Source organism: Cohnella rhizoplanae, from assembly GCF_948329515.1.
GTDB classification, from domain to species: Bacteria; Bacillota; Bacilli; order Paenibacillales; family Paenibacillaceae; genus Cohnella; species Cohnella rhizoplanae.
In genome coordinates this window covers 57,672-112,905 of record NZ_CAOJCN010000006.1, presented here as the reverse complement: position 1 = coordinate 112,905, position 55,234 = coordinate 57,672, and the positions used below count along the sequence as shown (strand labels likewise).

The window sequence follows — 55,234 nt, the reverse complement described above, 5'->3', positions numbered from 1 at the left end:
TATCATGACAGAGCGCTGCGGTGGAAACAGATGCCGTGCTCGTCCGCTTCGCTCCCTGCGCGCGGTCGAACCCCAATGTCCTCTTCGGACTGGGGGCAGCGACTGCCCCCTCGGTTCCACCATAACAAAAAGACTCTGACCTCATGCGGTCAGAGTCCTTACGGTGGAGCCGAGGGGAGTATATGATTCCTGATTGAAATGGCTGACGAAGTATACTCGACGAAGTAGAGCGCAGCGGTAGAATCAGATGCCGTGCTCGTCCGCTTCGCTCCCTGCGCGCGGTCGAACCCCAATGTCCTCTTCGGACTGGGGGCAGCGACTGCCCCCTCGGTTCCCACCATAACAAAAAGACTCTGACCTCATGCGGTCAGAGTCCTTATGGTGGAGCCGAGGGGAGTCGATATCCTTTAAGTACATAAAAATTATTCCCCATAGATGCGCCTGCAGGTCGCCTGGTCCATCTCGATCTTGTACCTTCCGTAATGCTGCAGCGCAACCCAGTGCGCCCAGATCTGCTCCCAATACGGGACCGACCAGATCTCCTCGAAGGACACATCCTGACCGTGCACCTCCCGCATGAATTTCTGGATGGTCTCGGCATGCTCCCGGTAGATGTTCATCGAATCAGTTCCCTCCATCGCGGATCGATCTTCACTGTCTGGATATCCTGCCCGTCCCATTCGATGAGGAAACGTTCGGCCAGACGGCGGAGGTTTACGCGATGGACGCCTTCCTTAAGACCAGTCTTCTTGTACAGCTCGTAGAACGTTGGCATGCGCTTGTGCGTAATCGAGAAATTCGCGAGGATGGTTAGGAGCTTTCGCTCTTTATCGGGTATCGGCATCTGTTCGTCACCTCGATATAAATATACGAACAAGATACGAACAAGGCAACCATCATAATAAAATTATTTAGTAGTCTCATCGGACTTGAAAATTCTGTTAAAGTAGGGACTATAAATATTATAAGAAGGGTGATCGCTTTAAATGCAGACACAAGCTTTAATTCCCGTTTTTGGAGTAATAGTAGGATGGATTTTAAACGAAACGGGTCAGAAATATAAGAAGTCTAAAGAAGAAAAAAAACCGTTAGCTAAGGCACTATCTGAGCTGCTTGAGCTAAGAAATACATATCAAGGCGTACAACTACTCGAAGATCTAAGAATTAAAATGAGTATCCCCGATCTTTTTTGGCCTGTAGTAAGATCAGTAGTTTTGAATACTCTCTTAAACAATGATGTATCCGGAATTAAGGATTTATCCCAAAGGTATAACGATGCAGTGACAGCCATTTCAGAAATTGACCCCTTACTTGGTTACAAACTGAGAAATAACGATGTTGTTCCCAAGCTAATAAACCACTTAGGCCTTAGTCTTGAAGGTACCGAAGCTGAGGGTGAGCAATTTGAGATGTTCTCAAAATACTTAGATACATTAATGATGCCTCTAGAAAATTCAATTCTTCTAATCTCGAAAAAGTACGGCTTCTTTTATCATTTGAAAATTAAGAAACATTTGAAAGAGAAAAAAGAAGACAAACCAGGCTTTGAAACTGTCATGAACCAAATGAAAGAACTTTGGGCACCGACAGAAGACATGAATATTAGCGTTCAAGATTTATTGGCAGCGCAATCTATGCTTAAAGCAAAATAAAGGCCCACTCGTTAGAGTAGGCCCGTGGTAATCATGTGATTGTAGACGATCAGGAGCTTGCGCAGCGCTTCCGCTGAGTAGGGGCTGTTCGCCGAGAGCGTTTGGTACAGCTCCGCGATTCGGAAGGCGATGCCCTTGCCTGTCAGCACGCCCTGGTAGTTAATCTGCGGCATGATAGGGGCGAGCTGCAGCAACTTGGATTCTGCGGCTGGCCCCCAAGTGTTATCGCCGAGCTTGTTCTCGAGGTCCTGCACCCGGGCGGCCGCGGCATATGCGTGCGTGAAGTCGGCGGCGCCGCTGATGCGGTATTCGATGCGCTCCTCGTACGCAGCCAGGTCCATCGTTTCCGCGATCGCGAGCTCGGCGTACAAGCGCGCCCAAGGGAAGTTCTTGCCGGGGCACGACGACTTGCGCTTCGGATCGATCTGGAAGTGGCCGAGATCGTATTGTGGTCCGAACTGGATGTGATGCCCCCAGATCCGCTCGACCTCGCTCTGGATGTACTTGTGCAGCCAGCAACTCTTCCAGAATTGAATCTCGGTGAGGTTGCCGTCGAGCCCGAAGTTCTCGACAACGACCTGGCCGTTTTCGTCCATATGGCCCTCGACATACCCTTCGTGCTCGATCGATACGCAGTACAGATTCGGATTTACGCCCATCTGTTTTACGATCGGCGCGCGCGCGTTAGGAATTGCATCTGCCGTCAGCCCCTGCGTCCACGCGGCGTTCTCGAGCCGGACGTACTGATGGATCGACCCGTCACGCCCCACGCCGAAGTGTGAAGAGGCTTCAGCAGCAGGATTACGAAACCAATTGTCCATGCTGCCGATCGTCCCAGCCGAGATGTGGCAAACGATGACGCTCGGCGTGTATTTCTTCCCGTAACGGACGCGCGGCCCGAAGTTCGGAACCTTGTCGCCCATCCATTTCATGTCGATCAAAGCGTCCGCCCCCTTAGTGTGCCTGCCGGGCGTCTGCACCTTCGGCTTCGGCGGTCTTCACGTCCTTCTTGGCCTCCAAGTAGTTGTAACCCGTCGCCACGCCGGCCAGCGTCAGCACGATCTCCATGCTCAGGCCCAGCTTGTAGATAGTATCCACTACGATAATAGCGAAGGCCACCGCCGTGAAGATTAGCTTCCGGCTGTTCAACTTGTAGCCCGTCGGTAGCCCGTTCGCATCCCGGACGACGGTCACATATTCATGCGCCTTGAAGTATCCAAGCAGAAGCACCGCGGCCGCGATGATGTTCGTCGGATCGAGCTCGAGATCGAACAGCCGGTTTGCGGCCGTCACCAGGACACCGCCGATAATCGTCAATACGTCAGGTCTGAACCACTTTTTCATGTTCCTCATCCTCCAATTTGTGAATGACTGGCTTTCCCGATGTGCTGCAGACCGGGCATAAAAGAACGCCACCCAGAAACGCAACCGCTGCTTGGCGGTAGTGCCCTTCGAAGGTGGCGTTAAATCGTTTGATGTAACTGCAGGGCTCCATGGCTCCACCCCAAGCGCGTGCATGATGCGACGCTGATTTTCCATGATCTCGTGCTGGTTGTCGACGTATTCCTTGTCGAGCTCTTCCGCCGCGAACAGGTAGGGCATCATCCGGCGAAGCTTGTTATTCACGGCCCTGACGCGCAGGAGGGCATATACCACCGACGCGGCCGCCGTCAGGACGCTGACTACCGGCTTCGAAAAAACCGTCTCAACCAGTCGGCCGACCGCACGAAAAACATCAAGAAGATCGTCGAACGTAATGGCCGCCGCCTCCTTCCGTCAATCGGCACCGGCGGCGGCAGCAGAACGATCTTCTCCATGTCCGCCCCGTGTAGGCGCCGGATCGTCTTCCGGCTCTTCCGCTTGAAGTCCGAGCGCACCGGCGGCTCCGCGAACCATAGGCGGATCGGGATGTCCGGCAGCTCCTCGTGTTCCTTTTCCATCGTGCTCACCCTTTCTCGGCAAAATAAAAGAGCCCCCAGTTAAGGGAGCTCTTCGGCGTAGGCCGTGTCGTCGGTCTGATATTCGTATGAGTCCTGGCCGCGCCCGCTGTGACCGCCGCCCATGAGCCATAGGTTCAGAGCAAGGAATACGATCACGGTGATGATGCTCCATGCCCGCATTGACATCTACTTCGCCTCCAAGGCTTTCGCGGCTGCTTCATTCATTTTAGCATCAAGCTCGTCCATTTTCGAGCGCTTGGTGTCCGCGTCGATGTCCTTGGCATCGCGGATGGTTTTGTACTGCTTATTGATCTTATTGATCGCGTTATAAGCCGCCTTTAGCCGCATGTACTGGCGCTGCTTATCGATCGGCAGCAGCGCCTCGTCACGATCAGCTGACGCCTTCGCCTTGGAGATCTTGTCCCAGGCGTCATAAAATTCCTCGCGTACCTGGCCGCCGCCGGCCGTGGTGGCGAAGAATGAGCGGAAGAACGGGCTTTCTGTCAGCTTCTTGGCCGGCTCCGGCGTTTTCTTCTTACCGGAAACCTTGTCGATCACCTTGTCCACTGCATCCACGCCGTACTGTCCGAGACCGGCCGTGTATCCCTTCAGTGTATTGTCGATGATCCGCGGGCTCGCTGCGTTCGTCTCTCCGAGACCGACCTTGTCTGCGAGCTGGCCGAGCCCCTTAGCGACCTCACTCGTGTAGATGCCGTACTGATCCTTCTTTTCATACCGTTGCTCGCCCTGCGGCACGATTGGTGCGTTACGGAAAAACGAATGATTCGTCGTCGCCTCCAGCAACGGCGTCAGAGCCGTGAACAGCATTGGCGGCGTCATTGACTCGGCCGTCGCGCGCCCGTATCCCTCGAAAGCTTTGGGATCGTTCGCCTCAAGCCATTGCAGCATCCGCTCGGTACTTGTCGCGAACAGCATGCCGGCTTCGAATGGCTTCGGGATCCGCACGAACTTGCCGTCGCCGACACCGAGGACGAAGAAACTGTCCTTCTGCCACTGAGGGATGTTTTCGTACGTCTTCTTGTCTTCGTCGGACAGCAGGTACCGATTCGAGAGGTACACCAGCGACGCCGGCAGCACGAGCGTCGTGAATGCTCGGGTAAAGAAGCCCTCCGGGTTTTCCTTGAACGCCCGCGCCATCCGGTCCGTGCCCTGGATGCTCGCGTTGAGGAACGCAATCGCCTTGTTCGCCTGCCGGATGTTGCTGCCGGCTCGATTAAAGTCCATCAGGTCGCGCGCGGAGAAGGCCGCCTCCTCGATACTGCCGGTCTTGCTCAGCACCCGGTTGAACGTGCCGATCTTGGTCGACAACTCCGATATTTCGGCGCCCTTCCGCAACACGTCCACAGTCTTCTGCACTGGCCGGTAAAGCGACATCCACTTCGCCAGCTCCTTCGGGCTCGTCACAACATTCAGCGCCTTATCCTTTAGGCTCAGCTTGAACACGGCCTCGAGAGCCTCACGGTTCGTGTCCCGATCAAGTGCCATCATGGTTGACATGGCGCCGCCGCTGTTGACGAACTTCTCGTAAACGTCCGACTTCGTGACCGTATGGAAAAAGCCCTTGAAGAAGTCGAGCGGCGTGAATCCGTATTTCGTGCTGTTAACCATCGCTCCGACTACGTCACGGAAGACGTTCCGGATCATGAATTCAGGCGTCAGTGTGGCGCCGCCGCGGAGAACCGATGCCATGCCGCCGAGGAAGCGCAACAGGCTGTTCGAGCTCTCGTTATCGAGCGACAGCATCGCATTGTACAGCTCCGGATCCCGAATCTTGAACGCCTGCTTGTCTCCGTTGATCTTAACGAATACGATGTGCTGCCCCGGATCGGATGCCCCCGGGACATGCTCCACCCAGGCGCCCGCGCCGTCAATCTTCGCCAGGTCAGCGAGCTGCAGCCCGACCTTGTTTTTGGCCGCCGCGTTCATCGTCAGGAACGTGTTCTTCACCATCGACTCGATCGGGTTGATGATCGTCCGGTCCGATCCCTCGGCGCTCATGCGCTTGACCGGCGTCGTCACGTTCGCGAAGCCCGAACTGGAGCCGTAACCGCCATTCTTAAAGCCGGCGATCGCATCGTCGTCGAAATAGCGCATGAATGGGACGTAGTTCGGATACTTGGCGCGCATCTCGGTGACGGCCTTCTTCGCCAGCAGCCCTGCATCGACCATCAAATCCAGCAATGCGTTGTTGTACTGCACAATGCCTTGCTGCGCCTTCAGAACAACCGGGTTGTTCCCCCACCTCATGCGCACGGCAAGAGATTGCTGATCTGAGAACGGGACCGTTTTGCCCATCTTCCGCAAGTCTTCCGCGTGAACGACAGCCAGGTATGTGCCGAAGTCTTTCTCGCTCATCCCGATCTTCTGCAGCGGCTTGATGATCTCCTGAAGGCCATCGGAGAGCTTGTTGCCCTGGCTGTCGAAGATGCCGCGCGTGACGGCCATCTTCGCCTGCTCGCCGACACCGCGGCTGAGACGCGCCATCTTGTAGATTGAGTCCTGGCCGACGCCAATCGCGCCGGACAACGCCTTCTCCGCAAGCTTGATCGGGTTGAGGTCGTCGACGAACCGGGTGTACCAGCGGTCCCAATTTCCTTTTGGCTTGCCGCCTCCACCCTCGAAGTCGAGTAAACCCTTCGCCTGCTCGTACTCGCCCTGGTTGATCCACGTCTGGACGTCCTGCTGAACGTTGCGGAGCCCCTTGACGACGTTCTTCGGCAGCTTGCTGTCAAGGAACTCTGAAAAGCGCGGTGCAAGCTGCCGGGCCTGCTGCGGATCGGTCAGATACGTCCGCAGGTACTCGGCTATGCCCTCCTCATGCCATTCGCCGCGCGGGTACGCCTTGTAATCGTGCACGTTCTGCGTGTCCATCATGTCGAGCAGCTCGCGCTCGTATTGCGGATCCAGTAGCTTATGGTCCTTGGTCAGCGAGTGACCGAGCTCGTGCGCGATCGTCTCGACGTCCTCGGCATACCCGGTACGGATGACGCCCGGCTGCGTCTTGAATACGCCGAGAACCTTATTCCGATCATATCCCGTCCGCCCAGAGTCGATTACCACGCCGAGGTTCTTGCGGATCCGCTCGACGAGTTGCGCCCTGGAGATTGTCTTTGTGGGTTTGGAAGTTGCCCGCGTCGGGCCTGCGCTTCGCTGTCCAGCAGGCGGAGCTATCCTCCCGCGGACACTCCCCGGGAGACTTGGGAGCGCCGCGGAGCCGCTGGCCGCCGGTGCTTCCGGTACCACGTCGCCCGCCGCGCGCGCCTTCACCCCTTCCGGTAGCTGGTTCCGGATCTGAGCGCGGCTGACGGCGAGTGTGTCCGCGACGTTCTCGAGCGCCTCACGCTCTGCCGGATCGGTGACGGAATCCAACATGCCGCGGATAGATGCTATCTCGCTGTCGATGTCCTCGATCTGCGACGGTTTCCATGGAGGCACGTCGACGGCGTCGTCGGCGAAGCCCTCGTTCACCTGCTTAACCGCAAGCGAGCGCAGGTCCTTGTCCGTCGGCGCCCGGCCGGTGGATGCGTAGAAATCTCGGTACCACTGAGGATTGTTCGACGTGCGACCGTAGCGCCCGGTGACCTCGCCGGTCGTCGGGTCCGTCACGAGACCACCCTGCTGCACGCCGCCGCGGTCCTTCAGCGACTGCTTCAGGTATTGGTACTGCTGATCCACCGCTGCCGCATGCTCGTCCTGGATTCCAAACCAACGTTGCGCATTCGCCGCGTAGGAATCGCCCTGAGCGCTATTACCCGGCAATTCCTGTACGATGCGTCCCGCCGGTGACGGCGCGTCCGTCGTTTCAACGCGATCGATGAACGACTTGATCTCCTTGTTGAGCGACCGGTTACGCAGCGCGCCGACCAGCGCCTCGCCGCCAGCTCCCAGCGTGCCACCTGCGGCGCCGCCGATTGCCACGTTGACTGGATCGAACTTTCCCTCGCGGAATGCCACGTCTCCGAGCTCCTGCGCAGCTGCATCGGCCGCGCCGGCCGCCGCGCCGCGGATAGCTGTCCGCCCGATTTTCCCCTTGATGACTTGCTTTCCCACACCCTTGCCGACGGCCGCGATGCCACGCTCGATCGCCGCACCCGGCGGTAGATACCCGGCGATCTCACCGACCTTGTACCCGGCCCGGTCCCTTTGCTCGTCGTAGATAGGCTGCAGGTTCTGCTCGCCTCCCGGCGTCGCCTTGATGGCGAGCCGTCCGAGCCCCTGCGTCGCGCCGATTGTTGCCGTATCAAGCGCGCCTGCCTTCACGTCGGAGACGGCGCGGTCCGCCTTCTGTAGACCTCCGAGCGCCTTGTCGATCCACGTGCCGCCGATGTGCTTGTCGTACCATTTTTCGTAAAAGTTCCGGTTTAATGCCTCGTCTTTCTGCTTCTTCTCAGCTTCCGTCGCAGCTATGCTCGCCCGGTGCGCTGGCGTGACCTGGCTGTCTACGAACGCCTTCGCCGTATCGAGCGACTTATTGACCGACTGCGATCCGGAGGGAAGCATCCCCTGAAGTTGCTGCGGCGACAGCTTATCGATACCGAGCTCGAGGCGGCGGCGCTCGACGAACGACATCGAGGATGCGGCAGAAGACAGTTGGACGCCCGGGACTCGCACGACGGTTCCCGTCGGTGGCCCAGTCGGCTTGTCCAGCCCAAGCTCCCGACGTCGCTTCTCAATAAACGACTCTGCCACGGCTCACCCTCCCAGCATTTGATAGAACTTCGAAACTCCGTTGACCCAGTTCTTATTCAGCCCCGTCGGGTCATTGGACGCGCCGACAGGAGCGTATTTCTTCTGGATCTGCTCAATAGTCGTCAGACCCTGGTCGTAATAAAGACGCTTTAAATTGCTCGCCATTGCATTAATCCCTTCCTCCAGTGAACCGAAGGACATCAGGCCGTTTTTACCCATCATGCCACCAACGTTATATTTGTTCTTGACGGCATTGGACGTACCATTTCCAGTCTCGTGCATGGCGATCGCGGCCAGCATGTTGGCGTCAATTCCATATTTTTTCGCGGCGGCTTGAAATAGATCTCCGGTTCCCTTAAGTACGCCACCCAGCGCACCGTAAGAGCCGCCAGAACCGGAGCTAGTCAGTTTCCCGAGGTCTTAGCCGGTACATCGCCGGACCATGGAATCCCGTATCGGTTGTAAAGCTGCCACATCTCGTACGGGGACAGGCCGGACTGCAAGATCGCTGTCTCGACGGCGGTCGAGTTAGAAAGCTTGTTGTTTCCGTATTCGTCCTTGTTGTAAGTGGCCATCGTATCCAGATTCTTTACCGCGCCATCATATGCTGAGGCCTGGTTGCCACTGCCTGATGAGTCGGATTTTAACGGCGTGCCAGCGGCGATACCGAAAGATTCCAGACCGGCAGGCGCCTTCCCAGTGAGCTGCCAGACATCGAACAATCGGCCGTACGTCTCGCTGGTATCCTGGCGATAATTGTCCGCCGAGGAGTTTGAAGCCGACAGAGCCTGTTGCGCCTGAGCAAGCGACAAATTTCCGAGGCTCACCTGCCGGTTCAGAGCGTAGTTCAGACCTTGCATCTTCACATCTTGGTCGAACTGCTGTTTAAACTGTGCATCCGCAATCTGGTCGCGCGCTTGTTGGTAGGCGAATTGCTGCTTCTGAAAGTTTTGACTCCAAGACTGCTGTTGTGCCGCCTGATCTGAAGCAACGCCGGCGAGCGTACGCGTCCCGTTATATGTCCCGGTCAATCCCCCGATCTGCAGCCCCATGTCATCCTGATGGTACTGGTCCTGGATAAGCGCATTCGCACGAGCTGCCGCGACTTCTTTCGCCAGTGCCTGTTCGTCAAGCTCAGCGTTGTTGTTGATAACTCCACGGCGCTCCATGACGTCCTGCAGCGTGTTTGCCTCGGCCTGGTTGATCGCGTTCAGGTTGTTCTGGCCTGCTGACTGCAGGGCGACGTTCGCCGTTACGTTGTCGCCAGAAGCGAGCAGGCCCTGTTCCGCCATGATCGACCGGAGCCGCTGTGCACTCTGCTGCGTCGATGCGTCCGCAAGATTCCGGTTCTGGTAGGCGCTCTGCTTGGCCGTCGTCTCGACAGAGTTCAGGCCCTGCTGGGCCGTTTCACGGGCTTTTCGCAGGGCCTGAAGTTGAGCTGCAAGGCTATTGTCGTACATTTCGTTTATGAGGCTGGAGGAGCCTTGTCCGGTCGTTCCTGGCGCACCTGTTGTTCCCGCACCTCCGCCGGCGTTCTTGCTATTGATGTACGACTCGAGCTGCTGTGTGTTCATTCCTTGAACCAAGGCGCGCTCTTGAGGATTAAGCTGGTCGTAATAGGACTGCGCGTTCTTGGCTGCCCAAAGTTTGTTCCCTGAGTCGTATTGCTTCTTGCTGAATAGAATCTCGTTCAGGGGGCTTCCCTTTCCCCCGTAGTTCGTCGTCGGCGCCGATGTTGTTGCTGCTGCGCCAGTGGTGGAAGGAGTTGCATTAGAAGCATTGGCGATTGCAGAGACCGTCGGCGAAGCACCGATTGCATTACTGGTCGTTGCAGTTGTTATCGCTTTGTTTCCTGTAGCCGCCGCCGTCTGGTTCTGCTGATATGCCTTATAAAGCGCACTCGTTTCCGCCGTCGGACTAGTGAGCGCTATGCCGGCAGCGGCCTTCCGTTTGATTTCCGCATCAATGGCGGGGTTCACTGCCATATGATCGCCTCATTTACAATTTTGTCGCACTGCTTGTCTACAATGCTTCAATCCGCCTTACGACTTCCAATGGCACAGATCTCTCAGACGTCAACAGGTTAGTTACTAGATGGCTCTCATTTACCGTTCCAATTACAGCGCTAGAAACGTGAGGGTTTTGCAGAACGTAGCCAAGAGCGATTTCACTCCCCTTAAATCCGGGAATTTCGTTAATGAACCGGTACTTCATTCCCTTAAGAAACTTTGCTCGATGATTCTTTAAGGCCCTCAAGAGATACCATACATCGCTCATTTTTCGAACCTTCAAGATATCATTAGAGTAAAGCGTTTGGGCGAGTGGTGATTTAATCAGCACCCCCATACCCTTCTCACCGGCGCGTTGAATTAATTCCGCTGGCGACCTTCTTTCAATGACGTTGTACTGGATCATGATCGTATCGAAATGATCGTCAGCAATTACTTTCTTTGCATTTTCACCGCCAACAGAAGCCCCTAAATGGCCTATAACCCCTTCCCTTTTTAATTTAAAAAGGTAGGACATGGTTTCATCGGGCATGTGTCTCGGAAGACTATGCAGCTGCAACAAGGGGATATGATCGGTCTGAAGGTTGTTTAGGCTCTGCATGATGCTCCGCTCTACTGACTTGAGCGAATAGTCCTTTACATGCTTGCCGTTCAGATAATGAGTGCCAACCTTTGTGCCGAAGACAACCGAACCAATTTTCCCTTTAAGAGCTCTACCGAGCCTAATTTCCGCGTTAGCTCCGCTGTAATTTGGCCCGGTATCAATTAGATTAACGCCTTTATCCAATGCGACATCAAGCAATCTTGCGGCTTCTTTTTCATCAAACGAGCGCATCCCCCAGAAGCCGCCTGCGCCGAAGCTGAGCTCTGATACCTTTAATCCCGTTTTCCCCAACGATCTATATTTCATGGATTAGACCTCTTCATGTTTTTCCAGAAATTATAACATGGCTATTCGGGAATCTGAACGGATTTATAATGCAGAACCATCCATATTAGTCCAGGCGGTCCCGTTCCATGTGATATTCTTGGAAAGGTCCGTATCAAAGTAAATCGTCCCCGGCCTGCGGCTAAATGTGCCCGGGCGATTAGCGGTCGCCCCCGACATAGTGTTCCAGCTATTGTTCCGATCGATGACAAGCCTGCCCGTCGTATCATCTCTAAACGCCGTTGTCACGTTTGAGACACTGCACGCGGTCACTTGCCCCCCTGTGTTAGAAGGATTAAATCTCAATCCAAAATCAAGGGCCGTGCCAGTAGATTTAATCCGTAGTCCATTGATGACAAAATCCCCTGTTATATTTTGCGTGGGCGCTACATTGAGACCTCGTCCAACACAATCGATTATCTCTCCTCCCTGAAGATAGAAGTCGCCCGATAGAATTTCCATCCCGTTCAAGCCGACGTTTTTAATTCGATTATTGGAGAAGTAAGCTCTTTTGCTCAAAGGGTTAACGTAAATCCCGTACGAATTAGGACAATCGACGATCTCATTGTTGAAAATCAGAATGTCGTTGGTCGAAAATGTCGATTGCCCCACGCGGATGCCGAAACCGTTTGAAATGCCTTCGATATAGTTATTGGCGTAAATCGAATAGTTCGAGCAAGCGTTGATGCCTTGTTGGTTGGGATTTTTCACGCTATTGTAGCTGCCGCCAATAACAATATTCGAGGTGACAATGTTTCTTTCCGAATAGGTCTGCTCGAAAACGGTTGTATTATCGACCTTAATGTTCAACCCTTTTTGGCAGTTCTTCGTTATGTTCCCGTGGATGACTAGATGCCTGCCCGCGTTGTAAATGTCGATGCCGTCATCGTTTTTCATTCCGTCGCACGTGTTGAATGCAATAACGCCGTATTCACCGAAATTGTTCATCTCGTCCTGGACCTTAATGCCGTCACGTGCATAATTTTTCACATTGTTCTTGAGGACCCAGAAGTCGAAGCAATTTCTGATCATAATGCCATAATGCAGCGATACTTCTTTGCCTTCATTGAAAAGATACTCCGAATCAAAATTGCTCTCGCAATGATTATTTTCGACCCGAACCTCTTTCGAGTCTTTGATACGACAGAGTCCCAAGCCAGATACTTGGTTGTTGGAAATGAGAGCCCGATCTCCGGAGCCGTAAATGAAATATCCAGAATCCTCGTCGTTAGGAATTCCAAACGTCGTCATTGCCCGGAAACCCTGGATCTTTATATCAGCAGCACCGTCGAGCAATATCACATTCGTGCTTCGATTTGTTGCTACGATCGTCGCACCGTGACCTTGAAGATGGATGCTTATTTTATTAATCGTGACGCTCGACACCATATAAACGCCAGGTGGGAAAATGACCACGCTACCGAGTGCGGAATCGGCGCTGTTGATTGCCGCCATAATCGCTGCCGAGTCATCATGCGCGACGACGCCCCCAGTAATAGAAGTGAGCGCACTGTCCGTCAACGTCAGCGTCGTTCCGTTAATCGCGCTGATTTTCGTTATAAAGTCCTCTGTTCCTTGGAGCGTCGTTGCGATGTTGCCCGCCGCCCCGGTCGTCCCGGCCGAATATGTTGGCGCCACCTGGTTTCCAGTCGTAGTAGCCGTGAAGGTGACGTTGGCGCCTGATCCTCCCGTCGTCCATCCGGGAAATACGGCCGCCCTAATTTTCGTTGCAACCGTATTTGCTGAATCTCCGTTGACGAGAGCTACGGTGAAGGTTACGCCGTCGAGAGAAAGCGAGCAGTTTCCGGAAGCAGTAGCAGCCGCGGTTATATTCAAGCTATTCACTTCGTATAACCCGTGAATGTTTACACCCTGGCCTACCTTGAAGTCGATCGCCGAAGCCACAGACAGCGAGTTGGATCCGCTCGTAATGCTTCCGGTCGTCGTTCGATCACTCGCCGACGCGGAGAAGTCCTTCACGTTGATGCCGCGCTCGATAAACTCCTGGGTATGGCTCTGTACAACGCCGGCTATGCCTGGATCCGCCATGGCCGGACTGGATATTCCAAACCATGAGCCGGTGAAGTTGCCCGTTTCGGAAAGTTTACGCGCATTGGTAAGCTCCGTTTTGGTGACAAAGGAAGCTGAACTCTGACTGCCTTGTTCGTCGATTAACGTTTTCAGAGCTTGTAACAATGCTTGAACCGTTGAGCCTGATAGTCCCGCAATGGCAGATGTCCCGACAAACGAAGCTCCTGTGTTGCCCTTCAACGTATCTCGGATTGATTGCAATAATGCCTGAACGGTATTTCCGTCGAGATCCGTAATGCTGGTTACGCCGATGGTTGAGGCACCGCTGTCGCCGGATGTGGTCGCAGTCAAAGCATCGACAATCGCGTTTAGAGCGAGCCTTACTTCCTCGCCCCGGCTGTCGAATTTTTCTTTGACTTCGTCCGCAGTGAGACTATCCGAAAGCCGATCCGCCTGGTCCGAATGGTTAAATGTAAATCCGTTCAATTTCTCGAGCATCGTCGTCTGTCCTCCCCTACTTGACTGGGCTGCCGTAAATCGGCTCGAATGAGATTCCGAGAATCTTTAAGCTCTGGTGCGGCTTATCATTGACGTACTTCAGTTGCATGTGCGTGATTTTCTTCAGCTTGATTTTGCTGCGTAGCACTGTCGGGAAGGCCGTCACGAGATACGTAAAATAGCCATAATCGAACTCGGCGTAACTAATCAGTGATGCGCTCGCCGTGCCCTGGAGCGTGTTGGTGCCGCGTCCGTCGAGCGTGTAAATCTCAACGGTCGTCTGGATGTCGGCCTTGATGGTCGTGTAGATACGGGGCACATTCTTGCGGATGTCGAAGGCCCCCATGTCGAATTGCTTTGTCATGTAGTGCGCCTGGATCGCCTCGCCATTGTCGCTGTAGGCGTCCAGCTCATCTGGATCGGAGACGCGCATGATCTCGCCGTTCGTCGTTCCGAAGTAGAGCTTGCCGTCCAGGTCGAAGAAGGTAGAGACCGGCATGTTGTCGTATAGGTACCACTCGCCGATCTGATCTTCTGCCGTCGGCTGCAAGTAATCCCAAACATATACCCGACCATTTAGCGCCAGATAATACTTTTTGTCAAAGTCGAAGCCGATCGCGCCGGCCAGCCCGGCCTCGCGCAGCAGCATGCGATCAACCCGGCGCGACTGGTGAGACACGTTCCGTTCGTCCCGGACCGTGCCGCCAGCGAGCATATACAAGCCTTGTCGCGTCAATGTAACTGGGTTGTTCTCGACGATCTGAGAAGACTCCGGCGCCAAACAGCCGATCGTATCGTTAATCGGCCGGACCGGGAACGTGATGTTCGTCCCGTTGTCGTTGTAGGTCATCCCCCACTTCGACCGTTCTTTTTCGATGACCGCCGTATCGTACTGGACATTCATCGCCATGATCTTCTCAGCGTTTGATCCGACCTTCTGATAGAAATTTTCAGGAAAGAAATTCGGGCGACCAATATCGGAACGAAAAAGCGTATTGGCATCAGAGCCCCACATGAATACCTGCGTGTCGTTGGTGCCGCCGAAGATTTTAAACCCGGTGCACTTCCGTATCTTGTCGCCGTCTCCGTACGTCTTAAATGCACGGATTTTGACATTGTTGACGCCCAGCGCCGGAGCGGTAAGCCATGTCACGACGCCCGTCGTGCGATTAACCGTGAAGTCCGTCGTCTCCACCTTGTTGTATGTCGCACCGCCGTCCGTGGAGGCCACGATGGCCGTCGCATCGAGACCTGAGAGGATCAGGTGATATGCGGTAGCCGTCCCGTCTCCGCTGAAACTCTGCTCGAACCCAGCCCCGAGGAGATTGCGTTGCTCAAATACCTGTCCGCCACCAGCCGGCGCCGCAGAGATCGTTAACGTCGGAATGTACGGGACTACGTCCTGCAGCGTCGTGCCGTCAAACTGGAGGTAGTGGACGCCGTCCATGATGTAGCAGAACTCATTCATTACGAAGAACCTCACACGGTTTCCGGACATGCCGGACAACAGCACCGTGCCGCCCGTGAAGTCTTCTGCATACTTCCGCAGCGTCGTGCCGTGCGCGACGAGGATGGCTGTGCCGAACCTGAAGATGCCGAGGATAGGGCCGGCACCCAGACTGGCGAGCACCTCCTTGTAACCAGTACGCTTCTGCGGCGCGCCCTCGTTGTCCAGCAGCATGTTCAGCATGTCCGGCGATTCGTTGTCGGCGAGTTGCGTCGGGTCCTCAGATACGTTAAGCCCCCGGAACCGCGTGATCCGCATGGGCGTCGGAGACCGCCGGCTAGCGGCCGGGAAGATCGGCATGATTTATCACCACCCCATCGTATTGGCAACCGTCCGCGGTCCGCTTGTGCGCCGTTTGGACAGGCCGCCTATGCCTTCGTAGTAAATATTCAGCAGCTTGTTGCTGATCTCGCTGTTCTCGTCCGCGACGACCATGCCGCCAATGTAGTAAGGGATCCAGCGATGCGTTTCCAGGTCGATCTCGAAGGTGTAACTGTCCAGCGTGGCATCCGTTATCTCCGTCGGATACTTTGCATAGTAAAGCGTAAATGTGCCATCGTGGCGCTTATTGATCTTGAACTTGCCGCCCTCGATCGTGAAATCGTAAAAGGCGCGCTCGTTGCGCTGGACATAGCGAATCGATCTGAAGTCCGCCGGCAAGTCGTAGCTGTTGTAACCGGGCGGCAGTCCCTTCTGCTGCACGTATTCGGTCGAGCCGTCGATGGACACCTTGTCGGATATTTCGCGCTGCGCGTCATCGGCCAGTGCATTCATCCGCAGCGTGTAGTCCCGATTGCTCGCGACCGGAATCAGTGCGCCGTTGTTGCTGTATTCGTTGATGAGCTTGATCGCCCGCGTCTTTGCTTCGCCCAGGTTCATCGCTGTTCACCTCACACGTCGAGGAATAGGATTGATAGGCTGGTCCCGGTCGCGTCGGAGATTGCCGACAGCGTGCCGTCTACGCTCACGAAGATCGGCAGCGCCTGCCCAGCTGCCAGCATGAATCCCGTCGACGCAGTCGCCGCCCCCTGAGCCTTTGGCCGGATGTAGGCCGGCTGCGCGCCGGCATTGGTGATCAAGCACACTCGACCATTGATTGCGATATCCTGCGCCGTGTCGGTTAGGGCGATAACATTCGTATCTACGATCTGATATGCACGTTGCAGTTGCATAACCTGAACACCTCCGGAAAATAGGAAAAGGGAGAGCTTCCGCCCTCCCCGGTCCGTTACTTATCTTTCATGAGTCCGTTCTCTTTCAACGTCTTGACCATGAGATTCCACAGCCGGACGGTCTCCTTGTCGGCGCCATCCTCGGATGCTTTGATCGTCGGAATGTGCTCGATCTGCTCCTTCTGCTTGCCTTCCCGGCTTGTCGGTACCCACTCGTGCGTCGTTTCCGGCATATTAACCACCCAGTCCCTTCAGGACGAGCACGCGCCATTTTCCGCTCGCAAGGTCTACCGTCGCCCCGGACTCGTTCTGCAGCCGGATCTCGACGGTATTGGCCGCGGATACGTAGGCAGTAGCCGTGATGTCCTGCAGATCGTAAGGCGCAGCGACTTGAACGAAGTCTCCAAATGCCGCGCCGGGCACCATGATCGGGCTCGAGGTGACTCCCGCGCCGTCAACCAGCGATGACGGGTCGAACGTGGCCGAAGCGACGAGGGAGACGCCGAGACCGTTCACGCCGCCGGGGAACGTCGTGCCTTTTCCATCCAATCCAGACACAGCGATCCCTCCTTATGCCGGGTTGTGGCCGAAGATCTGACGTGCGTCGGACCAGCCCATGGTGAAGTCCATGTAACCGACGAACTCGGTCACCAAGGGGTTGTCCGGCTTGTTGCGGATGACCGTCGGCGCCGTGATCTCGACCATCTTCATCATTTCCATCATCAGGTCCTTGTCGCCGACAGCCCACTGTTTGGCGCTGAACCCCTTGATGACGATGTAGTTCATGTCCTTGACCGGATTCGCACCGTTTTCCGCGCTGTCCGGGATCAGCTTCGCGTCCGCACCGAAGTATTCCTTTGCCTTCGGCTCGAGCTCAGGAGACACGAGCGCGATGTTGAAGTCGCAGTCGAATTCGAGACCGTCGAAAGTCTTGAAGCGCTGTGCGGCCGTCTGCGTCTTCGTGATCGCGGCGATCGAGAATGTGTCCGTCCCCGTGTTGGAGAAAGTTTCGGCGCCTACCTCGTTGGCGATCGGGTGCGCGGCCGAGAACAAAGGCTGCCCATCTGCGCCTACGAAACTGCCGTTCCAGCCGTTAGCGAACAGGTTGTAGAACGCTCGGAGCTGCGTCATATGCAGCGAGTCAGCCATGCGCGTTCCGGCCTTCTTGGCTTCGCCGGACATGTCCACCTTGGCATACTTCCATTGGATCGATGCCTTGGCGCTGTACTCTTCTGGCGTATAGACCTTCTTGAAGCCGCGCTTCTGGTTGAGCTCCGGGATCGTGCTGCCGTCATACTTCGGCACGAGACCGTAGCCGCCGACACCTTGCTCCTGCAGGTCGATACGATCGATGGATTCGAAACCGATAACCTGCTTGATGATTGCTCGTTTCTTGTCTAACCGGTCATTGAACCATTTGGTAACGAGCGGATAGAGATCGTCCTGGTATGTGTAAATATCGAGCATATTGCCCTCCCCTTCCGCCGCTTAAACGGCTACCATGGTATTTCCGAACTGATGCAGCCGGAGGATGAAGTAAACCAGTTCTTGCTCGGGATCAACGCGAACGATCATGATGGACTCGCCACCGTTCGCCGCGAAGTTCAAGTTCGTGCCGTCGCTGTTCAGGTCCCACCCGAAGCTGCCGACCGGTGGAAGCACCAGAGCCTGGTCGCCGACCGATACGCCGCCCGTGAAGGCGCCCGTGAACGTTCCAGTCGTCTTCGTGAAATCGGTGACCGTGTACCACTTGCCTACACCGTTCGTCAGAGTCGCGGACTTGCGGACTTTCAGCAGGCCGCCGTTGAACTTGTCATCGGCCGGATCCGTGAAGCCAGAATCAACCCAGGTCGTCGTGTTGCCACCCGTGGCCGTGGAAATGATGCCGGGCTTGCACTTGAAGACGGCAAGCGGCGAGCAGTATACCTTGATCTTGTTGCCGTTCGAGCGAGGATTCAGCAGCGACGCCGTGCCCGTGTGTTCCTCTGCAGATACGCCGAGGTAAGGATCATCCTGGTCCGTGTCGCCAACAGCAACCACGAATCCCTCCACGAGTTTCACGACCTCGCCCTTTTCAATGACCGTGCCGGCCGCGATCGGAAATTCCTCAATGATCGGCGCGCTCGTGACGGCCAAGCTGTATGCATATTCGATCATGCTTGATGTGCCTCCCTATTTTTTGATTTGTCCGAGCAGTTCGGCATATTCCTTCACCGACATGCCGTTTTGCTTGGCGAGCTTGACCTGATGGTCGTTGAGGCCGTATGTGCCGCCCGTATGATCGCCGCCGCCGCCCTTACCGCTCGCCGTGCTGCGATCGTTGTTGCTCTTGATCTTGGCGATGGCAGCCGCCTCCGCGCCGCCTACGAGGTCGAGGAAGTCTTCGTATACCTCAAGCAGCGAAAGCGTCGGGTTCGCGCGGCTCAGGAACTTCACGAATCGATCGTTCTGGCCGAGCTTCTCAAGATCAACGTCCGGATGCTTGTCTTTGAATTCCGTTTCTTGTTTGTTCCAAGCTTCCTGACGTGCCTTTTCATCCTTGGCCGCCTGCTCGCGATCTTCCTTCTCTTTCTTGATTGCCTTCAGCTCGTCCTTCAGCGACTTGATGTCGGCCAGCAGCTCAGGCGAGGCGCCCTTCTCTTCTGCCTCCTCCTCGAGATCCTTCAGCTCTTGCGCCTTGCGTTTCTCTTCAGCCTGCTGCTTGAGCACGGCTTTTACCTCCGCAGGAGTCCCGGAATAACCGAATTCCTTTAGATGCTCGCCGATCTCGCGCAGATCGTCGTAATCCTCCGGCTTTTTGGCACGCGCCAGGCGCTCGCCTACAATTCGGTCTACTTCCTCCTGAGTAAACGTCTTGCCCGGCTGATTCTGGCCGCCGTCGCCGTCATCGTCGTGTTCCTCGCCTTCACCGTCGCCTGCGAATAGTTGCAGATCCAGTCTCAGCAAGGCCTTGCGCTTTTCTTGCTCCATCGATAAGCCCTCCGTAAGCCCGTCGGCTATAGATTCCTCGTCTGTTCCGAGTTGTCACCGCCGAATGCGGTATAAGAAAAGGGCCTCCGCTGCTCTGCGGGGGCCCTGCTACACAAACTCTATTCCATTATCGTGTAGAATCACGTTCAGTTCGCTTACGTCGATCTCCTGTCCGTCTGGCGTCAAGCATAGCGTATGCCACTTCTTGGTCCGCGATTCCCGGATAGCTGTGCCCCACGCAAACTCGAAAACCTCCCACTTATGCAGGAAGACAAGATCGCCCATTATTTCTGTAATCGGACCGTCTTGTTGACGCTCGCGCTGTCGCCATCGTGCTTGACGATCGCGGCTTCGATCTGAGCGTCCGTAGGATAGGCGTCGAACACCTCTCGGCCGATCTCGAGTGGCGGCTGGAACAACCCGTTGCTGCTCTGGGTTACAAGCACCGTGAATACATTTTTCAGCATGCCTTGTACCTCCCTGAGGTTACTTTTTCTTTCCCTTCCGGCTCATGAGCGCATCTTTGAGAGCCTGGACACCATCGCCCTTCTGCACCTTCGTTTTTTCTCCGTTCTTCGGCTTCTTCTTCATGCCGCACCTCCCTCGATGAGTTTTTGCAGCATCAGCTCTTGCTCCTGTTCAGAGGCTGCGAAGAACGCCTCCTGCTCCTCAGGCGACAGCTGCGAGATGATCGCCTCGGCATCAACGGCAGGCGCTGCCCCCGGCGTCTGCGGCGCACCCGGTTGTCCTTGTGCGGCGCCTGGCGCGCTCTGCATAGCTGCCATCTGCTGCTGTGCAGCGACCGCCTGCTGAATGGAGGACTTGATGTCATCGCTATTCGGCAGGTCGAGCAGATCCACAATCGAGAGCACGATGCCGACGTTCTCCGGCGTGATCTTCAGGTTCGCGAGCTCCTGCGTCGCGGCCAGCGTGAACGCCTTCGACCGCTTGATGCCCTCGCCGACGCTGATCTCGACGTCGACCGTCGGATAGTAAGGCTGCCCGTCTGGACCGACAGTCTTGAAATTCTCGCTGTTGAAGGTGATCGTCGTATCCGGCTCGTTCGGCTTCTCTCCGCGGATCAGAATAATGCGGTCCGTATTGTAGAACTCCAGCGCTGTCCAGTCGGTCAGCTGCGCCAGCCGCTTGAAGCCCTGCGAGCGGCCGGCCTTCTTCGTGCTCTTCCGCGCCTCGGCCTTCTCATTGAGCTGCGCAATACCCGAGCTGGTCGTAACGCGGACCGGCTCTTTACCCTGAGAGGAATCGTAGTTCCCGTTCGCTTCTTGAATCTTGCCGCTGATGAATTCGATCATGCTCAGGATGCCGCCGTTCTGGCTCAGGCCGCCAAGCCTTCGGATCGCATTGATCTTGTTCTGCTTGACGCGTACCTCTGCCCCCGGATGGTTAGGGAAGCCAGCCTCTTCATCCACCAGAGCGCCATCCTCGACGATGACGATATCGTTCGCCATGAATACGTCATTAAGCAGCGCCGTGATGAACTCGCGGTTGCCGGCGTCCAACAGATCCTTGATCGAATCGATCTCGCCCTTGCCCCAAAAGCTTTTACGGACCGGAATCTTGGTGTAATGGACGAACGGGTACATCTTATTTCCGCTGTGCCGGGTGTTCACCCAATACTTCGGGATGTGCTTGACCTCGACGTTGTTAATCTGTATCGAGCATGCAATGTCGCCCTCGTCGTCGCGGTACCAGTGCTCGACGACCTGAAGCGTCTCGTCGTCCAGGCTCGGCGTCTGGTTATCGTAAATCTCCGTCTCGTAATGGTTCGAGTCGGTCATGATCTTGTTTACGATCTCCCCGAAGATGCGCCGAGCCTTGCGCCGGTGCAAACGGTATGGGAAATCGAAGTACTCGCAGTCATCCACGTCGTACGCGGCTGGATCAGGGAAGATGTTCGCCGGATCTGGATTGCCTATCACGATATCCCCGACGTAGCCTGGACCCTGAATCGATCCGTCCCACGCCACCTTGAAAAAGGCATTGCCGAGTTCGTTCAGGCTGCGATCGTTGTTGATGTTCAGTTCATCGATATCGTTGTTGTACCAGATGAAGTTGACGACCTGTTCCCGGACCTTCGCCTTGGCTCCGTCCAGATCGTCGTCGCGCCCCTTGAATTGCGGCGTCGGCACGATGTCGTCGATCTGGCTCTCGACCTGCACATAAGCGTCGGGTAGCGACGGCGGATGGAAGTTGATGCCGAACTTCTCAGTGAACATTGCGGCCTGCTGCTGCGTGTACGGCTTGCCATTGTAATAATTGTTCAGCATTTTGAACCGTTGCTGCACCGGCTCCTTCTCGATTTTGGCGAGATCGAAGTCGCGCTGCACCTGCGCCTCGCGCTGTTCTTTCGTCTCCATCCTGAACTCGAGCAGATTGCCCGTGATCTTGCCTTTGACGATTCTGGCAGCCTTGTCGATCGCCCTTCTGATTGGCCCTGCGATTGGACTCACCCCCTATACTGCCTTTTTCTTGACCCCGAGCCGATCGCCGAGCTTCTTGACCGGTGGCGGCGCCTCCTCGATGACATACATCCGCTGCTGGTGCCGGATCTCCTGACAGATCGCATCGGCCATGATCGTGTCGTCATGCTTGCCGGCCATGGCCTCGGGCTTGCCGACCTTGTTCCGCACGAACGTAAGCATCTCCGACAGCGTCGTGACGTCGTTGAACGTGTCGATCCGTTCGCGCGCCAGCGTGACGTGCTTCGAGACGATCAGCGGCCGCGTGACGGTATCCGTGTGGAAGCCGTATGCCTTCCGGATCTGCCCCGTGAACGTGTCCGGCACCTCCCGGGTGTACTGGTTCGGATACCCGAGCCGGTCGAGCTCCTTGACGGGATGCAGGTCGAAGTTCGTCTCGACGCCGATTAGCGCCTGATTGTAGTACATCCCCAGGCAGTACATTTGCTTCGCGTACAGATCGGTATCGAGGCGCCAGTGCCAGACGGCCGCCTGATTCCAGGTCACGTTGTTCCGCACCTGCCCGCATGAAAGGTCGTGGCCGCCCTCCGCGATGTCGCCGCCGATTACGTATGGATAGCCACGCTGCGGCTGCTCGTAGATTGTCAGCGGACCGCGCGGATCCGCGACGAACTTGATCGACTCCGGCAAGATCTTTTCGTTCTCGTAGTTGAAGACGAACGTCCCCCGGACCGGCTTGACCGCCTTGTAGCGTTCCTCCAGCGCCTGCTTGCGAGGGATGACCACCTTCGCGTTATATACCGGCGTGCCGGTGTTCAGGAACGCCTCGTCGTCGTTGGCCGGGTACTCCTGTTTGAATCGGTCCTCCCGGGTGATTCCATCCTCCTCGGGCATCTCGCTGATTTTCCAGCGCCGCCATTTGACCTGCTCGGGCGTCCAGCCGTACGTCGCGATGCCGGCCAGCTCGTCCTCGTCGAAGGTGAGTGTTTCGCCCTCTTTAAGCGGCAACTGGTATTCGGGATGCTGATGCCAAGCGTAGAAGTGCGAGCGCCAATTGGTCCGGCCGCCCTTGCCGTCGGTGTACATCTGGTAGTAGTAGTTCCCGACACCGTTGGCGGTGCTCTCGAGGACGATCTCGCCGTCGAACGGAACCGCCTGCAGCAAGCCCGTCATAAGCTCCTCAGGATTCGGCCAGAACGCCACCTCCGAGCAGAGCAGATAATTGATCGTCTGCCCGCGGCCGAAGCTGCTCGAACCCGCGGTGCCGACATAAATCCGCGAGTTGTTGCCAGCGAAGAAGAATTCCTTCCGGTTTCCGTACTTCGGTCGGTTGCGCCCGTTGTTCAGCTGCTCCTTCTTGGCTTCCGGCAGTCGCTCGTACATGAGCTGGACCGTCTGGAACAGCTTCTGGGTGCTGTCCGCGTCGTGCGCTACGACGACGGCCGTGACGTTCTCCTCGTTGATGACGGCCTCGAAGAATCGCGCCAGTGTCAGCGTCGAGAACCCGAGCTGCCGTGGCTTCAGGATAACGTCGCGCAACGTCTTGTCCGCCCAATACATCCCCTGGATTGGGTTGAATGTCAGCGGCACGACACGCTTGTCCTTCGTCCGAATGTAGAGGCGCTCCTGGATGTACTCGCGCGGCTTGCGCTCCCACTTCGGCGTGTTCTTGACCTTGGCCGACTCTTTTATCCGGTTATGAATGTTGGCGAGCAGCACATCAGCCGCACCTCCTTGTCAAAACGCATGAATTTTATTCCGAAAATTATTCCGGTCTCGCAACTAAACGGATAGATACCACGATTACTAGGCTGCTAGCGCGTCACACAATCCGCAGTCTGTCGTTATTACAGGTTTCGGTAAGGATATCCCTAAAAAATCCAGCCCATGGATCGTATAAGGGATCGAGAACAAGAAAGGAGCCAACTTAATGCGAATCGGACGTTTTAATCTTCCTAAAGAAATGACTGCTAGGATTATCGGTAATGCATTTGGACAGATAATTGGCAGAATGGCCGCCGCAGCACTCGAGTATTACTTGTTCAAATAGTAGAAGAGGGGGCGAGAGTTAGGCTTGCTCGAATCCCCTCATCTGCTGTTGCTGCTCGACAATCCGCTGCATCCGCGGATTACTGGCGACGCGCTGCTCGGCGATCTCGAAGGCCCCGGCGTTCTCTTTGCGGAACTCCTCCATGAACAGATGGAGATATTCCTGAATCAGGTTGAACTCGAACGCCTTCTCCCGTAGCGTCGCCATGAACTGGCCGTTCTGCCGGATCTCCCGGTTCAGGACGGCCATATTCCCGATGTTCCGGCGCAACTCCAAGGTGAAGGCGAGCCCCCAGTGGTCGAGCGTCGTCGTGTCGGTGCCCTCGGCGGTTACGAGGTCATGCAGCTGCCGCATGCGCGCGTCGAACGTGTCGGGTAGATTGGCGATCCAGGCGAAGCGATCGGCGAGCGCCGCCGTCGTCTGGTATTGGAGCTCTATCAGATCGATGTCGCGCTCGACTAGGCGATGGACGCGTTCGGGCACCTCTTTAACGGCTCGCTCCCGGCGCTTGTCCGGCGGCTTGGCCGATTCTGCCTTTACGGGCGCCGTCATGACGCTGGCGCTGCCCTCCATAGCCTCTATGAATCGCCGCACGGCCATGTTGCTGATCGGCTGCCCGGCCTTCCTGGTGCAGTCGTCGGCGATCTGCTGAGGATTCTTCCCGGCGTTGATGCCGGCCGTGACGACATCCTCCAACCCGAGTGCCGCGATCTTCATCGGCTTCATTCGGGCCTCCTTTCCGCTTAACGTTAACCACCGCTAAGCACGGTCTTTATCGTGAATCTGACCTCACATTCCATGACGACAAAACGAAAAACCCGCGTAGCTCTAAGGCTCGCGGGTTAACGTTATTTTTAACGTTATCTACTTAATGGGGAAATGTACGACAAATTCAAACCATTCTCTCGAATTCCTTTTTTAAGTTCTCTATAATCGAGCTAAATTCTTTTTTGTGTTTTTCAAGTTTCTCAATCCATTTTTTAAAATTACTTATGGTAATACTTACATCCAACTCTTCGTCCTCAACATAATAAAACAGATTGTCATAAAAACCAAATTCCAAAGCGTCGTTGAATCCTTTTACGTGGCTGTACGCCTTTGCATTTATTTTTGCAGATTCTAAAAGTGAAGTTTCGTAGCTACTAATCCAATATTTAAAACTAGTTGGATATCTTCTGTGCCTTTCAATATCCTCTTCAATTCTTTCGACATGAATTTTAGCGCTTCTGATACTGAAGTCCATTTTCTCAATGATTTGGTCACCACTTAAAAATTTTAAAGGATATGTATCTAATTTATCCTTTTTGTTTTGTTTGGCAATTGTATAAACCACTGCCCAAAGGGTCGCGCCGCCGCCAATGAGAGCTCCAATAAACCCTAGCATGTCCCAACTGTCCGTTATTTTCGGGAATTTCTTAAACGCCATCGCAAAAAAATTTAGAGCGAATCCTAAAATCAACATGCCTGCAGCAAATCCAATAAATATATCAGACCACGTTTTTAATTTATTGGTACTCATCTTGTTCCCCTTCCCATAAAGTAACAAAAAAAAGCTTATCCCAGAAGGAATAAGCTCGTCAACTTCGCATTTTCGATTTTCTCCTTTGCGCGCTCCACGTACGTCTGGACGGTGCTCTTCCCCAGGTTCAACTCCATCCCGATCTCCTCGAGCGTTAGTCCGTCGGCGTGGTACATGATGAAGCACTGTTTCTCCCGCGGCGAGCAGTCACGCATGGCCTCCTCGATCTGGAAGCGCTCGTCGTCCGTTAGGTCTCGGCTTACGCTGTCTCGCTCAATCCGGTATCTCGAGTTGTGCGAATCGTATGCCTCCAGCCAAGCCGGGTCCCAGCAGCGCTCCTCATATCCTCGTTCGATACCTCGGACGCTGCCCGGCCGCCTCCCGGTCTCTAGCCATTCCGCCGCGTACTCGCATTCGCCGACCATCTCCCCAATGGTGCGACGCTCGCCCTTGTCCTGCGTGCGAGCCAGCAGCGCCTTTGCCATGCGTCCAGAACGCCGATAGTTCTCCGCAGTCGCCGGGCCAAGGTGCATAACCGTGAAGCCGTGTTGCTGAGTATACAGATGTCCGATCGCCATCGTTTCCCCGCCTCCTTAAATTGGGTAAAGCCCTCCGTAGAGGGCCCGTCCCGTTATGATGCTCTTACAGTCCGACGAATGCTTCGACCGCTGCTATGCGCTCTGCCAGGGCGGCTACCTTGGCCTCGAGCGTAGATCCTTCAGCAGTTGCTCTTTCCGCCTCGTCTCCCATGTGTTCTGCATCCAGTCCGTCGGCAAGCTCTGCCGTCTCTGCCTGATAAAATCGCTCGTCGGTTGCGGCCGGCTCCGTCTCCTCGGTGCTGGCTGCTGCTTCGACGTAAGCCGCTGGTGGATTGAACGTACCGATCGACGGAGGCAGCGGCAACGGCGTTACGCTGAAACGCTGCAGGCTTCGGTTGAGTTGCTCGACGCGCTCGCGCTCCGCCTTCGCCTGCTTCTCCTCATCGGATTCCGCCTTAATCGTGCTGGTCAGCTTGAGGCCTCCCCCGAAGCCCGCGCCGGCCTTTTTCTTGTACTGGGCGACTTGCGCCTCGAGCTCGTCGATCTGGCCCTTCAGGCCGGACACTTCGGCGACCGCCTTGTCGCGATCAGCGCGGGCTTGCTCCGCCTCGGCCTGCGCCTCCTCCATGAATTTCACGGCGTTGTCACGCTTTAGCTCAGCCTCCACGAGCTGCTCCTGCGCCGTCCGCATGTCATTGCGGTCTTGCTTGGCCTGAGCCTCCGCAGCCTCCTTGTCGGCCGTCAGCTTGCCGTTGGCGGCTTGCAGGTCCGCTACCTGTCCAGCGAGGGCAGCGCGCTCCTCTGCCCAAGCCTGCGAGGCCGTGGCGAGCTCGTCGTTGCTGATAGCGAAGTCGTACTCCTTAACCTGCTGCAGCAGCGCTGTGATCTCTGCATTGGCGCCCTCTACGCCCCAGAGCGCGTCGTAGTCTTGCGGCAGCGATACGGTCGCAACCTCCTCGGCCTGACGCTGCAGGCGGTCCTGCTCGTCCAGCTGCGCCTTGATTTTGGCCTGCTCCTGCTCGATTACCGTCAACCGGAACTTGTCATCGGTGCTCAGCGTCGCCTTCTCGGCCTCCAAGACCTCATATTGCTTTTGCAGATCGTCGTTCATCCTTCGGTATCCCCTCTCCCGTTTTACGGCCCCGGAACTGCGCTTCTCGAAGCATCAGCGCGATGGCTCGTCCTTGCTTGTCGTGCATCATCCAGTAATCGCCGTGCTTTGCCCAGGTCGCCCCCTCGTACTCTTGGCGCATACCACCGCCTCCGGTATAATGGATTTTGTCAGGTAATGATGGAGCCCCCGGTGCTTGCCGGAGGCTTTTTTCTATTGGTTCGCCTTGTCGATGTGGTAGTAATATCCCTGGTACGTCTCCGGCTTCTGCCGGCAGCGCTCTGCCTTCCAGAGGTGATAGTGGCGCCTGAGCCATCTAAGCATGCTCTTGACCTTCCTTCTCTCGAATGATCTGCTTTAGCCTGTCCACTTCATCCGCGAGCGCCCGGATCGCTTCCTTGGCAAGCGACGACGAGAGAGCCTTATCCTCTCTGGCATACTGTACGACGAGATCCACGTTGATCATGTGTTTGGCTCCTCAAGCAAAGATAAGATCCTATCGACTACCTCGCGCCGGTTAGGAAACGGCCCGTACATTTGACCTTTCAGCACGATTACAAACTTGTCATCTGTGACGATAACGCCTCCGAATCCGTCCACCCATGACAACCTCATGTGTTTGGCTCCTTTAGGGATTGGAGGACTTCGTGAATCTCCAACCATCCGATATCGTCGTAAACCTTTTTGAGCAGCGTCGTTATCTTGGCGATTGTGGCGTCTCTCTCGGCTATCTGGGCGTCCTTGGCGGCTATCTCCGTATCCTTGGCGTCTAGCTGGGCTTGTTGAGTGTGTTTGGCGGCGCGAAGGAGCATGATCTCGTTTACGGCCCATCGGAGCATATCCTGCCTATCTCCCCACGTTCCTGCGCCATCCTTGACTTCGCGTTGAATCGTTTCCAGCATATCGAGGGTGTTATCGCTCATTTGGAGTCTGCCTCCATTCCGGCGAGGTCGATTATTTCGTCATTGATTTTTTTAACAACGCCCCAATCTCCGCCAGATAGGGCATCTTGAAGATAGACAGGGTATTGTGCCGTGAGCATTTTATACTCCATGATCTTGCGGACGACTTTTTTGGCAGGCTCACGGACCGTGAAGGCTTTTTCTACGTGAGCGATCCATACAAAGGTCTCGTCCACAGCTTCGCTCACTTGAACAATGAGTTCAGGCGCAAAATATCTCGTCTTGCCATTAGGGGCAGTTAGTTTTATCATTCCGTCTCTTCCTCCTCTGTGCTGGGATCGTCTTCTTCAAGCTTTCCGCATTTGGGGCAGAAGCACTGTCCGCAGCAGGGGCAGCACGCGTAGAACTCCATGCACTCTGGGCAGTCGTACATAGTCAGCGCTCCTCCCCACTTGGTCCGGGCTGGTCCTCTGTGCTATTGATGCCTGGAATGGAGATCCCGTACACCTTAAGAGCCTTTTCTACCGCATCCATAGCCGTAAAATCACCACGGGTGCTTAGTCCTGACCAAATCTCCCGAACTGCATCGGCTCTTGCTTGCTCTCGTCTTGCAGCACGTGTCAATGCGGCTGCGAGGCGACCTTCTTCTTCTGGTGTACGAATCATTCGTCGCTCACCCCTTTGCTAGGCTGTATGTCCGTCTGGGAGAGGGCTTCTGCACATGCCCACGTTGCCGACGTGATGACGGACCGCAGATCCTTCGCTTCCGTGTAGTCCTCACCGCTCACGAGGATGCGATGCACGCCTTCCAGCGCCTCCCGGTATCCCTGTACCGGGGTAGTGGGTGGGGTTGACTCGTCGCAGTATCCGGCCTGCACGTCGTCAATGATGTTTTGGTAAGCGTCGTGTTTGCCTGTATAATATCCGCCCAAGCCGATTCTGCTTTTCGGAAGCTTGCTCATGCGCTCTTTGGCTCTTGCCAGAAGCGCCTGCTTGTTTACCGTATCCGTCATTGGGGTGCCTCCTTAATGGGTTAGATGGCCTTTTGAGCCATGTTCAGGTACTGGTCAAGGTTATCTGTGATGATCGTTCTAGCACGCTCTACGGCCCGTTTATAGCGCTCGTCGTAGATAACCGATGCCCCAATGGTGACGTCGCTCACGACCCAAACACCACTGTTGCGATGGATGAAAAAAGAATGACCGTTGATCTCGAATACCTTCTCGCCGGTGACGTATTCATAGCCGCCGTATGTCTTGATGCGGAATAGCTGGGGGTTTCGAAGCTTGCGCACCGGCTGCTCCTTTTCTTTGCGTGGAGGTCGCGGTTGGAGTCGCTTCCGTTTGGGGATCGACAGCCGGTATTCGTTGAGGCGCTTATGGTCGATGCCCGAAATCCGTTCCATCTCAGTTGCCCATTTTTCAAAGTATCGGTGATGCTCGGCAGACAAGTCATATTTGCTCCAGTCCTGGTCGTACCACCACGGACGGAACTCCGTCATGTATTTATGATCGATGTACCAGGACACCCATTCGGCAACGCGGTTCGCGTAAAATGGCGTCAGTTTGCCGCGCTTCATTCCGCCTGCGGCACGACGGAAGTATTTCTTTAGCTGTCGCTTTTTGAAGTGGCGCATCTATATGCCTCCTTGGGATGATTATCTTTAGAGCTTGGGGTTCGGCTGCCGTTTCACTGGGCGGATTCGGTCGAGACGAAGGCGCTGCGCGCAAGTCTCAGACCAATCTCGTATGCGACCCGGCTTGTTACTGCATTTCCAGCCATTTTGTAAAGTTGCGTCTTTTTAAATCCTTCTGCCTCAAGCTTGTAGTACCACTCGTCAGGGAACGACTGCAGCCGGAAGCATTCCAATGGTGTCAGTTCTCGAACCGCGCCATCAATCAGCACATTGAATCGTCCATCTAATTGCGAAGTAAGCGCCGGAAGGACTCCCTCTGTCCGATATACTCGGTCTTGCTGGTATGTCTGCGAGCCATCTGCCTTACGGGGATTCACGCAATAGATTTTCGGAATTTGACCTCCGCCTTGCATTGTTGGGAGACAAGGACTGATGCCTTCTGTGTTGTACACTCGCTTAATGTAGTCATCACCCTGAGCTTCTACCCGGCCAATGACCTCAACAGCGTTCTCGTTCTGTCCTCCGAAAGGAAATATTTCTGGTCTACGTTCTCCTCTAAGATGTCCGACAAAGAAGATACGTTCTCGGTTTTGTGGGACATATGCGCTTGAATTAAGTACTCCCCATTGCACGTCATACCCCACGTCGGTAAACTCACGAATTGTTTCGTAGAAGTCTCTTCCGTGATTGACCGTAAAGAGCCCGGTGACGTTTTCAGCGATAAAATAACGGGGTCTTTTAAACCGTAGTATTCGAGTTGCTTCGTAAAGGAGACCGCTGCGCGTACCTTCCCGTTGTCCAGTTCGCTTGCCAGCGATCGAATTATCTTGGCACGGCCATCCGAAGCACATGCAGTCAAAGTCTGGGAGTCGAATAGGGTCAATTGTTCGGACGTCATAGGCGGACCACAACCTTTCTTCTGGATCGTGAAGTATTTTGAAGGCTCGGTGCGCTTGCTTATCAATCTCGCAGAACCCAACGAGCTCCATGCCGGCCATCTTCAGCCCGTGCGAGAACCCCCCAATCCCAGCGAATAGATCAAGCAGTTTCATTTCGCATCCTTATCCCCTTCCCCGCGAACATGCGTTTGCTTATAATGTCATTGAGGTGCATACCTATGAGCGAATTAGCCTATCTCTTTTGCAGTCAATATGATGGATCGGGCGACCTGGTCCGTCGATTCGAACGATGGTTGATCGCCCGTCATATCCCTGCTGATGTGATGAGGGTGGAGGTATTGGCGTTTATAGAGTTGCTGGATTTGTTGGCGGTGTCGGCTCCGTAACGATTCCGCCATGCTTCGTGATGACCGCCTCTACAACCGCGATCGGCACATATCCGAATACCGAGCCGGTTAAATCGTTCGGATCCTCGGCGTAGGGGATGAGTTCGTCATCAGCACTCGAAGGGTAGCCGAGTTCAACTTCGTCGTACCTGTTAACATGCTGGCGAGGCGAGCAATAATGCGTGCGCGTTCCACCTTGAATTGAAACCGAGTACCCATCAACACATGTGACCCTCTCTCTCACTTGGTATGGGTCGTTCGGGTCGAACGTTGATTCTAGCCAGTCTTTGACGGTCATCTTTTCATATCCCCTTTCGTCTCTTTAGGCTTCCGCGCTGGGAAGGTGAAGGGCCGCGGCGTCGGCAGCCCTGCCCGGTTGGTCGCCGCCTTTACAGGAGCCGCCCGCAGGCTGGCGAGCTCCGCGGGCGTCATCTGATATTTGGTTACCTGGCTCATTGGCGGGCGCCGATGAAGCAGAGGCCTTTGTTCGTCGTCTCGATGTCATCCTCGTTGCCGCGGCGGACTACGAAGATTCGCCCCTTGATGAACAGCACCATCTCATCCCCGATGTTCATCTCCAGTAGGTCCTTCTCGAAAGGGATTTTCGGCTGCTCCATCGCTTACGCCGCCCCCAGGATCTTCTTCTTGCAGCGCTTCTTGTAGACGCCATAGAACTGCTGCAGCTTCGTCGACGAGATATCCAGTCCGAGCGCCTTCGGAACCGCATGCCATGCCAATCCTTCAGCCTTTTTGAGCTCAATCATTTTTGGGAAGTCGAAAGGAATGTCATCGAACTTCGGCCGCTCGGTCAGGATGAACTGCTCGAGATCCTTCGGGTCGACTTCGCCGTCCGGCTCCTCCTCATCGTTCATCCCTTCGGCCGGCTCGACATCGGCTGCAGGGTCCACGTCAGGCTCCGGATCTTGGTTCTCGTCGCCCTCCGGCTCGGGATCCCGGTTCGGGTCGTCCTCGCCGAAGACGACCTCTTGCTGATCGCCGGCATCGCCGCCCTGATCTTCCTGTACCAGCACTTCGTCGGCGTCGCTGGGCTCGCTGGCCGGCGTGAATCCTTCCACCTCGCCGCGGCTGTTGATGGTGGCGACGCTGCGGCCGTTCGGTTGCTGCTGGATATTCATCGCCATCTGAGGGTTTCCAAGCACGACGTTGATCGTGTGGCCCTTGTGTGCCAAAATTTCTGAGACGCGTTCGAAATTGATATCTTCCGGGAGTTCGAGCTCGATTTTGTTTTTCGAAGCGAGCGTCAGCTTGGTAAATTTGGCGGAGAATTCGACGATATTGGACATAGTTATCAGGCTCCTTCGATTGGTTTGATGGTGACTTCTACGCACGGCCGGGCGCCGTACCATTTCGTAACGAGCACTTCGACGACCTGACTGTCGTCCTTCCAGATCACGTTTTTCAGCGCATCCTTGATTCCCTTGAGATAATTATCAGCGTCCGGCTTGGTGACCGGGCGCAGAAGTCCGAGTTCGGCGTCGGCCGTCTTCTTCTTGCTGAAGGACTTGGGAATCGGGCGGTAGACCCTGATCTCCATCGCCAGCGCGCATTCCAGGAGCGCAGCCGGGGCGTGTTCCGCTGCCGCCAGCCTCACGTAGTCCTTGTAGTCCCGGGATTTTTTCGGGTCGTAGGCGCGTGCGTGGCCGCCTATCACTGCGAAGCGCGGACGGGCTTGCGCTACGGGCTCGCCGTAAACCGTGAATTTGATTACCTGCGCGATCATCGGCATTGCTTCCACCCCACCCCGTTGATCGCTTGCGATAGGCGCCATGCAGATTCCGCGACCGCCTTCCGCGTGTGGAACCTCTTGCCATACGTGCGACCATCGATCGTGATTTTGTAATAAGGCCTCATCCCCCGCATGCTCAAGCCCCCTTGTACCGGCCGACGACGGCCATGAATTCGGTGTATCCCTCGCCCATCTCTTCCAGCGGTAATTCCGGGAACGCGGCGCGGGCCTGGTCATCATCCGGCATCCGTCCGGTTGCCATGTACTGCTGCTTCAGCCACTCATACAAGTGCCATCTGTTCCGCATTCGCTGCATGCCCCCTGTCCAGGTTCACGAACCGGTTGTACTGCTTCAGGAACACCATTTCGACGCTGCCGATCTTGCCGTTCCGATTCTTCGCAAGGATGAGTTCGGTGATGTTTTTCTTCTGGGATTCGTGGTTGTAATAGTCGTCACGGTACAGGAATCCGATGATGTCAGCCTCTTGCTCGATCTCGCCGCTCTCTCTCAGGTCGCTCATCATCGGGCGCTTGTCCTGCCGCTGCTCGACGCCCCGGGAGAGCTGCGCCAAGCAGATGACCGGCACGTCGAACTCCTTCGCCATGTTCTTCAGCATTCTGGCATTCTCGCTGACCGCCTCGTACCGATTCATGCGCGGATCTGGCGGCCCGAGCTTCCCGAGGTAGTCGATCAGGATCAGCTCCAGCCCGCGCTCGCGGCGGATCTTACGGCACTTAGCCTTGATCTCGTTAACCGTAAGGGCTGCTTCATCATCGATCACGAGATTCGCCCGGGATAGCGCGTCCATCGCGTTCGTGTATTTCTCCCATTCCTGGTCGTCGATAAGGCCGGCATTAAGCTTCGAGAGATCAATCAGCGCTTGATTAGCCATCGCCCGGCGCGCTATCTGCTCGCTGGACTGTTCAAGCGAGAACATTGCCGTCGGCACGCCGCGGAGGCTCACGTTCAGGGCGATCTGGGAGGCGAAGGTCGTCTTCCCCATCGACGGCCGCGCTCCGATGATGATCAGGTCCGACTTCTGCAGCCCGGCCGTTATCGCATCTAGGTCAGTGATGTCCGTCTGCAGTCCGCTCACGCCGCCGTCCGTGTTGTAATACATGGCCTCGAAGCGCTCGTGGAACTTCATGACCGCGTCCTTCATCGAGACCGTGCTGTCCGTCCGGACCGTCGCTTCGTTCAGCCGCGCCAGATCCAGCTCGGCTTTACCAATCGCTCCCTGGATGCTCTCCTTGTCCCGAGTCTGCGCTGCGCTGGCGCAATCCTTCATGAGCCGCTCGCCGATCTTGTGCGACGCCCGAATCATCGCGAGGTCCCTGAGCTGGTCGCAGTGGTACTTGATGTTCGCGACCGTGAAGATCGCCTTGACCGACTCCAGGATGGCGCCGAACGAGATGTTCAGCTCGACCAGCAGCGGAGCGAATAGCTTAAGGTCGACCTTTTTCGGGTCTTCACTCCACTCGGTCACGATGCGGTCGTATAGCTTCTCGTGCTCGCGGTGGTAGAAATACTTGGGCTTCATGACCTCGATCACGTCCGCGATGCAGTCCGGGTCGTAGAACATCGCGCTGAGCACGTACTGCTCGAGCTTCGTGTCGAAGGGCGGTTGGTAGAGTTCAGGATCCATGCGCTCTCTCCTCGTTCAGCCTTCTCAGGCGTTCTTGCTTCTGCCGGACGAGCGCCGCCTGCTGATCCAGAAAGGCGCGCGTCTCGTCGGCTGACGGCGTTGCCGGCCCTGCTGATTGAGCGATATGTTGACGAGTGGTTCCCGGGGCGACGTCACGGCGTTGCTTGGGCGCCGGAGTGGTTGGGGCCTGCTCGTTCGTCCAGGCTTCGTTGATCGCGTCCTCGTAGTAGCTGAAGGTGTGAATCTTCCGGCCCTTACTAGTCCGCGCTTCGTAAACCTGCCTCATGACCTTGGTGATTAAGGGGGCTGGTACCCCTATGGCGATCATCCGGTGCATGTGGTCTCGATCAATCGCAGTGACCTGCGTGTCGAACTTGTTATGCAGTTGGCAATAGGCATCAAGGACTTGGATGTATCCCTGCTCTTCATCTGTTTTGGATACCGATTCGCCGTTAGTAGTAATAGCAGCAAGATCTTTAAGATCTAAATCTTTTAAAGTCTTATTAGATAGACCATTTTCGGTCTCTCTCTCGGAGAGAAGGACCATATTTGGTCTCTCTGGAGGTGAGAGAAAGACCATTTCTGGTCTCTCTGTCGGGGGAGATAGACCATTTTTGGTCTTTCTCTTTTCGACTTGTTTCTTGTTCTTGCGAACCTTTATGATCTCGCCGTAGGGTACTCGGACGGTTACGATGTAGTTTTCAGCTTTCAGGATTCCGAGGTTACGTTTAACTGTGCTCTTGCTGGAGTCGATCTCCTCGGCGATGCGCTCGTGCTTGATCGGCACGCCGCCGAGAACCAATCCCCAACGCTCCCCGGCCTCGTCTACCTCCTCCTCGGTCACCGAATCGATGCACCAGAGGAACTCCCAAATGGCAGAGCCTATTCGGCTTTTATGCTCGAACAGGCCGCTGGAGACGGGTATGATATGTGGGTTACTCATGACATGTACCTCGCCTCCTTCTACCAAGTGGGATTAAACCGACCCGATCAGTGCGAGCAAGTTCTTAACGCCGCGTCCTCTACGCTTCGTTTTGCGGTGAATATACAAGCCGGTCGTGGCCCAAAAATCGAATTCTCCGATGATGAAGTGGCCGTTCGCTTTCTCCGTGAACGGGACGCCGCTCGATACAATTTCCTCTCGGCACCGGTCGTACGCTTCCCATTTGCTTCGTTGCTGATGTTCCTTGGCATCGCGCCAGTAATCCCCGACGTCTCCCATGCTCAACCTTCCTTCACTCGATCATCTTGCAGAAAAATATCGGGGTACTTCGCACGCTTCACGGTCCAGCCGGGATAGCAGAGAGCGAAGTACCGCACGATCTCCTGTTGGAAGGCCGCCTTGTCCGTCTTCAGCAGCGCCCAGATCTTGTCCGAGACGCCCGAGCGGAGCAGCGGCCTTCCGAACTCGTCGGGGTATTCGACGTCAGTTGATGGCATCGGCTACGAGTGTGAGCTCGTCCTGCTCAGGATCGGCGTCGTCGCCCTGCTCTTCGCGCTCGTCATCCTGCGTCGGCGTGATGTCGATGAAGTCGCCGCCAGTCTGCGGAATGTCAGATCGAACCGTTTCGTCCTTCGCAACGGCATCAGCGACCTCGATGCTGATCGGTAGCCACTTCCAACCGGCACGCACGACCGTCTTCTTGCACATCTCCTCGAGATCACTCATCCAAGGGTTGTCGTCTTTCCCATACTTCACGGCATTCTGGTACCCGGCCGATCGGTCACGGTGCTTCAGGATCTCAGCCATCGGCATGTAATTCACGTAGTGGCCGCCATCCTTGAACTTCGCCACCATGTACGCGCCACGGATGTTCCCGGGCTTCTCTGGCTTCTCAGACCGGATATGCCAAGGGACATGCGTCAGCTTCTCCTCGAGGCCGTATACCAATTCGAGATCGTCGTTTTCGTAGACGACATGAGCCGTAATACTCTGGATGTGTCCTGACCGCCGGGCGAGGTCGATCATGCCCTTGTATCCGATGATGAATTGCACTTCGGTGACGCCGGCCTTCTTATTCTTGAACGGGACAAAGTAGCATTGTCCCAGGAGCCCAGGCTCGAGGCCGAGCTGGCCGGCCTGCATGACGGCAGCCATAAGGGAAGGCACGGTGCATTCGAGGAGCTTCGGGTTCGTGCGGATCGTCGTCAGCGCAATGCGGCTGAGACGGTCGATGCTCATGTGCTTCGGCAAGGCTTCGGCGATCTGGCCTTTCATGCGTTCCATGTAGGCGCCGATCGTTTGCGAAGGGGTGGCCGCCGGGGCGTTCCCGGTCGCTGCCGCTTGCTGTTGGAGCTTGCCTGCCAGCTCTCCATTCGAGCGGCTCGTATTTGCTGCTGCCATTATGTTCGCCTCACTTAATCAGGAATTTCCGGACCGGCTTGGTCACGGCGTACTTCGCGAAAATCTCGGGTTGCTCAGCCTTGAACGTCTTCGTATCCATCCGCGTCTCGTCGTGCGACTTCCAAGTGGCGATCTTCTCGCCGTTAAGCATGATGATCTCTGCGTCAGCTGCTGCGGCCTTGATGAAGTTCTTGGCAGCCTCGAGACGCTCTTCGGCGGCCTTCTTAGCGGCTTCGGCCTCGCGCAGTTCCTTCACTCGCGGCTCGTAGTCGCTTGATAGCTGCAGGATGCTATCCGGCGTGCTCGTAGGATAAAGGTAGCTCAGCAGGTCCGTGGAGGCCGCGCTACCGTCGATCATGGGAGGGTTCTTCTTCAGCACGTGTTCGTACCAGAACTGCTTCTCCATGTCGATCAGGTACTTCGAAATGCGATCATCGCGTTCAATATAAGTCGACTTGAATTTGAATCCGCCGAAGCCGCCAAGCAGAACTGCGAAGTGGCCGTAATCCAATCCCATAACCGTCATGTAATGCTGAAGCTGAATCGCATAGTGATCGGGGATCCGGTCGTCCTCCCAGTCCTTCTCGTTCGTCGTCGTCTTCACTTCGAGCAACCCTTTACGCTTCTGCGCGTCGGTAACGAGCCGATCTACATTGCCGATCATGAAGCGATGCTCCGGGTGCTGGTAGAGCTTGTGAGACCGCTGGATCTTTAGCCCCGTGCGAAGCGAGAACTCCTTCGCCACCACATCCTCCAGCGCGTTCCCCCAGTAGGCTGCTTCGCCGGTCGTGTCCGGGAAAGATTGCCCGGTCTTTTCGAGGAACACGGCGACCTTCGATTTCCACGGGTTGAGCCCGACGACGGCCGATGCATCCGATCCGCCTATGCCGCGCGTCCGGAGATTCAGCCATTCCTCGCGGGGTAAGCCTTTCGTTACCGCTGCTACGCTGAGTGCCATGAGGTGAAGCCTCCCTCTTGATCTGATTGGGCCACCGTGATACGATGGCCGTGAGATGTTTCCCGATGACCCGTTCCCGCGGGTCATTTTGCTTTTTCCGTCCACTTCCCGTTGATCATCCGCATCGACAATCCGCAGAGATTTGTGCGGTACTGAGGCTCGACCCGGATACCCTCGACGTTAACGAACACATTGACCGCTACCGCCTCGGGGAACATTTCCTTCAACATCGCATGGACGATCTGGATCTGGGTTTCCACTTCATCACCTGCCCTTCTGACGCTTGAACGCATCTGTGAGGGGCGGAACGCATTCCGCCGCCCACGGGACGATTTCAAACCTACTCAACCCGGGTGGTCTGTGTTAAAATGAGCGTAACGAGACTCCTTAGACGGGCTCTCAACCGCACTCTCCCTGGCCGGAGGGTGTTTTTCATTTCTTGGGGCTTGTCCAGCTCTGCAATGTGGCTGTTCAGCCAATCGATAGCCGCGGGCCTGACGTCCGGATCCGACCGGTGTGGATGGCTGTGCATCCAGTCCCGGAACATCTCCAGTTCCTCGCGCCGCCTTGCCGCCGCTCGCTGCATGTCCGTCATGAGAGGTCCACCCCGATCTCCGTGATGCCGGCCTCTTCGTTCGCGCAGCTTTGGCAGTAATCGTGCTTGCCGAACCGGTACTTCGCCTTCGTCAGCCGACCGCTGCATTCATAGCACCGTGGGCCCGTCCATTCCTTGCTCGCGTACTTCTCCGGGTCATATCCGCCCGCGTAGGGCTCCAATCTTTGCTCCAACCCTGGCATGTTCTTTCTCCCTCCGTTTCATCAAATGCACCGCCGCCATGCTTTCCTTCATGTTCTTCATGACCGCCTCGAGCTGCCTTAGCTTCTTCCATCCGTCGTTCGCGCCAGTGAAGTCCAGGTTCATCAGGTCGATGCCGTTCGTCGCCGCGCACCATTCGCGCACTAGCGTATATGCAGGCTCTTTTATTGCGCCGGTCTCCACCTTCGCGATCGTGGAGCGTTCGACGTGCAACTTCATTGCAAGCTGCTGCTGCGTCATCCCGGCGCGCTCCCGGCTGGCCTTCAGCATTTCTCCCACACGCTGACTCATCGTTCCGTTCACCACCCTCCTGTGCTGATTCTTCACATCGGAGGGTCTTCTGTGTGATGCCGTAAGACCGTATGATTGCTCTAACAGATCGATCTCCTCGTACTCCCCCGCCTCGCCCACCGCCAACATCCCCCACGCGGTGGGATTTTCCCGTTAAGCCGTCGTCTTGCGGCGCGCCTTGTTCGCTTCGATCTCCCGATATGCCTGCTCCAGCAGTTCTCGCGGAAATGAGCTCAGCGGAATCACTGCCAGCGGCGGCAACTTCGGCGCCGGTTCCTTGGACTTGGCCATGATGTGATCACCTCGCTTCCCACGAACGCAGCCACTTGTCGGCTGCTTGATTGAATAACGCTGCCGTCAATCGCATTTCTGACGGCGTCACTCCCTTAACCTCGACGGCGACTTTCACAAATCCAGCGGCCATCTGGCTAAGCTCCAGCAATCTCTGCGGTGACTCGGCCACGTGGTAGTCCGTGCTCGTCGCGGCCAGTTCCGCAATCGCAGCCTCGATTTCATTCCGTCCCGGTCGTTCCAGTTAGATCACCTCCCTCAATAGTTTCGATTCGAAACGTTCGAGGTCAAAAAAAATCGTCCAGTCCAACTCGAACTTGCTAAATTCCAATCCGGCAGCAATCTTTTTCGCCGCATCTACGCTCGGCGCCCTATTGCCGCTTTCGATATTTGCATATGCACTGCGGCTAATCCCTGCCTTTTTAGCGGCTTCGTCCTGGGTCAATTCTCCTCGAATTCTTGCGAGCCACTCTAATTGCATCGCCAACCTCATCACCTCCAACGTTTCGAATCGAAACACTTTCTAAAGTGATTATATGTTTCACTTCGAAACATGTCAAGCCATTTTGTTTCTAATTGGGGAATCCGTTTTTTGTTTCATATTGAAACTGTATACTGGTCCTGGAAGGTGGTCAGTGATGAAACTCGTAAACCTTGAAAAGGAAAGAGTTAAGCGTGATTGGACACAAGAGCATCTAGCCGATCTTGTTGGAGTTGCTCGTTCAACATACGCAAATTGGGAAAGTGGAAAGCGCGAGCCCGACCTGACAACCATTGAAAAACTAGCGGATATTTTCGAGGTGTCGGTGGACTACCTACTGGGGCGTGATCTTTACGCTACACCAAAGAACCATGACTCAAGTGTGAATGAACCTGCAGTACAGTTCATCCTTCGCGCAAAGAAAGAGCTTTCTTCAAAGGACTTCGAGCGCATGATGGAATTAACCCGAAAAGCCCGCGAAATGTTTGACGACACCGATAAATAAGGGATGAGTCCTGGTGCTGACACCTCAGATACTTTCTCCGCGGTTTCAGTATGCTAAGATCGCGGCGCAGTCCGTCTTGGTTGAACTGGGCAACCCTGAACCACCGATTGATCTACACCCCTATTTTAAGAAGCGTGGATGGATCGTCTCCTATGAGGATATGGGGGACGTGGATGGCATGACAGTTAAGGTTCTTCGGCCTGGTGGCGTCCGCTTCGTTGCCTATATTTCTACAGGCGATACCTCCGTTTATGGTGGCGAGATAATACGCAGGCGCCAGCGCTTCACGCTTGGTCACGAGCTGGGGCACATCCTAATGCATGGCAAGTACCTTTTGGACAGCGAACAGATCCCTTTCGCGCTGCCGTCGCACGTCGCGGCAAACATGGAAGTCGAGGCCCACTGGTTCTCGAGCATGGTGCTGATGCCGAATTACGTATTCCGAGGGATAACCGACCTTTTGCCTGAGCAGTTGGCCGATCGCTGCGGCGTGAACCTTACGCCAGCTCGAAAGCGCCTGCGGAATCTATCGCCGTCCATTCGCGAGTCGCTCATCCAGAGTGCGAGGCTTGACCGCTGGCCGAAGTACGACGACGAGGATTACGAACGCTGCGAGTACATCCGGGACCGTCGCCTTGATACATGGGATTCGTTTGAACAGGCATTCTCTAGAAGCAAAATGGTCTATATCTGCCCGAGCTGCAGCCTAATACATACGGAACGAATTATCTTCGGCCGTCTGTGCATTGAATGCCATACGCCAATCGTGAAAGTCAGTGGAATATGAGCCAATCCCTCAGCCGATGGGGAACCTCAGAGGTCGCCATGAAAAACCTACTAGGCATCTGCCTGCTGATTAATTTCATTGCGTTCGGATACAGCGCCTACCAAATAGCAGGATACTATTCATTGATTATTACGGCGGCCTTCATCGCCATTACTATAATGGGCGTCGTCTCGTTTTCCAAAGAAGTAGAAAGGGAAACGGAAGCCCGTGTCCGTCGCCAATATGAATCAGTCCGCCGTCATTAATCACGCCTTCGTCCACTCCATCCCAATCGCCATCTGGTATGGTGAGGAGCTTATGGGCATGGGACTGGTGAAGCAGCACACGAAATATACCGTCGTCCTATCCGATAACCAGCACTATTACAAGCACATCTTCACCTTCAAATTACTTAAGCAGCCGGCCCTCCGATAGGGCCGTTTCTGTTCTAGGGAGGGAAAGTCATGAGAGCCGCCATATACACCCGCGTCAGCACCACCATGCAGGCGGACGAGGGCTTCAGCCTCGAGGCGCAGCAGGACACCCTCATGCAGACGATCGAACGAAAGGGCCTGCAGCTCTACCGCGTCTACTCCGACCCAGGCATCAGTGGCAAGACGTTCAAGCGGCCGGGCGTCCAGGCGATGATCGCGGATATGAAGGCCAAGCGCTTCGACACCCTGCTGATCCACAAGCTTGACCGGCTGAGCCGCAGCATGGGCGACATCATCGCCTTCATTGAGCTCGTGAACAAGCTGGACGTGCGCCTCATCATCTCCGCGCAGGGCCAGGACGAGATCGACACGCGCTCGCCGCTCGGCAAGGCGTTCCTGCAATTCAACGGAATTTGGGCGGAGCTGTACCTGAACAACCTGCGCGAGGAGACGCTGAAGGGCCTCGTGAAGAAAGCGCAGAAGGGCGGCCGGCACATTTCGCGCGCGCCACTCGGCTACGAGCTGGACGAGACGTATCAGATGCATATCGTGGAATCAGAGGCGATGCTGGTCCGGGAGGTCTTCAATCTGTTCGTGGACAAAGGCTGGGGCGTGAACAAGATCGCGAAGCACATGAACGCCTTCTCGACGACAAAGGAAGGCGGCAAATGGGACAACAAGAACGTGAGGAACGTACTGACGAATCCGACCTACGCCGGCTACAACCACTTCAAGCCGGAGCACTGGCCGGAGGAGAACCGGATCCTGACCGAGGGCACGCACGAGGCGATCATTCCGCGCGAGCAGTTCGAGACGGTCCGGAATTACCGCGAGCGCCGGTCGAACGGGCACATGTCGAAGCGATCGTTCGACTATCCATACGGCGGCATCGTGAAGTGCGGCCGCTGCGGCGCCACGTACGCAGGGAACGGCTCAGTCGTCGCTGGCAAGCAGTACCGCGGCTACCGCTGCCTGAATCAGTACGCGAAGGCGACGTGCGACGCGCCCAGCATCTCCGAGCGGCAGCTCAACGCCCTGGTATGGGGCCGCATCGAGATCATGGGGGACGATCTGCCTGATCCAGTCAAGAAGCCGAAGAAGCAGACGGTCAACATCCAGAAGGAGATCGAGACGAGCAACAAGCGGCGGAAGAACTGGATGATGGCGCTCGGCGATGGTAAGCTGTCCGGCGAGGACTACGCGCAACTGGTCGAGGAAGAGGACGCGCGCGTCAAGGCGCTTCAGGTGCAGGTCCACGAGGACACGCCGGCCACGATCCCGGTCGCGGAGCTGAAGGCGGCCATGCTGCATATCCGGGAGAACTGGGACTTGATCGAGGTGGAGACGCAGAAGAAGCTCGCGCAGTCCATGCTTCGGAAAGTTGTCATCGATAAGAACGAGGATGGATGGCAGATCAAAGAGCTGCTGCCCGTATAAACGAAGAATCCCCGCGCCAGCCAGTGACGGCCAACGCGGGGATTTCTTTGTCCGGATTCTCGGACCCACCAAAAAACAGAAGCATTTTTCTGTACTTTGGTGGAGCCGAGGGGAGTCGAACCCCTGTCCGAAGATAACGCAACATAAGCTTCTACGGGTGTAGTGACAGATTTGATGTCACCCTAGAGACTCCCTGTCACCGGATTCCCTTCGGGTCAGCCTGATTGTCTTCTTCTGCTAGCCCCAGGCGGAGACTAAACAGCGTATCCCACTAAAGTTGAGCCCCTATCCCGCCACATGGGCGATGGAAGGTAGGAGCACGTGAGCAGTTTCTTAGGCTGCTACAGCGTAGGTTGGTTGTTGTTTGCCAGTTAATTGGCTTCCGCGTTGGTGAAGCAGCCGCAGCCCTACTACCCGCTACTCATGTCCGAACTACCCCCGTCGAATCCATAAACGGCCCCTAAATAAGAAACGAAGCCTTCGCGGCGGACCCATGATGGTCGGCCGAGCGAACGGATCTTCAGGCGCCAATCTCCCCGTTGCAGCGAGACCGGCAAGTACGAACATGGTGCATAAAACGAATCGCATCGGTGGAACTTCTATAGTATAGCACACCCCGCCGCCAATTACCGCACGGCAATACTGGGATGGATGGCGATGACTGCCTGATGCGGCCGATTAACGAAACGGAGCTTAACGTATCGTACGATTAACCGCTAACGCTAAGCGCTGCGCAGATTATCTCGCGACCTTTTGCTTCTCCCGCAATGCCCGCTGGATATCGCGCTCCGCGTCCTTTTTGGCGGCGGATTCGCGTTTGTCGTAGTTCTTCTTGCCTCGGCCGAGGCCGAGAAGGCACTTGGCGTACCCATTGCGGGTGTACACCTTCAGCGGCACGATGGTGTAGCCCTCCTGCTTGGATGCGCCGATGAGCTTGCGGATCTGGGCCTTGTGCATGAGCAGCTTGCGCGTGCGCGTCGGATCGGTCGGATTGTGCCGATTGCCCTGCTCGAACGGACTGATATGCATGTTGTGCAGGAAAATCTCGCCGTTCCTTATAGTCGCGAATGCGTCGCCCATATTGGCGCGGCCGCCGCGTAGCGACTTGATCTCCGTGCCCGTCAGCACCATGCCCGCTTCAAAGGTATCCTCGATGAAGTAATCATGCGAAGCCTTCCTGTTCTGCGCGAGCGGCTTGTCGAACTGGTCCTTGCTCTTCACCATGCTGCTTCACCTCTTGGAATTCCCCTGCAATCGGACTCTCATTATAACATGCGATTCCAATCGCTCACAACTGTGCCGTCAAAGAACGGATGCGTAACGCAGACAAGCAGGCCAACCATAAAGTACCCTATTTCCGTCATAGGATAACGGACCCTCTCGGCACGCTTCAGTTCGCTGCAATCTAAAAAGCAACGCCGGAGAACGCCTCCGGTCGCTGCCTCTGTGTTAGTTCGCTTGCAGCGCCCTGTCGATCAGCGCCATCCGGATGTATAGTCCATTCTGAGCCTGACGGAAGTATGCCGCTCTCGGATCTGCGTCGACCTCTTCGGCAATCTCCCCTGCACGGGGCAGCGGATGTAGCACGATCGCGTCGGGTCGCATACGGTCCATCAGCGCGGCGTCGACGATATACTGCCCGGCCGCTTTCTCGTATTCCTCGGGAGACGGGAACCTTTCCTTTTGGATTCGCGTCTGATAGAGCACGTCGACCGAACCGGCTACCGCGTTCAGATCCGTCGTCTCCTCGTAGCGCACGCCTTTTTCGTCCATATAATGCTTGACCGAAGGCGGGATCGGCGCGTTTTCCGGCGAGATGTAGTAGATCATGACGTTCTTGAAGTTGGCTAAAATGTAGCTCAGCGAGTGGACGGTCCGCCCGTAGGCGAGGTCGCCGACCATCGCGATGCGCAGGCCGTCCAGGCTGCCGCGTTCCTTCTGAATCGTATAAGCGTCGAGCAGCGCCTGCGTCGGGTGCTCGCCCGCTCCGTCGCCCGCGTTCAGTACTGGCACGCCAGCTACCGACGCCGCCCGCTTCGCCGCGCCGATCTCCGTGTGCCGCATCACGATGACGTCGCTATAGCCGCTGATGATGCGGATGGTATCCTCGAGCGTCTCGCCCTTGATCGCCGACGAGAACTGCGCCGCGTTCTCGGTCCCAATGACGCTCCCCCCGAGCCGGTTCATCGCGGACTCGAACGACAATCGCGTCCGCGTGCTCGCCTCGAAGAACAGCGTCGTCATGATCCGGCCCGCATGCCGCCGGTCCCCCCCGGCCCGCACGACATCTTCCATCGCCTTCGACGCCGCGAACAGCTCCTCGAGCTCGCTCCGCGAGAATTGCTTGGCGCCCAACACATGATACAGCTTGTCCCGCACACCCATCGCTCCGTGTCCTCCCCGTCGACGCAGCCTCGCGTCCATGTTCACCATGATCTATCCTAGCGGATTGCCTCGGGATTGTCTAATGGGATTTGCGGATTTATGGCGGGAAAAGTTGAAAATAGACGCGCCATCGCCAGCACGAAGATCGGCCGTGGAGCGCTCGCCGATTCAGAGCAGCCAGAGCTGTCGATCGGAGTGCACATCGGCTGGTCTGCCGGTCAATCGTAGGAATGTACTGTCAGTGGGAAGCACTTCGGTTTGGCTCACCGACTCAGAGCTGCAAGTGCTGTCGATGGGAAGCACTTAGTGGTGACTCACCGACTCAGAGCTGCAAGTGCTGTCAATAGAAAGCACATCGGCTGGCTCCTCGGCCCAGCTAGAAATGTGCTGTCGTTGGGAAGCATATCGACGAGCTGGCTTGCCGGTTCAGTGCGGGGAGGTACTTTCGGTGGTTACTCGTTGGTTGGCGGACCGGCAGCTCGGGACGGGGGCACGTATGAAAAAGACCTTCCGCAGCGCGGAAGGCCTCTTACGATTATGGTTGTTCCGGTGAAGGCGTCGTCGGCTTGGCGCCCGGCGCCTTCGGCTTGCGCCGGCGGCGCGGCTTGGCTGCGCCTTCGGGCTTCGCGCCCTCCGGCGCGCTCTTGCCCGCGGATGCCGCCGCCGTCTGCGCCGCGGCCTTGGCGCGCGCGCTGCGTCCGGCATCGCCGGACGGCTGCCCGCCGCCTTGCCCTTGGCCGCTGCCGGCCTGCGGGCGACCGCCCGGCCCCGGCTTGCCGCCGAAGCGGCCGCCGCGGCCGCCAGGACCGCCTGCGCCCGGTCTGCCGCCGCCCGAGCGATTGCCGCCGCTCCGGCCGTGGCCCATCGCGCTGCGTTCGCGGCGCAGCTGGCTCTTCTCGCCGTAGAAGCGTTCCTCGTCGTCATCGTTCACGTACTTCCGCGTCGTGAACGGGAGGCCCCACATGTCCAGCTTCGGACCGCGCTTGCTCTTCGGCGTCGGCGCCGGCACGTAGTCCGGCGAATCGCGGTTGATCTCAACCGCCGCGGCGTCCGGTTCGTGCCGCGGAGGGACTCCTGCATCGCTGCCCAAGCCGATCTGCTCCTCGCTCGCCAGCCCCGCGCCGCGCCGCTGCGGACGCGGCAGCTGTACCGCCGATTGCTCGAAGTCGCCGAGCTCGCTCAGCATCGGCGACTCGTCGCGCTCGTCGCTGGCTACGTCGCCTGCGCGCCCGCCGCGACCGCGCTTGCCGCCCGGCTGCGCGCCGGCGGCCACGTAAGGCGGCGCCACGTTCCCGGCGCCGCTATCACCGCGCGCGCCGCCGCGACGTCCGCCGCGGTTGCCTTCCGCCGCCGGCGCTTCCCCGCCGCCGCGGCGTTTCTTGCCCTTGCGCGCGCCCGCGATCCCGCCGGCGCCGCCGTTCCCCCCATTGCCGCGCTGGCCGGCTCCGCCGCCTCTGCTCTCGCTGCGCGGCTTCATGCCAACCACTTCGAAGTCGATGTTATAATCGTCCATGTTCACCCGTCCCACTCTAATCCGCACTTCGTCTCCCAATCGGTACACCTTGCTCGTGCGCTCGCCGAGCAGCGCCATCTGGCGCTCGTCGAAGTGGTAGTAGTCGTCGCCCATCTCGCCGAGACGGATCAGACCCTCTACCGTATTGTCCAGCACGACGAACATGCCGAAGCCCGTCACGCCGCTGATGATGCCGTCGTATTCCTCGCCGATCTTGTCCAGCATGAATTCGGCCTTCTTCAGCTTGCTCGTGTCGCGCTCCGCGTCGACAGCCACCCGCTCGCGCTCCGAAGACTGCTGCGCGATGTCCGGCATGCGGATCGCCCATTGCTCCAGGCGCTCTTCCGGCAGCGCGCCTCCGTTCTCCAGCACCTCGCGCATGACGCGATGAATGACCAGGTCCGGATAACGACGGATCGGGGAAGTGAAGTGCGTATAAAATTCGGCCGCAAGCCCGAAGTGTCCGAGGCTCTGCGAGTCGTACTTGGCCTGCTTCATCGAACGCAGCATCATCGTGCTGATGACGTTCTCTTCCTTGGTATCGCGGATCTGCTCCAGCAGATCCTGCAGCGCGCGCGGATGCACGGAGTTGCCCTTGCCGCGCACGGTATAGCCGAGATTCGAGGCGAACTGCACGAACGTGAGCAGCCTCTCGCTGTCCGGATCCTCGTGAATCCGGTACAGGAACGGCACCTTCAGCCAGTGGAAATGCTCCGCCACCGTCTCGTTCGCCGCCAGCATAAACTCTTCGATAATCTGCTCCGCGATCGACCGCTCGCGCTTCACGATGTCGACCGGCTTGCCTTCCTCGTCCACGATGACCTTGGACTCCTCGAAGTCGAAGTCGATCGCGCCGCGGCGCATCCGGCTGTCCCGCAGGGCCAGCGCCAGCTCGCGCATCGTGCGGAACGTCTCGACGAGCGGCGCGTACCGCTCCATCTGCTCGGGATCCTCGTCGACGAGGATCTTGCGGACGCTGTTGTAGCTCATGCGCTCGGTCGTCTTGATCACGCTGGTGAATACGTCGTGGCGCACGCGCTTCATCGTGCCGGCCTCGAACTCCATCTCGCAGGACATCGTCAGGCGGTCCACCTTGGGATTCAGCGAGCAGATGCCGTTCGACAGACGGTGCGGCAGCATCGGAATGACGCGGTCGACCAGGTAGACGCTGCAGCCGCGGTTGTAAGCTTCCTCGTCCAGCCGGGACTTGTCCTTCACGTAGTAGCTGACGTCCGCGATGTGCACGCCGAGCAGGAAGTTGCCGTTCGGCAGCCGCTCCACGTTCACCGCGTCGTCCAGGTCCTTGGCGTCCTCGCTGTCGATCGTCACGATCGTCTTGCCCCGCAGGTCGCGCCGGCCTTGGGCGGCGATCTCCTCTTCGGTGATCGCGTCAGGCGCGGCTTCGGCCTCGGCGTTCACATCGTCGGGGAACTTCTCCGGCAGCCCGTGCTTGCGGATAATGCTGAGAATGTCGACGCCCGGGTCGTCCTTGTGCCCGAGCACCTCGACGATCTCGCCCTCGGCGGCCGCCTTGCCCTCCGGATAGTGGACGATATCCGCCACGACCTTCTGGCCCGTGACCGCTCCCTTGAAGTTCACCGGGCGGACGTAGATTTCCTTGTTGATCCGCTTGTCGTCCGGGAGCACGAGGCCGTAGCTCTCGTGATGCTCGAACAGGCCGACGACCTGCGTTACGGCGCGGCTGACGATCTTGACGACTTCGCCTTCCATGCGGCTGCCGTCGTGATTCTTGGACGTGATGCGGGCGAGGACGATATCCCCGTTCATCGCGCCCTTAAGATCGTTCGCGTTAACGTAGAGATCGGGATGCCCCTCCTGCTCGGGCAGCAGAAAGGCGAAACCCTTCGCGTGCGCCTGTATCCGGCCCCGCAGCAGATTCATCTGTTCGGGAAGGCCGTAGCGCTGCGCGCGGGAACGCATGATTTTCCCCGCTTCTTCCATCTCCGTCAGCAGACGTAGGAATGCCTTGAATTCCCCGGCGTCCGTGATCTCGAAGCGCTCTTCGAGCTCCTTGTAAGTGAGCGGCTTGTAGTCTGAATTCTTCATCATCTCGAGCAACTCCTGCTCGCTCCACGATGGCACTGGCATCACCTCATCTTCCAATAGTATACACGATTTAGCGGTGAGCCAATCGGAGCGCAGCAAGTTGTCCCGAACCAAATAATCGCTACGGTGCCGGATGCAACCTGAATGCGGGCAGGGCGCTTGGCAAAATGCACCATGCCGATTCGTCATACAAAAAAAGCGGGAAGCCCCTGCTTCCCGCTTGAACGACGTTAGAATTACGCCTTCACGACGTAAGCAACGACCAAGGACAGAACGAAGAATCCGACTGCCAGAACGATCGTCATCCTTTGAAGGAACAGATCCAGTCCTCGTGCCTTCTGCTTACCGAACAGATGCTCCGCGCCGCCGGAGATGGCGCCCGACAGGCCCGCGCTCTTGCCGCGCTGCAACAATACCGTGCCGATCAGTCCGAGCGAGAAAATGACGAGTACAATTTTCAAAGCGATTTCCACTGCTTCCACCCCCCGTAATGCCGGAACACTGAAAACGGTTCAATAGGCACAAAACGTTAGTTTCATAATAGCACAAGCCCGCGGGAGGTGGCAACCACGGGTTTGGAGGGCGACAAAAAGTCCGGCCCCGGCCGAAGCCGGTTGCCGGACTGCTTCCCTGTGCATCAGACCGCATGAATCCTCAATACCCGTCCGTATCCCCGCCCAGCTTTTTGGCTTCCTCGACGCCCGCGTCCGCCCGAGCCGAGCCGGTGTGGGCAGGATCGCCCGCGATCCCCTTCGCCTCCAGCCCTTCGCACACGCGCCGGCCGTAATCCGCGTCCGCCTGCGTGAAGTAGCCGATCATCCGCTCCCGGATGTCCGCCTTGCAGATGCTCAGATTAGCCACCAGGTTGGCGATCAGCTCGTCGCGCTCCCAGTCCTCGAATGCGCGATACGTGTCGCCTGCCTGCTTGAAGTCGTTCGGCCGGTCGAGCTTCTGGCGCACGAGACGCGCATTATACTGCGGTTCATGATCCTTGCCCGGCTTCCGCGCTTCCTTCAATCCCCCGAGCGACGACGGCTCGTAGTTGACGTGCGGGCTCTGGCCCGGGGCGGCGTCGACGTTATAGGCCATCTGCCCGTCCCGCTGGTTCGTCGCGGTGTGCGTCTTGGGCGCGTTGATCGGCAGCTGCAAGTAGTTCGTCCCGACGCGGTGACGCTGCGTGTCCGAATAAGAGAATGTCCGCCCCTGCAGCAGCTTGTCGTCCGAGAAGTCGAGGCCGTCCACGAGCACGCCCGTACCGAACGCCGCCTGCTCTACCTCCGCGAAGTAGTTCGCCGGATTGCGGTCGAGCACCATCTTGCCCACGGGCAGCATCGGCGCCACGTCGTCCGGCCACAGCTTGGTCGGATCGAGCGGATCGAAGTCGAGCTCGGGATGCTCGTCGTCGCTCAGAATCTGCACGCGCAGCTCCCACTCCGGGTATTCGCCCTTCTCGATCGCTTCGTACAGGTCCTGCGTCGCATGGCTGTAATTCATGCCGACGATCTTGTTCGCGTCGTCCTGCGTCAAGTTGCGGATCGGCAGGTTCAGCGGCTCCCAATGGTACTTCACGAGCACGCCGACGCCTTCCTGATTGACCCACTTGTACGTATTGACGCCCGAGCCCTGCATCTGGCGATAGTTAGCCGGGATGCCCCACGGGGAGAAAAGGAAGGTCACCATGTGGGTAGCTTCCGGCGTGAGCGACAGGAAGTCGAACATCCGCTCCATATTGTTGACGTTCGTCACCGGGTCCGGCTTGAAGGCGTGCACCATGTCCGGGAACTTGAGCGGATCGCGGATGAAGAAGATCTTCAGGTTGTTGCCGACGAGGTCCCAGTTGCCGTCCTCGGTATAGAACTTGACCGCGAAGCCGCGCGGGTCGCGCAGCGTCTCCGGCGAGTGACCGCCGTGGACGACGGTCGAGAAGCGGACGAATACCGGCGTGCGCTTGCCCGCCTCCTGGAATAGCTTCGCCCGCGTGTATTTGGAGACGGGCTCGTCTCCGGCCTTGCCGTATGCCTCGAAGTAGCCGTGCGCCCCCGCGCCGCGCGCGTGCACGACCCGCTCCGGTATGCGTTCCCGGTCGAAGTGCGTGATTTTCTCCAGAAAATGATAGTTCTCCAGCGTCGTCGGTCCCCTGCTCCCGACCGTGCGCACGTTCTGGTTGTCCGTGATCGGATGTCCCTGGCGATCGGTCAGCGTCATGTCCTGCCGCGCGCCTTGCTCCTGTCCTTGCGCCCGGTCTTGATTCGGATTGTTCGTCATCGAATGGCCACCTCTATGAGTAAGAATGAATCGCTACTCTTACTCTATCCCTGGACTGGTAGGATATGCATGAAGATGCAATGAAGACCGGATGAACGCGCGGTGAAGAATAAAGACGGATCTTCCGGCGCATGCGAAAAAAGCCCGGCCGGCGGCCGGGCTTCGATCCTATACGCTCGCGTAGGCGGGACTGAACTTAGAACCAGCCGCGCTCTTTGAACCAGGCGTAGTTCAGCTTCGCGCTCTCGAGCGAGCTCACGTCGTACTGTTCCTGCTCGATGATGACGTACTCGACGCCCGCCTTCTCGGCGGCTGCCAGCGCGGCATCCCAATCGACGGAGCCCTTGCCGATCTCGGTGTCGGTGCCGTCTTCCTTGAAGTCCTTGGCATGCACGAGCGGCAGGCGGCCGGCATACTTCTCGATGTAGGCGGCAGGATCCTGACCGGCGACCTTCACCCAGCCGAGGTCGAACTCGAAGGTCAGCTCTTCGGCGGACAGCTGCTCGGACAGGTGATCGATGACCAGCTTGCCGTCCTGGGCAGGCTTGAACTCGAATGCGTGGTTGTGGTAGCCGAACTCCATGCCGGCCGCGCGTACGATCGCGGAGGCGCGCTTCAGCGTGTCGGCGAATTTGTTCACGTCTTCGACGGACGGATTGTCGGCCAGCGGGAACCAAGGCACGACGAAGCGCTTGACGCCGAGTTCTTTGTAGTAGGCGACCTTCTCGTTCAGGTCGGATTCGAACTTGTCCGGCTCCTGGACGTTCAGACCGACATGGGCCGAGTTGGCGTTAAGGCCGGCATCGGCCAGCGCCTTCTTCAGATCGGCGGCGGATACGCCGTAGTTGCCTGCCAGTTCGACGTTCTTGTATCCGATATCGGCGATCTCGCGGATCGTGCCGAGGAAGTCCTTCTCGCTGCGGTCGCGTACGGAGTATAGCTGGATACCCACTTGCGGCTTGCTCATCGTCATTTACCTCCAATAGGGGATTTGCGCGGACGCGCATATAGGGATTATTTGCTCAATCCTATTATAGGCATTCCAGGAGAACGCTTACGATTCCGATATTAGCTCAATTTATATGGCATTTGGACTTCGCGCCCTTCGATTGCGCCTGCGAATCCATTTCATGACGTTAACGGTATATAAAATGCTGCAGCTGAGGGCTGCAATGTCGCAGAGGCGTCCGAAAAGCAAAAACGGGATGAAGCAGCGTCGTTCATCTGCTCATCCCGTTTGCGTATAAGGGGGTCGTTCGGTTAACGGTCTAAATTAACTCTGACGGAGCGACCTAAAGTACTCTTACAGAGACTACTTCGCGGGCGACGGGGCCGCGCCGCGAATGCCAAGCGTGAAGATCTCGCACGCGCCCAGCTTGCGGACGAGCGCGCCGCCTGCCGCTGCCGGGGCAGCTTCGGCCCCGCGACGCTCCAGTACGTCGCTCTCGTAGAAGCCGGCGCCTGCCGCGCTCACGCGCAGCTCGGCCGCTTCCGGCCGCATGTTGAACCAGCGGACGAACAGGTCGCCGCTCTCCTCGCCGATCGCGGCGGAGGAGAACGCGACGCCCTCGCCTTGCCAGCTCAGCAGCTGACCGGAGACAGCCAGCGCGCCTGCGTGCACGCCGGTCTGCGCCAGCGTCCAAGGCGCCTGGAATTGATACGCCTCGGCATACGCGCCGTCCGTCGCCCCGTCGGCGCCGTGCGGAATGAGCAGCAGCTCGGACGTATGCTCGCCCAGGCACTGCGCCTCCGGCGTCGGGAAGACGCCCCAGTCGCCCAGCTCGGCGACCGAGCGGAGCAGCGTGACGGCGATCGTGTTCCGCCCGTCGCGGAGCACCTCGTATTCGTTCAGGCCGAGGTTCGCGACCGTCAGGCCGAACGCCCGGCCGTCGCACACGTCGACGAACGCCTGCTGATGCTGGGCGTTGCTCGGATTGCGCCACTCCGCGGCCGGCTCCGTATCCCGGCGCGCGATCTCGAAGATCGCGTCCGCCAGGTGCGCGTCCGCCTGCAGATCCGCCGGGAACAGAGCGCGGACGCGATGGTCCCGGGCGCGGTTGTCGATCGTCGTCCGGATGCCGACGCCCCGGCCGGACCGCTCCAGGCTGACGACGGTGCGAATCTCCATCGGCACCGTCTCCGCCACGCGCTGCGCCTTGCGGTCCGGGAAGTAGACGGCTTCCCGCTTCTCCTCCTCGAACAGCTCATCCGCAGAAGCCGGCACGGCCCAGCGGTGCACGATCTCGATGGCGCCGCGATGCGCCTCGTCCTCCGCGATACGAATCTCGGCCGCCAGGCCGCGAGTCGTCAGCGCCGCCTCGCCCTCGGGCTGCCGGTACATGTACTCGTTGCCGATGTCGCCGGTATCCTCGTAGACGAGCAGGTCGCGATAGGCGCGTCCGGTCCGCTTGTCCGTCACCGCCAGCGTGCCGTCGTCAGCAACCTCGACGCGCAGGCGCGAATTTTCCAATACGCGTTCCCCGACGACAAGCGAAGGCGACGCATTCGCCGCAACAGCCGCGCCCTTCACCCAGGCGTATGCCTTCCATCCGAGCGCCGGCACGTCCGCAGCCTCGAACGTCAGCTTGACGCGCCGCGTCCAGTACGGCTGGCGGAACTTGTCGTCCGGCAGGTCGTAGCCGAACTGCAGGCCGAGATCCTCCACCTGGCAATTCACGGCTTGCCCGTCTACATCCACCAGCGTCCGTCCGCCGATGTCCAGCGCCTTCATGCGGCGCTTCATCTCCTCGGGCGGGACGCCGTCGCGATAGTAGATCCGCTCGACGTCGAGCTCGATCTCCACCGTGCCCGTGCGCGGCCAGCCGGTCGTGTTGAACGTCACGAGCGGCAGCGCATCCGCGCCGTAGCCGGCGAACGCCGACGTATCGACCGCATCCGCCGCGGCCCGCTTGCTGTCGTCGATGATCGCCTCGGCGACATGCTTGCTTTTCTCGAACCGGGTCACCATCTCGCGATGGACCTCGTCGACGCTGCAGCCGCAGATGCTGTCGTGCGGATGGTTCTGCATGAGCGTCTTCCACGCGTAGGTCAGCAGGTGATGCGGGTACGCCTCGCCGATGCCGTGCGCGATGGCCGCCAGCGGTTCCGCCACGCGCTCGAGCAGGGCCTGGCCGAGCTGGTTCATCTGCTTCAGGTACACGCGCGCGGAGGCGGTGTTCACGAGCGTCGACCAGCCGTCGGTGCGCTGGCTGCGCAGCTCGCCCTTGACGACGGACAGGTTGTCGCCGAGCGACTGCCTGACCGACGCCAGGTAGTTCTCGAAGCTCGAATGGACGAATTCGGTGTCCGGGTACAGCCCGCGGGCGACGCGGATCGCCTCGGGCAGATCGGTCTGGATCGGCTGATGGTCGCAGCCGTTCATGTAGAGCAGTTGACCGGTCGACGCATAGCGCTCCGCGTCCGCGAGCTTACGGTCCCAATATTCCTTCGCCTCGGCTGCGTCGACAGGCACTTCGTTGCCGTTGCTGTACCAGTTGGCGAACAGGATGCCCAGCACGCGCGACCCGTCAGGCCCCTCCCAGATCAGCTCGGAGAACGACGATTCATACTCGGAATCGGCCACCGTATTATTGAACCCCGTCGGCTTAACGCCGCGTCCGAATATGGCGTTGTCGATGCCCGCCTGCTTCATGATCTGCGGCGCCTGCCCGATATTGCCGAACGTGTCGGGGAAGTAGCCGACCTTCGAGATCGTTCCGTACCGCGCCGCGTCGCGATGGCCGATGAGCAGGTTGCGGAGGTTCGCCTCGCCGCTCGTCAGGAACGCGTCCTGCAGAATGTACCAAGGCCCGATATGGATCCGGCCTTCCTTGATCAGCTTCTCCAGCCGCTCGCGCCGCTCGGGGCGCACCTGCAGGTAATCCTCCAGGATGATCGTCTGGCCGTCGAGGAAGAAGCTCCGGTACTCCCCGTCGCGTTCGAGGGTGTCCATCAGCGTATCCATCAGACGAATGAGCCGGACGTGATGCTTCTCATAGGGTAGATACCATTCGCGGTCCCAGTGGGTGTGCGAGATGATATGGGCGGTTCTTTTATGCTCCAACATGGTCGACTCCTCTCCTTGGCCTTCAGGCGCCGGCGCTTGTGCCGGTCTCCGCTTCGATCTTGGTCTCGTCCGGTCGGTAAACGGTCGTCAGACGTCCCTCGCGGTCCGCCGAGAACAGCACCGAACGCTCGCGCTCCAGCAGGAACGAATAGACGGCGCCGGTGGCGGCGTCCTTCACCCGGACCGGCGCATCGCAGGCGTATTCCGAGACGAACACGAACAGCGAGCCTTCCGCAAAGGAAAGCTTGCGTCCGTAGACGCCCGGCAGATCCCCGCCCGCCAGCCACTCGAGCGCGGGCTGATAGCCCGCCGTCTCCAGCG

At 57.4% G+C, this 55,234-nt stretch carries 62 protein-coding genes and 1 other RNA gene (1 of these 63 running past the window's edge); 6 read left to right on the top strand and 57 right to left on the bottom strand.

The annotated features are described in order from the left end of the window. Positions 1–422: 422 nt before the first annotated feature. Together PQG80_RS12025 and PQG80_RS12020 are read right to left on the bottom strand one after the other, a co-directional pair. A complete protein-coding gene (locus PQG80_RS12025) occupies positions 423–620 on the bottom strand; it encodes a hypothetical protein (protein ID WP_271751583.1) in 198 nt (65 codons plus the stop codon). Continuing rightward, the gene (locus PQG80_RS12020; protein WP_271751582.1) at positions 617–844 is read right to left on the bottom strand and encodes a LexA family transcriptional regulator; all 228 of its coding nucleotides are present in this window, start codon (positions 842–844) and stop codon (positions 617–619) included. Before PQG80_RS12020 ends, PQG80_RS12025 begins: the two co-directional genes overlap by 4 nt. 142 nt (positions 845–986) lie before the next feature. Between PQG80_RS12020 and PQG80_RS12015 the strand changes: the two genes are divergently transcribed. Next, the gene (locus tag PQG80_RS12015; RefSeq protein ID WP_271751581.1) at positions 987–1,652 is read left to right on the top strand and encodes a hypothetical protein; all 666 of its coding nucleotides are present in this window, start codon (positions 987–989) and stop codon (positions 1,650–1,652) included. 11 nt (positions 1,653–1,663) lie between these two features. Here PQG80_RS12015 and PQG80_RS12010 read toward each other — a convergent pair whose 3' ends face one another. Both PQG80_RS12010 and PQG80_RS12005 read right to left on the bottom strand, forming a co-directional pair. Further along, a complete protein-coding gene (locus PQG80_RS12010; protein WP_271751750.1) occupies positions 1,664–2,584 on the bottom strand; it encodes an N-acetylmuramoyl-L-alanine amidase in 921 nt (306 codons plus the stop codon). A 22-nt stretch (positions 2,585–2,606) separates the two neighbouring features. Next, positions 2,607–2,996 carry a hypothetical protein gene (locus PQG80_RS12005; protein WP_271751580.1) on the bottom strand — a complete coding sequence of 130 codons (390 nt, stop codon included), beginning with the start codon at positions 2,994–2,996 and terminating at the stop codon, positions 2,607–2,609. Between the two features lie 168 nt (positions 2,997–3,164). Between PQG80_RS12005 and PQG80_RS12000 the strand changes: the two genes are divergently transcribed. Then, positions 3,165–3,635 (top strand): hypothetical protein, encoded by a 471-nt coding sequence (locus PQG80_RS12000; protein ID WP_271751579.1) that lies wholly within the window; start codon positions 3,165–3,167, stop codon positions 3,633–3,635. Here the strand turns inward: PQG80_RS12000 and PQG80_RS11995 are convergent. From PQG80_RS11995 to PQG80_RS11780, 44 genes are all read right to left on the bottom strand, one after another. Continuing rightward, positions 3,632–3,778 (bottom strand): hypothetical protein, encoded by a 147-nt coding sequence (locus tag PQG80_RS11995; RefSeq protein ID WP_271751578.1) that lies wholly within the window; start codon positions 3,776–3,778, stop codon positions 3,632–3,634. The two genes, PQG80_RS12000 and PQG80_RS11995, sit on opposite strands and share 4 nt — an antisense overlap. Next, a complete protein-coding gene (locus PQG80_RS11990) occupies positions 3,779–8,302 on the bottom strand; it encodes an LPD38 domain-containing protein (RefSeq protein ID WP_271751577.1) in 4,524 nt (1,507 codons plus the stop codon). Between the two features lie 3 nt (positions 8,303–8,305). Beyond that, on the bottom strand, positions 8,306–8,674 hold the full coding sequence (locus PQG80_RS11985) for a glucosaminidase domain-containing protein (protein ID WP_271751749.1): 369 nt from the start codon (positions 8,672–8,674) through the stop codon (positions 8,306–8,308). A 32-nt stretch (positions 8,675–8,706) separates the two neighbouring features. Then, the gene (locus PQG80_RS11980; protein ID WP_271751576.1) at positions 8,707–10,287 is read right to left on the bottom strand and encodes a hypothetical protein; all 1,581 of its coding nucleotides are present in this window, start codon (positions 10,285–10,287) and stop codon (positions 8,707–8,709) included. Between the two features lie 37 nt (positions 10,288–10,324). Continuing rightward, a complete protein-coding gene (locus PQG80_RS11975; RefSeq protein WP_271751575.1) occupies positions 10,325–11,221 on the bottom strand; it encodes an aldo/keto reductase in 897 nt (298 codons plus the stop codon). Positions 11,222–11,284: 63 nt separating this feature from the next. Further along, positions 11,285–13,768: a hypothetical protein gene (locus PQG80_RS11970; RefSeq protein WP_271751574.1), complete on the bottom strand. Its 2,484-nt coding sequence runs from the start codon at positions 13,766–13,768 to the stop codon at positions 11,285–11,287. 16 nt (positions 13,769–13,784) lie between these two features. Next, positions 13,785–15,575, bottom strand: coding sequence for a hypothetical protein (locus PQG80_RS11965; protein ID WP_271751573.1), 1,791 nt, complete (start codon positions 15,573–15,575; stop codon positions 13,785–13,787). A 6-nt stretch (positions 15,576–15,581) separates the two neighbouring features. After that, the gene (locus PQG80_RS11960) at positions 15,582–16,154 is read right to left on the bottom strand and encodes a phage adaptor protein (RefSeq protein ID WP_271751572.1); all 573 of its coding nucleotides are present in this window, start codon (positions 16,152–16,154) and stop codon (positions 15,582–15,584) included. A gap of 11 nt (positions 16,155–16,165) precedes the next feature. Next, positions 16,166–16,447, bottom strand: a complete 282-nt coding sequence (locus PQG80_RS11955; RefSeq protein WP_271751571.1) for a hypothetical protein — start codon at positions 16,445–16,447, stop codon at positions 16,166–16,168. Between the two features lie 56 nt (positions 16,448–16,503). Then, positions 16,504–16,680, bottom strand: coding sequence for a hypothetical protein (locus PQG80_RS11950; protein WP_271751570.1), 177 nt, complete (start codon positions 16,678–16,680; stop codon positions 16,504–16,506). A 1-nt stretch (position 16,681) separates the two neighbouring features. Beyond that, on the bottom strand, positions 16,682–17,005 hold the full coding sequence (locus PQG80_RS11945) for a hypothetical protein (RefSeq protein ID WP_271751569.1): 324 nt from the start codon (positions 17,003–17,005) through the stop codon (positions 16,682–16,684). Positions 17,006–17,017: 12 nt separating this feature from the next. Then, complete coding sequence (locus PQG80_RS11940) at positions 17,018–17,914, bottom strand: hypothetical protein (RefSeq protein WP_271751568.1); 897 nt, start codon at positions 17,912–17,914, stop codon at positions 17,018–17,020. 21 nt (positions 17,915–17,935) lie between these two features. Beyond that, complete coding sequence (locus tag PQG80_RS11935) at positions 17,936–18,604, bottom strand: hypothetical protein (protein WP_271751567.1); 669 nt, start codon at positions 18,602–18,604, stop codon at positions 17,936–17,938. Positions 18,605–18,619: 15 nt separating this feature from the next. After that, entirely contained in the window at positions 18,620–19,417 is a 798-nt protein-coding gene (locus PQG80_RS11930) for a hypothetical protein (protein ID WP_271751566.1), read from the bottom strand. 284 nt (positions 19,418–19,701) lie between these two features. After that, positions 19,702–19,884, bottom strand: coding sequence for a hypothetical protein (locus tag PQG80_RS11925; RefSeq protein WP_271751565.1), 183 nt, complete (start codon positions 19,882–19,884; stop codon positions 19,702–19,704). 120 nt (positions 19,885–20,004) lie between these two features. After that, complete coding sequence (locus tag PQG80_RS11920; protein WP_271751564.1) at positions 20,005–21,888, bottom strand: portal protein; 1,884 nt, start codon at positions 21,886–21,888, stop codon at positions 20,005–20,007. Positions 21,889–21,891: 3 nt separating this feature from the next. Then, complete coding sequence (locus PQG80_RS11915) at positions 21,892–23,577, bottom strand: terminase large subunit (protein WP_271751563.1); 1,686 nt, start codon at positions 23,575–23,577, stop codon at positions 21,892–21,894. A 349-nt stretch (positions 23,578–23,926) separates the two neighbouring features. Beyond that, positions 23,927–24,634 (bottom strand): hypothetical protein, encoded by a 708-nt coding sequence (locus PQG80_RS11910; RefSeq protein ID WP_271751562.1) that lies wholly within the window; start codon positions 24,632–24,634, stop codon positions 23,927–23,929. 166 nt (positions 24,635–24,800) lie between these two features. Then, positions 24,801–25,427, bottom strand: a complete 627-nt coding sequence (locus tag PQG80_RS11905) for a hypothetical protein (RefSeq protein WP_271751561.1) — start codon at positions 25,425–25,427, stop codon at positions 24,801–24,803. A gap of 35 nt (positions 25,428–25,462) precedes the next feature. After that, positions 25,463–26,005, bottom strand: coding sequence for a sigma factor-like helix-turn-helix DNA-binding protein (locus PQG80_RS11900; RefSeq protein WP_271751560.1), 543 nt, complete (start codon positions 26,003–26,005; stop codon positions 25,463–25,465). Between the two features lie 64 nt (positions 26,006–26,069). After that, on the bottom strand, positions 26,070–27,077 hold the full coding sequence (locus tag PQG80_RS11895) for a coiled-coil domain-containing protein (RefSeq protein WP_271751559.1): 1,008 nt from the start codon (positions 27,075–27,077) through the stop codon (positions 26,070–26,072). After that, positions 27,049–27,219: a hypothetical protein gene (locus tag PQG80_RS11890; RefSeq protein ID WP_271751558.1), complete on the bottom strand. Its 171-nt coding sequence runs from the start codon at positions 27,217–27,219 to the stop codon at positions 27,049–27,051. The genes PQG80_RS11895 and PQG80_RS11890 overlap by 29 nt, the downstream gene beginning before the upstream one ends. 174 nt (positions 27,220–27,393) lie before the next feature. Continuing rightward, the gene (locus PQG80_RS11885; RefSeq protein ID WP_271751557.1) at positions 27,394–27,543 is read right to left on the bottom strand and encodes a hypothetical protein; all 150 of its coding nucleotides are present in this window, start codon (positions 27,541–27,543) and stop codon (positions 27,394–27,396) included. Positions 27,544–27,688: 145 nt separating this feature from the next. Then, positions 27,689–28,000: a hypothetical protein gene (locus PQG80_RS11880; protein WP_271751556.1), complete on the bottom strand. Its 312-nt coding sequence runs from the start codon at positions 27,998–28,000 to the stop codon at positions 27,689–27,691. Then, entirely contained in the window at positions 27,997–28,290 is a 294-nt protein-coding gene (locus tag PQG80_RS11875; RefSeq protein WP_271751555.1) for a flagellar FlbD family protein, read from the bottom strand. Before PQG80_RS11875 ends, PQG80_RS11880 begins: the two co-directional genes overlap by 4 nt. Positions 28,291–28,641: 351 nt before the next feature. After that, positions 28,642–28,992 carry a hypothetical protein gene (locus PQG80_RS11870; protein WP_271751554.1) on the bottom strand — a complete coding sequence of 117 codons (351 nt, stop codon included), beginning with the start codon at positions 28,990–28,992 and terminating at the stop codon, positions 28,642–28,644. Positions 28,993–29,012: 20 nt separating this feature from the next. Beyond that, complete coding sequence (locus PQG80_RS11865) at positions 29,013–29,615, bottom strand: hypothetical protein (RefSeq protein ID WP_271751553.1); 603 nt, start codon at positions 29,613–29,615, stop codon at positions 29,013–29,015. Positions 29,616–29,668: 53 nt separating this feature from the next. Continuing rightward, the gene (locus PQG80_RS11860; protein ID WP_271751552.1) at positions 29,669–30,667 is read right to left on the bottom strand and encodes a DNA cytosine methyltransferase; all 999 of its coding nucleotides are present in this window, start codon (positions 30,665–30,667) and stop codon (positions 29,669–29,671) included. A 192-nt stretch (positions 30,668–30,859) separates the two neighbouring features. Continuing rightward, positions 30,860–31,198, bottom strand: coding sequence for a hypothetical protein (locus PQG80_RS11855; protein ID WP_271751551.1), 339 nt, complete (start codon positions 31,196–31,198; stop codon positions 30,860–30,862). A 154-nt stretch (positions 31,199–31,352) separates the two neighbouring features. Next, positions 31,353–31,517 (bottom strand): hypothetical protein, encoded by a 165-nt coding sequence (locus PQG80_RS11850; protein ID WP_271751550.1) that lies wholly within the window; start codon positions 31,515–31,517, stop codon positions 31,353–31,355. A gap of 3 nt (positions 31,518–31,520) precedes the next feature. Next, the gene (locus PQG80_RS11845; protein ID WP_271751549.1) at positions 31,521–32,204 is read right to left on the bottom strand and encodes a hypothetical protein; all 684 of its coding nucleotides are present in this window, start codon (positions 32,202–32,204) and stop codon (positions 31,521–31,523) included. Between the two features lie 5 nt (positions 32,205–32,209). After that, positions 32,210–32,647 carry a RusA family crossover junction endodeoxyribonuclease gene (locus PQG80_RS11840; protein ID WP_271751548.1) on the bottom strand — a complete coding sequence of 146 codons (438 nt, stop codon included), beginning with the start codon at positions 32,645–32,647 and terminating at the stop codon, positions 32,210–32,212. Positions 32,648–32,783: 136 nt separating this feature from the next. Next, complete coding sequence (locus PQG80_RS11835) at positions 32,784–32,954, bottom strand: hypothetical protein (protein WP_271751547.1); 171 nt, start codon at positions 32,952–32,954, stop codon at positions 32,784–32,786. Further along, on the bottom strand, positions 32,929–34,293 hold the full coding sequence (gene dnaB / locus PQG80_RS11830; RefSeq protein WP_271751546.1) for a replicative DNA helicase: 1,365 nt from the start codon (positions 34,291–34,293) through the stop codon (positions 32,929–32,931). Before dnaB ends, PQG80_RS11835 begins: the two co-directional genes overlap by 26 nt. Then, the gene (locus PQG80_RS11825) at positions 34,283–35,236 is read right to left on the bottom strand and encodes a helix-turn-helix domain-containing protein (protein ID WP_271751545.1); all 954 of its coding nucleotides are present in this window, start codon (positions 35,234–35,236) and stop codon (positions 34,283–34,285) included. The genes dnaB and PQG80_RS11825 overlap by 11 nt, the downstream gene beginning before the upstream one ends. Before the next feature lie 33 nt (positions 35,237–35,269). Next, positions 35,270–35,515: a hypothetical protein gene (locus tag PQG80_RS11820; RefSeq protein ID WP_271751544.1), complete on the bottom strand. Its 246-nt coding sequence runs from the start codon at positions 35,513–35,515 to the stop codon at positions 35,270–35,272. 2 nt (positions 35,516–35,517) lie between these two features. Next, entirely contained in the window at positions 35,518–35,733 is a 216-nt protein-coding gene (locus PQG80_RS11815; protein ID WP_271751543.1) for a hypothetical protein, read from the bottom strand. Beyond that, a complete protein-coding gene (recT, locus tag PQG80_RS11810) occupies positions 35,720–36,637 on the bottom strand; it encodes a recombination protein RecT (RefSeq protein WP_271751542.1) in 918 nt (305 codons plus the stop codon). Before recT ends, PQG80_RS11815 begins: the two co-directional genes overlap by 14 nt. Positions 36,638–36,647: 10 nt before the next feature. Further along, a complete protein-coding gene (locus PQG80_RS11805; RefSeq protein ID WP_271751541.1) occupies positions 36,648–37,595 on the bottom strand; it encodes a YqaJ viral recombinase family nuclease in 948 nt (315 codons plus the stop codon). Positions 37,596–37,678: 83 nt separating this feature from the next. Then, positions 37,679–37,855, bottom strand: coding sequence for a hypothetical protein (locus PQG80_RS11800; protein ID WP_271751540.1), 177 nt, complete (start codon positions 37,853–37,855; stop codon positions 37,679–37,681). 331 nt (positions 37,856–38,186) lie between these two features. Then, the gene (locus PQG80_RS11795) at positions 38,187–38,384 is read right to left on the bottom strand and encodes a hypothetical protein (RefSeq protein WP_271751539.1); all 198 of its coding nucleotides are present in this window, start codon (positions 38,382–38,384) and stop codon (positions 38,187–38,189) included. Continuing rightward, positions 38,347–38,739 carry a helix-turn-helix domain-containing protein gene (locus tag PQG80_RS11790; RefSeq protein WP_271751538.1) on the bottom strand — a complete coding sequence of 131 codons (393 nt, stop codon included), beginning with the start codon at positions 38,737–38,739 and terminating at the stop codon, positions 38,347–38,349. Before PQG80_RS11790 ends, PQG80_RS11795 begins: the two co-directional genes overlap by 38 nt. 117 nt (positions 38,740–38,856) lie before the next feature. Next, the gene (locus tag PQG80_RS11785) at positions 38,857–38,994 is read right to left on the bottom strand and encodes a hypothetical protein (RefSeq protein ID WP_271751537.1); all 138 of its coding nucleotides are present in this window, start codon (positions 38,992–38,994) and stop codon (positions 38,857–38,859) included. 244 nt (positions 38,995–39,238) lie between these two features. After that, positions 39,239–39,475, bottom strand: a complete 237-nt coding sequence (locus PQG80_RS11780; RefSeq protein WP_271751748.1) for a helix-turn-helix transcriptional regulator — start codon at positions 39,473–39,475, stop codon at positions 39,239–39,241. Between the two features lie 157 nt (positions 39,476–39,632). Here PQG80_RS11780 and PQG80_RS11775 point away from each other — a divergent pair, with 157 nt between their 5' ends. The 4 genes from PQG80_RS11775 (at position 39,633) to PQG80_RS11760 (ending at position 42,617) form a co-directional block, all read left to right on the top strand. Beyond that, complete coding sequence (locus PQG80_RS11775; protein ID WP_271751536.1) at positions 39,633–39,980, top strand: helix-turn-helix transcriptional regulator; 348 nt, start codon at positions 39,633–39,635, stop codon at positions 39,978–39,980. Between the two features lie 13 nt (positions 39,981–39,993). Next, positions 39,994–40,767, top strand: coding sequence for an ImmA/IrrE family metallo-endopeptidase (locus PQG80_RS11770; protein WP_271751535.1), 774 nt, complete (start codon positions 39,994–39,996; stop codon positions 40,765–40,767). 38 nt (positions 40,768–40,805) lie between these two features. Continuing rightward, on the top strand, positions 40,806–41,012 hold the full coding sequence (locus PQG80_RS11765; RefSeq protein ID WP_271751534.1) for a hypothetical protein: 207 nt from the start codon (positions 40,806–40,808) through the stop codon (positions 41,010–41,012). A 198-nt stretch (positions 41,013–41,210) separates the two neighbouring features. Next, the gene (locus PQG80_RS11760) at positions 41,211–42,617 is read left to right on the top strand and encodes a recombinase family protein (RefSeq protein ID WP_271751533.1); all 1,407 of its coding nucleotides are present in this window, start codon (positions 41,211–41,213) and stop codon (positions 42,615–42,617) included. Between the two features lie 97 nt (positions 42,618–42,714). Here PQG80_RS11760 and ssrA read toward each other — a convergent pair. From ssrA to PQG80_RS11715, 9 genes are all read right to left on the bottom strand, one after another. Then, positions 42,715–43,078: a transfer-messenger RNA gene (gene ssrA / locus PQG80_RS11755) on the bottom strand. Positions 43,079–43,355: 277 nt separating this feature from the next. Then, complete coding sequence (gene smpB, locus PQG80_RS11750) at positions 43,356–43,841, bottom strand: SsrA-binding protein SmpB (RefSeq protein ID WP_217597866.1); 486 nt, start codon at positions 43,839–43,841, stop codon at positions 43,356–43,358. A 225-nt stretch (positions 43,842–44,066) separates the two neighbouring features. Beyond that, positions 44,067–45,002, bottom strand: coding sequence for an aspartate carbamoyltransferase (gene pyrB / locus PQG80_RS11745; RefSeq protein ID WP_271751532.1), 936 nt, complete (start codon positions 45,000–45,002; stop codon positions 44,067–44,069). Between the two features lie 535 nt (positions 45,003–45,537). Continuing rightward, entirely contained in the window at positions 45,538–48,624 is a 3,087-nt protein-coding gene (gene rnr, locus PQG80_RS11740; protein ID WP_432432749.1) for a ribonuclease R, read from the bottom strand. 194 nt (positions 48,625–48,818) lie between these two features. Then, on the bottom strand, positions 48,819–49,055 hold the full coding sequence (gene secG, locus PQG80_RS11735; protein ID WP_271751530.1) for a preprotein translocase subunit SecG: 237 nt from the start codon (positions 49,053–49,055) through the stop codon (positions 48,819–48,821). 181 nt (positions 49,056–49,236) lie between these two features. Further along, a complete protein-coding gene (locus PQG80_RS11730; RefSeq protein ID WP_432432748.1) occupies positions 49,237–50,847 on the bottom strand; it encodes a catalase in 1,611 nt (536 codons plus the stop codon). Positions 50,848–51,043: 196 nt separating this feature from the next. Then, the gene (locus PQG80_RS11725) at positions 51,044–51,814 is read right to left on the bottom strand and encodes a sugar phosphate isomerase/epimerase family protein (RefSeq protein WP_271751529.1); all 771 of its coding nucleotides are present in this window, start codon (positions 51,812–51,814) and stop codon (positions 51,044–51,046) included. A gap of 345 nt (positions 51,815–52,159) precedes the next feature. Then, on the bottom strand, positions 52,160–54,910 hold the full coding sequence (locus PQG80_RS11720) for an alpha-mannosidase (protein WP_271751746.1): 2,751 nt from the start codon (positions 54,908–54,910) through the stop codon (positions 52,160–52,162). Positions 54,911–54,935: 25 nt separating this feature from the next. Continuing rightward, positions 54,936–55,234: the 3' end of a beta-galactosidase gene (locus tag PQG80_RS11715; protein WP_271751528.1), read on the bottom strand. It continues 2,875 nt past the right edge of the window; the window shows 299 of its 3,174 coding nt (coding positions 2,876–3,174); its start codon lies beyond the right edge, outside the window — the gene reads right to left on this strand; its stop codon occupies positions 54,936–54,938.

What these genes read in the sequence shown, in the direction of transcription:
- PQG80_RS12025 (WP_271751583.1), bottom strand. Translation starts at nt 620, where the DNA reads ATGAACATCTACCGGGAGCATGCCGAGACCATCCAGAAATTCATGCGG.
- PQG80_RS12020 (WP_271751582.1), bottom strand. Translation starts at nt 844, where the DNA reads ATGCCGATACCCGATAAAGAGCGAAAGCTCCTAACCATCCTCGCGAAT.
- PQG80_RS12015 (WP_271751581.1), top strand. Translation starts at nt 987, where the DNA reads ATGCAGACACAAGCTTTAATTCCCGTTTTTGGAGTAATAGTAGGATGG.
- PQG80_RS12010 (WP_271751750.1), bottom strand. Translation starts at nt 2,584, where the DNA reads ATGAAATGGATGGGCGACAAGGTTCCGAACTTCGGGCCGCGCGTCCGT.
- PQG80_RS12005 (WP_271751580.1), bottom strand. Translation starts at nt 2,996, where the DNA reads ATGAAAAAGTGGTTCAGACCTGACGTATTGACGATTATCGGCGGTGTC.
- PQG80_RS11995 (WP_271751578.1), bottom strand. Translation starts at nt 3,778, where the DNA reads ATGTCAATGCGGGCATGGAGCATCATCACCGTGATCGTATTCCTTGCT.
- PQG80_RS11980 (WP_271751576.1), bottom strand. Translation starts at nt 10,287, where the DNA reads ATGGCAGTGAACCCCGCCATTGATGCGGAAATCAAACGGAAGGCCGCT.
- PQG80_RS11975 (WP_271751575.1), bottom strand. Translation starts at nt 11,221, where the DNA reads ATGAAATATAGATCGTTGGGGAAAACGGGATTAAAGGTATCAGAGCTC.
- PQG80_RS11970 (WP_271751574.1), bottom strand. Translation starts at nt 13,768, where the DNA reads ATGCTCGAGAAATTGAACGGATTTACATTTAACCATTCGGACCAGGCG.
- PQG80_RS11965 (WP_271751573.1), bottom strand. Translation starts at nt 15,575, where the DNA reads ATGCCGATCTTCCCGGCCGCTAGCCGGCGGTCTCCGACGCCCATGCGG.
- PQG80_RS11960 (WP_271751572.1), bottom strand. Translation starts at nt 16,154, where the DNA reads ATGAACCTGGGCGAAGCAAAGACGCGGGCGATCAAGCTCATCAACGAA.
- PQG80_RS11955 (WP_271751571.1), bottom strand. Translation starts at nt 16,447, where the DNA reads ATGCAACTGCAACGTGCATATCAGATCGTAGATACGAATGTTATCGCC.
- PQG80_RS11950 (WP_271751570.1), bottom strand. Translation starts at nt 16,680, where the DNA reads ATGCCGGAAACGACGCACGAGTGGGTACCGACAAGCCGGGAAGGCAAG.
- PQG80_RS11940 (WP_271751568.1), bottom strand. Translation starts at nt 17,914, where the DNA reads ATGCTCGATATTTACACATACCAGGACGATCTCTATCCGCTCGTTACC.
- PQG80_RS11935 (WP_271751567.1), bottom strand. Translation starts at nt 18,604, where the DNA reads ATGATCGAATATGCATACAGCTTGGCCGTCACGAGCGCGCCGATCATT.
- PQG80_RS11930 (WP_271751566.1), bottom strand. Translation starts at nt 19,417, where the DNA reads ATGGAGCAAGAAAAGCGCAAGGCCTTGCTGAGACTGGATCTGCAACTA.
- PQG80_RS11925 (WP_271751565.1), bottom strand. Translation starts at nt 19,884, where the DNA reads ATGCTGAAAAATGTATTCACGGTGCTTGTAACCCAGAGCAGCAACGGG.
- PQG80_RS11910 (WP_271751562.1), bottom strand. Translation starts at nt 24,634, where the DNA reads ATGAAGCCGATGAAGATCGCGGCACTCGGGTTGGAGGATGTCGTCACG.
- PQG80_RS11905 (WP_271751561.1), bottom strand. Translation starts at nt 25,427, where the DNA reads ATGAGTACCAATAAATTAAAAACGTGGTCTGATATATTTATTGGATTT.
- PQG80_RS11900 (WP_271751560.1), bottom strand. Translation starts at nt 26,005, where the DNA reads ATGGCGATCGGACATCTGTATACTCAGCAACACGGCTTCACGGTTATG.
- PQG80_RS11895 (WP_271751559.1), bottom strand. Translation starts at nt 27,077, where the DNA reads ATGAACGACGATCTGCAAAAGCAATATGAGGTCTTGGAGGCCGAGAAG.
- PQG80_RS11890 (WP_271751558.1), bottom strand. Translation starts at nt 27,219, where the DNA reads ATGCGCCAAGAGTACGAGGGGGCGACCTGGGCAAAGCACGGCGATTAC.
- PQG80_RS11885 (WP_271751557.1), bottom strand. Translation starts at nt 27,543, where the DNA reads ATGATCAACGTGGATCTCGTCGTACAGTATGCCAGAGAGGATAAGGCT.
- PQG80_RS11880 (WP_271751556.1), bottom strand. Translation starts at nt 28,000, where the DNA reads ATGAGCGATAACACCCTCGATATGCTGGAAACGATTCAACGCGAAGTC.
- PQG80_RS11875 (WP_271751555.1), bottom strand. Translation starts at nt 28,290, where the DNA reads ATGATAAAACTAACTGCCCCTAATGGCAAGACGAGATATTTTGCGCCT.
- PQG80_RS11870 (WP_271751554.1), bottom strand. Translation starts at nt 28,992, where the DNA reads ATGACGGATACGGTAAACAAGCAGGCGCTTCTGGCAAGAGCCAAAGAG.
- PQG80_RS11865 (WP_271751553.1), bottom strand. Translation starts at nt 29,615, where the DNA reads ATGCGCCACTTCAAAAAGCGACAGCTAAAGAAATACTTCCGTCGTGCC.
- PQG80_RS11860 (WP_271751552.1), bottom strand. Translation starts at nt 30,667, where the DNA reads ATGAAACTGCTTGATCTATTCGCTGGGATTGGGGGGTTCTCGCACGGG.
- PQG80_RS11855 (WP_271751551.1), bottom strand. Translation starts at nt 31,198, where the DNA reads ATGACCGTCAAAGACTGGCTAGAATCAACGTTCGACCCGAACGACCCA.
- PQG80_RS11850 (WP_271751550.1), bottom strand. Translation starts at nt 31,517, where the DNA reads ATGGAGCAGCCGAAAATCCCTTTCGAGAAGGACCTACTGGAGATGAAC.
- PQG80_RS11845 (WP_271751549.1), bottom strand. Translation starts at nt 32,204, where the DNA reads ATGTCCAATATCGTCGAATTCTCCGCCAAATTTACCAAGCTGACGCTC.
- PQG80_RS11840 (WP_271751548.1), bottom strand. Translation starts at nt 32,647, where the DNA reads ATGCCGATGATCGCGCAGGTAATCAAATTCACGGTTTACGGCGAGCCC.
- PQG80_RS11835 (WP_271751547.1), bottom strand. Translation starts at nt 32,954, where the DNA reads ATGCGGAACAGATGGCACTTGTATGAGTGGCTGAAGCAGCAGTACATG.
- dnaB (WP_271751546.1), bottom strand. Translation starts at nt 34,293, where the DNA reads ATGGATCCTGAACTCTACCAACCGCCCTTCGACACGAAGCTCGAGCAG.
- PQG80_RS11825 (WP_271751545.1), bottom strand. Translation starts at nt 35,236, where the DNA reads ATGAGTAACCCACATATCATACCCGTCTCCAGCGGCCTGTTCGAGCAT.
- PQG80_RS11820 (WP_271751544.1), bottom strand. Translation starts at nt 35,515, where the DNA reads ATGGGAGACGTCGGGGATTACTGGCGCGATGCCAAGGAACATCAGCAA.
- PQG80_RS11815 (WP_271751543.1), bottom strand. Translation starts at nt 35,733, where the DNA reads ATGCCATCAACTGACGTCGAATACCCCGACGAGTTCGGAAGGCCGCTG.
- recT (WP_271751542.1), bottom strand. Translation starts at nt 36,637, where the DNA reads ATGGCAGCAGCAAATACGAGCCGCTCGAATGGAGAGCTGGCAGGCAAG.
- PQG80_RS11805 (WP_271751541.1), bottom strand. Translation starts at nt 37,595, where the DNA reads ATGGCACTCAGCGTAGCAGCGGTAACGAAAGGCTTACCCCGCGAGGAA.
- PQG80_RS11785 (WP_271751537.1), bottom strand. Translation starts at nt 38,994, where the DNA reads ATGGCCAAGTCCAAGGAACCGGCGCCGAAGTTGCCGCCGCTGGCAGTG.
- PQG80_RS11780 (WP_271751748.1), bottom strand. Translation starts at nt 39,475, where the DNA reads ATGCAATTAGAGTGGCTCGCAAGAATTCGAGGAGAATTGACCCAGGAC.
- PQG80_RS11775 (WP_271751536.1), top strand. Translation starts at nt 39,633, where the DNA reads ATGAAACTCGTAAACCTTGAAAAGGAAAGAGTTAAGCGTGATTGGACA.
- PQG80_RS11765 (WP_271751534.1), top strand. Translation starts at nt 40,806, where the DNA reads ATGAAAAACCTACTAGGCATCTGCCTGCTGATTAATTTCATTGCGTTC.
- PQG80_RS11760 (WP_271751533.1), top strand. Translation starts at nt 41,211, where the DNA reads ATGAGAGCCGCCATATACACCCGCGTCAGCACCACCATGCAGGCGGAC.
- smpB (WP_217597866.1), bottom strand. Translation starts at nt 43,841, where the DNA reads ATGGTGAAGAGCAAGGACCAGTTCGACAAGCCGCTCGCGCAGAACAGG.
- pyrB (WP_271751532.1), bottom strand. Translation starts at nt 45,002, where the DNA reads ATGGGTGTGCGGGACAAGCTGTATCATGTGTTGGGCGCCAAGCAATTC.
- rnr (WP_432432749.1), bottom strand. Translation starts at nt 48,624, where the DNA reads ATGCCAGTGCCATCGTGGAGCGAGCAGGAGTTGCTCGAGATGATGAAG.
- PQG80_RS11730 (WP_432432748.1), bottom strand. Translation starts at nt 50,847, where the DNA reads ATGACGAACAATCCGAATCAAGACCGGGCGCAAGGACAGGAGCAAGGC.
- PQG80_RS11725 (WP_271751529.1), bottom strand. Translation starts at nt 51,814, where the DNA reads ATGAGCAAGCCGCAAGTGGGTATCCAGCTATACTCCGTACGCGACCGC.